The organism is Devosia soli (assembly GCF_000970455.1).
In the GTDB taxonomy this organism is placed as follows: Bacteria; Pseudomonadota; Alphaproteobacteria; order Rhizobiales; family Devosiaceae; genus Devosia; species Devosia soli.
The window spans coordinates 1-57,207 of record NZ_LAJG01000015.1; the positions used below are offsets into that span (position 1 = coordinate 1).

General features: G+C 59.1%; 52 protein-coding genes and 6 pseudogenes (1 of these 58 only partly in view). 29 read left to right on the top strand and 29 right to left on the bottom strand.

All coding sequences use genetic code 11. The features are described 5' to 3' along the window. The 4 genes from VW35_RS08515 to VW35_RS08530 form a co-directional block, all read right to left on the bottom strand. Positions 1–874: zinc-dependent alcohol dehydrogenase (locus VW35_RS08515; protein WP_244465862.1), on the bottom strand; the 874-nt coding region annotated here is incomplete at its 3' end. A 44-nt stretch (positions 875–918) separates the two neighbouring features. Next, positions 919–1,941, bottom strand: coding sequence for a LacI family DNA-binding transcriptional regulator (locus VW35_RS08520; RefSeq protein ID WP_046142642.1), 1,023 nt, complete (start codon positions 1,939–1,941; stop codon positions 919–921). A gap of 119 nt (positions 1,942–2,060) precedes the next feature. Next, the gene (locus VW35_RS08525) at positions 2,061–2,504 is read right to left on the bottom strand and encodes a VOC family protein (protein ID WP_046142643.1); all 444 of its coding nucleotides are present in this window, start codon (positions 2,502–2,504) and stop codon (positions 2,061–2,063) included. A gap of 135 nt (positions 2,505–2,639) precedes the next feature. Continuing rightward, positions 2,640–3,452 carry an aldo/keto reductase gene (locus tag VW35_RS08530; RefSeq protein WP_046142644.1) on the bottom strand — a complete coding sequence of 271 codons (813 nt, stop codon included), beginning with the start codon at positions 3,450–3,452 and terminating at the stop codon, positions 2,640–2,642. A 193-nt stretch (positions 3,453–3,645) separates the two neighbouring features. On the opposite strand from VW35_RS08530, the gene VW35_RS08535 reads away from it, so the two are divergent. From VW35_RS08535 to VW35_RS08575, 9 genes are all read left to right on the top strand, one after another. Beyond that, positions 3,646–4,539 carry a carbohydrate ABC transporter permease gene (locus tag VW35_RS08535; protein WP_046142645.1) on the top strand — a complete coding sequence of 298 codons (894 nt, stop codon included), beginning with the start codon at positions 3,646–3,648 and terminating at the stop codon, positions 4,537–4,539. Continuing rightward, positions 4,536–5,468 carry a carbohydrate ABC transporter permease gene (locus VW35_RS08540; protein ID WP_046142646.1) on the top strand — a complete coding sequence of 311 codons (933 nt, stop codon included), beginning with the start codon at positions 4,536–4,538 and terminating at the stop codon, positions 5,466–5,468. Before VW35_RS08535 ends, VW35_RS08540 begins: the two co-directional genes overlap by 4 nt. 5 nt (positions 5,469–5,473) lie before the next feature. Further along, positions 5,474–6,568 (top strand): ABC transporter ATP-binding protein, encoded by a 1,095-nt coding sequence (locus VW35_RS08545; protein WP_046142647.1) that lies wholly within the window; start codon positions 5,474–5,476, stop codon positions 6,566–6,568. Between the two features lie 25 nt (positions 6,569–6,593). Next, the gene (locus VW35_RS08550) at positions 6,594–7,841 is read left to right on the top strand and encodes an ABC transporter substrate-binding protein (protein ID WP_046142648.1); all 1,248 of its coding nucleotides are present in this window, start codon (positions 6,594–6,596) and stop codon (positions 7,839–7,841) included. Positions 7,842–7,914: 73 nt separating this feature from the next. After that, positions 7,915–8,394 (top strand): VOC family protein, encoded by a 480-nt coding sequence (locus VW35_RS08555; RefSeq protein WP_046142649.1) that lies wholly within the window; start codon positions 7,915–7,917, stop codon positions 8,392–8,394. Positions 8,395–8,564: 170 nt separating this feature from the next. After that, a complete protein-coding gene (locus VW35_RS08560) occupies positions 8,565–9,323 on the top strand; it encodes a sugar phosphate isomerase/epimerase family protein (protein ID WP_046142650.1) in 759 nt (252 codons plus the stop codon). Between the two features lie 2 nt (positions 9,324–9,325). Then, positions 9,326–9,796: a heme-degrading domain-containing protein gene (locus VW35_RS08565; protein ID WP_152662533.1), complete on the top strand. Its 471-nt coding sequence runs from the start codon at positions 9,326–9,328 to the stop codon at positions 9,794–9,796. Positions 9,797–9,798: 2 nt separating this feature from the next. Next, positions 9,799–10,350, top strand: coding sequence for a cupin domain-containing protein (locus VW35_RS08570; RefSeq protein WP_046142714.1), 552 nt, complete (start codon positions 9,799–9,801; stop codon positions 10,348–10,350). A gap of 11 nt (positions 10,351–10,361) precedes the next feature. Beyond that, on the top strand, positions 10,362–11,255 hold the full coding sequence (locus tag VW35_RS08575) for a TolB family protein (RefSeq protein ID WP_046142651.1): 894 nt from the start codon (positions 10,362–10,364) through the stop codon (positions 11,253–11,255). Positions 11,256–11,886: 631 nt separating this feature from the next. Here the strand turns inward: VW35_RS08575 and VW35_RS20555 are convergent. Together VW35_RS20555 and VW35_RS08585 are read right to left on the bottom strand one after the other, a co-directional pair. Beyond that, complete coding sequence (locus VW35_RS20555; RefSeq protein WP_052951605.1) at positions 11,887–12,432, bottom strand: gamma-glutamylcyclotransferase family protein; 546 nt, start codon at positions 12,430–12,432, stop codon at positions 11,887–11,889. Next, positions 12,429–13,064, bottom strand: coding sequence for a DUF1028 domain-containing protein (locus VW35_RS08585; protein ID WP_046142652.1), 636 nt, complete (start codon positions 13,062–13,064; stop codon positions 12,429–12,431). The genes VW35_RS20555 and VW35_RS08585 overlap by 4 nt, the downstream gene beginning before the upstream one ends. A 138-nt stretch (positions 13,065–13,202) precedes the next feature. On the opposite strand from VW35_RS08585, the gene VW35_RS08590 reads away from it, so the two are divergent. From VW35_RS08590 to VW35_RS08620, 7 genes and pseudogenes are all read left to right on the top strand, one after another. Next, the gene (locus tag VW35_RS08590) at positions 13,203–14,771 is read left to right on the top strand and encodes an ABC transporter substrate-binding protein (protein ID WP_046142653.1); all 1,569 of its coding nucleotides are present in this window, start codon (positions 13,203–13,205) and stop codon (positions 14,769–14,771) included. A gap of 143 nt (positions 14,772–14,914) precedes the next feature. After that, a complete protein-coding gene (locus VW35_RS08595; protein ID WP_046142654.1) occupies positions 14,915–15,862 on the top strand; it encodes an ABC transporter permease in 948 nt (315 codons plus the stop codon). After that, positions 15,859–17,646 carry a dipeptide/oligopeptide/nickel ABC transporter permease/ATP-binding protein gene (locus VW35_RS08600; RefSeq protein ID WP_046142655.1) on the top strand — a complete coding sequence of 596 codons (1,788 nt, stop codon included), beginning with the start codon at positions 15,859–15,861 and terminating at the stop codon, positions 17,644–17,646. The genes VW35_RS08595 and VW35_RS08600 overlap by 4 nt, the downstream gene beginning before the upstream one ends. After that, positions 17,643–18,449, top strand: a complete 807-nt coding sequence (locus tag VW35_RS08605; RefSeq protein ID WP_046142656.1) for an ATP-binding cassette domain-containing protein — start codon at positions 17,643–17,645, stop codon at positions 18,447–18,449. Before VW35_RS08600 ends, VW35_RS08605 begins: the two co-directional genes overlap by 4 nt. Beyond that, positions 18,446–19,240, top strand: a complete 795-nt coding sequence (locus VW35_RS08610; RefSeq protein WP_046142657.1) for a FadR/GntR family transcriptional regulator — start codon at positions 18,446–18,448, stop codon at positions 19,238–19,240. Before VW35_RS08605 ends, VW35_RS08610 begins: the two co-directional genes overlap by 4 nt. Then, on the top strand, positions 19,237–20,313 hold the full coding sequence (locus VW35_RS08615; RefSeq protein ID WP_046142658.1) for an osmoprotectant NAGGN system M42 family peptidase: 1,077 nt from the start codon (positions 19,237–19,239) through the stop codon (positions 20,311–20,313). The genes VW35_RS08610 and VW35_RS08615 overlap by 4 nt, the downstream gene beginning before the upstream one ends. A gap of 284 nt (positions 20,314–20,597) precedes the next feature. Further along, a pseudogene (locus tag VW35_RS08620) lies at positions 20,598–20,750 on the top strand (IS3 family transposase); the annotation flags it as partial. Positions 20,751–22,082: 1,332 nt separating this feature from the next. On the opposite strand, the gene VW35_RS08630 reads toward VW35_RS08620, so the two are convergent. Continuing rightward, entirely contained in the window at positions 22,083–22,883 is an 801-nt protein-coding gene (locus VW35_RS08630) for a hypothetical protein (protein ID WP_046142660.1), read from the bottom strand. 182 nt (positions 22,884–23,065) lie between these two features. Between VW35_RS08630 and VW35_RS08635 the strand changes: the two genes are divergently transcribed. Continuing rightward, on the top strand, positions 23,066–25,045 hold the full coding sequence (locus VW35_RS08635) for a MobA/MobL family protein (protein ID WP_280136760.1): 1,980 nt from the start codon (positions 23,066–23,068) through the stop codon (positions 25,043–25,045). A 69-nt stretch (positions 25,046–25,114) separates the two neighbouring features. Here the strand turns inward: VW35_RS08635 and VW35_RS21955 are convergent, their stop codons facing one another. After that, positions 25,115–25,447, bottom strand: a complete 333-nt coding sequence (locus VW35_RS21955; RefSeq protein WP_244465867.1) for a hypothetical protein — start codon at positions 25,445–25,447, stop codon at positions 25,115–25,117. On the opposite strand from VW35_RS21955, the gene VW35_RS21965 reads away from it, so the two are divergent. From VW35_RS21965 to VW35_RS22270, 4 genes and pseudogenes are all read left to right on the top strand, one after another. After that, a complete protein-coding gene (locus VW35_RS21965) occupies positions 25,406–25,702 on the top strand; it encodes a transposase (protein ID WP_342016815.1) in 297 nt (98 codons plus the stop codon). The two genes, VW35_RS21955 and VW35_RS21965, sit on opposite strands and share 42 nt — an antisense overlap. Positions 25,703–25,777: 75 nt before the next feature. Beyond that, positions 25,778–26,074, top strand: a pseudogene (gene tnpB / locus VW35_RS21295) (IS66 family insertion sequence element accessory protein TnpB); the annotation flags it as partial. Between the two features lie 69 nt (positions 26,075–26,143). Continuing rightward, positions 26,144–27,562: pseudogene (gene tnpC / locus VW35_RS08650) on the top strand (IS66 family transposase); the annotation flags it as partial. A 539-nt stretch (positions 27,563–28,101) separates the two neighbouring features. Next, positions 28,102–28,883: pseudogene (locus VW35_RS22270) on the top strand (IS5 family transposase). Positions 28,884–28,951: 68 nt separating this feature from the next. On the opposite strand, the gene VW35_RS08665 reads toward VW35_RS22270, so the two are convergent. From VW35_RS08665 to VW35_RS08685, 5 genes are all read right to left on the bottom strand, one after another. Further along, on the bottom strand, positions 28,952–30,043 hold the full coding sequence (locus tag VW35_RS08665; protein WP_046142665.1) for a sialidase family protein: 1,092 nt from the start codon (positions 30,041–30,043) through the stop codon (positions 28,952–28,954). 59 nt (positions 30,044–30,102) lie between these two features. Then, positions 30,103–31,032 (bottom strand): carbohydrate ABC transporter permease, encoded by a 930-nt coding sequence (locus VW35_RS08670; RefSeq protein ID WP_052951606.1) that lies wholly within the window; start codon positions 31,030–31,032, stop codon positions 30,103–30,105. Further along, entirely contained in the window at positions 31,029–31,916 is an 888-nt protein-coding gene (locus tag VW35_RS08675; RefSeq protein WP_046142719.1) for a carbohydrate ABC transporter permease, read from the bottom strand. Before VW35_RS08675 ends, VW35_RS08670 begins: the two co-directional genes overlap by 4 nt. A gap of 9 nt (positions 31,917–31,925) precedes the next feature. Beyond that, positions 31,926–33,215, bottom strand: coding sequence for an ABC transporter substrate-binding protein (locus VW35_RS08680; RefSeq protein WP_046142666.1), 1,290 nt, complete (start codon positions 33,213–33,215; stop codon positions 31,926–31,928). A gap of 62 nt (positions 33,216–33,277) precedes the next feature. Continuing rightward, positions 33,278–34,372, bottom strand: coding sequence for an ABC transporter ATP-binding protein (locus VW35_RS08685; RefSeq protein WP_046142667.1), 1,095 nt, complete (start codon positions 34,370–34,372; stop codon positions 33,278–33,280). Positions 34,373–34,490: 118 nt separating this feature from the next. Between VW35_RS08685 and VW35_RS08690 the strand changes: the two genes are divergently transcribed. Together VW35_RS08690 and VW35_RS08695 are read left to right on the top strand one after the other, a co-directional pair. Next, complete coding sequence (locus VW35_RS08690; protein WP_152662534.1) at positions 34,491–35,450, top strand: dihydrodipicolinate synthase family protein; 960 nt, start codon at positions 34,491–34,493, stop codon at positions 35,448–35,450. A gap of 34 nt (positions 35,451–35,484) precedes the next feature. Then, positions 35,485–36,189: a GntR family transcriptional regulator gene (locus VW35_RS08695; protein WP_083982586.1), complete on the top strand. Its 705-nt coding sequence runs from the start codon at positions 35,485–35,487 to the stop codon at positions 36,187–36,189. Between the two features lie 473 nt (positions 36,190–36,662). Here VW35_RS08695 and VW35_RS21970 read toward each other — a convergent pair. Next, positions 36,663–37,029, bottom strand: a pseudogene (locus tag VW35_RS21970) (IS3 family transposase); the annotation flags it as partial. 665 nt (positions 37,030–37,694) lie between these two features. On the opposite strand from VW35_RS21970, the gene VW35_RS08700 reads away from it, so the two are divergent. Further along, on the top strand, positions 37,695–39,038 hold the full coding sequence (locus VW35_RS08700; RefSeq protein WP_046142670.1) for a UDP-glucose dehydrogenase family protein: 1,344 nt from the start codon (positions 37,695–37,697) through the stop codon (positions 39,036–39,038). 154 nt (positions 39,039–39,192) lie between these two features. Here VW35_RS08700 and VW35_RS08705 read toward each other — a convergent pair whose 3' ends face one another. From VW35_RS08705 to VW35_RS08720, 4 genes are read right to left on the bottom strand one after another with little or no spacing between them, the layout of a single operon-like run. After that, positions 39,193–40,464, bottom strand: a complete 1,272-nt coding sequence (locus VW35_RS08705; protein ID WP_083982588.1) for a lipopolysaccharide biosynthesis protein — start codon at positions 40,462–40,464, stop codon at positions 39,193–39,195. A gap of 1 nt (position 40,465) precedes the next feature. Next, positions 40,466–41,566 (bottom strand): glycosyltransferase, encoded by a 1,101-nt coding sequence (locus tag VW35_RS08710; RefSeq protein ID WP_152662535.1) that lies wholly within the window; start codon positions 41,564–41,566, stop codon positions 40,466–40,468. Then, complete coding sequence (locus VW35_RS08715) at positions 41,553–42,032, bottom strand: glycosyltransferase (RefSeq protein ID WP_046142673.1); 480 nt, start codon at positions 42,030–42,032, stop codon at positions 41,553–41,555. The genes VW35_RS08710 and VW35_RS08715 overlap by 14 nt, the downstream gene beginning before the upstream one ends. Beyond that, positions 42,029–42,478 carry a hypothetical protein gene (locus VW35_RS08720; protein WP_046142674.1) on the bottom strand — a complete coding sequence of 150 codons (450 nt, stop codon included), beginning with the start codon at positions 42,476–42,478 and terminating at the stop codon, positions 42,029–42,031. The genes VW35_RS08715 and VW35_RS08720 overlap by 4 nt, the downstream gene beginning before the upstream one ends. Before the next feature lie 274 nt (positions 42,479–42,752). Between VW35_RS08720 and VW35_RS08725 the strand changes: the two genes are divergently transcribed. Next, positions 42,753–44,111, top strand: a complete 1,359-nt coding sequence (locus tag VW35_RS08725) for a WzyE family oligosaccharide polymerase (RefSeq protein ID WP_046142675.1) — start codon at positions 42,753–42,755, stop codon at positions 44,109–44,111. 116 nt (positions 44,112–44,227) lie between these two features. Here VW35_RS08725 and VW35_RS08730 read toward each other — a convergent pair whose 3' ends face one another. Genes VW35_RS08730 through VW35_RS08745 form a run of 4 tightly spaced genes read right to left on the bottom strand, consistent with a single transcriptional unit; the run spans position 44,228 to position 45,579 of the window. Beyond that, on the bottom strand, positions 44,228–44,581 hold the full coding sequence (locus VW35_RS08730; RefSeq protein ID WP_046142676.1) for a hypothetical protein: 354 nt from the start codon (positions 44,579–44,581) through the stop codon (positions 44,228–44,230). Further along, the gene (locus VW35_RS08735) at positions 44,578–44,787 is read right to left on the bottom strand and encodes a hypothetical protein (RefSeq protein WP_046142677.1); all 210 of its coding nucleotides are present in this window, start codon (positions 44,785–44,787) and stop codon (positions 44,578–44,580) included. The genes VW35_RS08730 and VW35_RS08735 overlap by 4 nt, the downstream gene beginning before the upstream one ends. A gap of 7 nt (positions 44,788–44,794) precedes the next feature. Then, complete coding sequence (locus VW35_RS08740) at positions 44,795–45,208, bottom strand: hypothetical protein (protein ID WP_046142678.1); 414 nt, start codon at positions 45,206–45,208, stop codon at positions 44,795–44,797. Next, positions 45,208–45,579: a lysozyme gene (locus VW35_RS08745; protein ID WP_083982590.1), complete on the bottom strand. Its 372-nt coding sequence runs from the start codon at positions 45,577–45,579 to the stop codon at positions 45,208–45,210. Before VW35_RS08745 ends, VW35_RS08740 begins: the two co-directional genes overlap by 1 nt. 98 nt (positions 45,580–45,677) lie before the next feature. Between VW35_RS08745 and VW35_RS21305 the strand changes: the two genes are divergently transcribed. Further along, positions 45,678–46,316: a hypothetical protein gene (locus VW35_RS21305; RefSeq protein WP_152662536.1), complete on the top strand. Its 639-nt coding sequence runs from the start codon at positions 45,678–45,680 to the stop codon at positions 46,314–46,316. 166 nt (positions 46,317–46,482) lie between these two features. Here the strand turns inward: VW35_RS21305 and VW35_RS21975 are convergent. After that, positions 46,483–46,724 (bottom strand): annotated as a pseudogene (locus VW35_RS21975) (IS110 family transposase); the annotation flags it as partial. A 759-nt stretch (positions 46,725–47,483) separates the two neighbouring features. Between VW35_RS21975 and VW35_RS08755 the strand changes: the two are divergent. Then, a complete protein-coding gene (locus tag VW35_RS08755) occupies positions 47,484–49,367 on the top strand; it encodes an AAA family ATPase (RefSeq protein WP_083982592.1) in 1,884 nt (627 codons plus the stop codon). Continuing rightward, positions 49,364–49,750 (top strand): DUF6634 family protein, encoded by a 387-nt coding sequence (locus tag VW35_RS22195; protein ID WP_046142681.1) that lies wholly within the window; start codon positions 49,364–49,366, stop codon positions 49,748–49,750. Before VW35_RS08755 ends, VW35_RS22195 begins: the two co-directional genes overlap by 4 nt. Positions 49,751–49,836: 86 nt before the next feature. On the opposite strand, the gene VW35_RS08765 is transcribed toward VW35_RS22195, so the two are convergent. The 6 genes from VW35_RS08765 to VW35_RS08790 form a co-directional block, all read right to left on the bottom strand. Then, positions 49,837–50,736: a carbohydrate kinase family protein gene (locus VW35_RS08765; RefSeq protein WP_046142682.1), complete on the bottom strand. Its 900-nt coding sequence runs from the start codon at positions 50,734–50,736 to the stop codon at positions 49,837–49,839. Next, positions 50,733–51,800: an ABC transporter ATP-binding protein gene (locus tag VW35_RS08770; RefSeq protein ID WP_046142683.1), complete on the bottom strand. Its 1,068-nt coding sequence runs from the start codon at positions 51,798–51,800 to the stop codon at positions 50,733–50,735. Before VW35_RS08770 ends, VW35_RS08765 begins: the two co-directional genes overlap by 4 nt. Next, complete coding sequence (gene argH / locus VW35_RS08775; RefSeq protein WP_046142684.1) at positions 51,800–53,308, bottom strand: argininosuccinate lyase; 1,509 nt, start codon at positions 53,306–53,308, stop codon at positions 51,800–51,802. Before argH ends, VW35_RS08770 begins: the two co-directional genes overlap by 1 nt. Positions 53,309–53,311: 3 nt before the next feature. Continuing rightward, the gene (locus VW35_RS08780) at positions 53,312–54,163 is read right to left on the bottom strand and encodes a carbohydrate ABC transporter permease (protein ID WP_046142685.1); all 852 of its coding nucleotides are present in this window, start codon (positions 54,161–54,163) and stop codon (positions 53,312–53,314) included. Next, complete coding sequence (locus tag VW35_RS08785) at positions 54,160–55,092, bottom strand: carbohydrate ABC transporter permease (protein ID WP_046142686.1); 933 nt, start codon at positions 55,090–55,092, stop codon at positions 54,160–54,162. Before VW35_RS08785 ends, VW35_RS08780 begins: the two co-directional genes overlap by 4 nt. 127 nt (positions 55,093–55,219) lie before the next feature. Next, positions 55,220–56,455, bottom strand: coding sequence for an extracellular solute-binding protein (locus tag VW35_RS08790; protein ID WP_046142687.1), 1,236 nt, complete (start codon positions 56,453–56,455; stop codon positions 55,220–55,222). 193 nt (positions 56,456–56,648) lie between these two features. Here VW35_RS08790 and VW35_RS08795 point away from each other — a divergent pair, with 193 nt between their 5' ends. Beyond that, on the top strand, positions 56,649–57,207 hold the 5' end (the start) of the coding sequence (locus tag VW35_RS08795; RefSeq protein WP_046142688.1) for an ROK family protein. 665 nt of this gene lie beyond the right edge of the window; 559 of the gene's 1,224 nt are visible here — the first part of the coding sequence; it begins with the start codon at positions 56,649–56,651; its stop codon lies beyond the right edge, outside the window.

A 57,207-nucleotide genomic window follows, 5' to 3' on the forward strand; every position in this document is an offset into this window, starting at 1 on the left:
TGCGGTCCATCATGCGATCGCCTGCCTGGTCGTGGTTCCAGTGCCAGCAGCCAAAAATGTCGATGCCTTTTCCGGTGATGCGGTTGACCGGCAAGGCGCCGCTCCAGGTGACGAAGGCCAGCCGCCCTCGGGCCCGCACCAGTTCCAGGACGACGGGTGGCGCGGCTTCATTATTGCTGGTCTCGACCGCCGCATCGGCGCCATAGCCGCCGGTCAGGGCGCGGATTTCTTCGACAATGTCGGGCGCGCGCGGGTCGAGAACATGCTCGGCCCCCAACGATCGCGCCAGTTCCGCCCGGAACGGATGCAGCTCCACCGCAATCACCTGCGCCCCGATCGTCCGCGCATTGACGATGGCCCCAAGCCCCACTGCCCCGCATCCCGACACGACTAGCGTGTCAGCCGGCGACAGCCGCATGCGCTCCATGGCCGTAAAACTCGGCCCCAGCGCACAAAGCGCCATGGCCGCATGATCGGTCTCGATATCGTCCGGCACTGGATAGAGCAGATAATCTGGCTTGATAAGATATTGCGCATAGCCACCAAGCCCGCAGCTCGACCCGGTTTCCGCCAAGAGATCACGCTGATCGGTGCAGTGGATATGTTCGCCCGAGAGACAGGCCGGGCATTTGCCACAGCCCCAATGCGGCATGGCGATCACCCGATCGCCGACCTTGAGCCGCGCCGACGCCGCCGCATCGACCACCACGCCAACCGCCTCATGTCCGAGTTCATGGCCAGGCTTGCCTGCCCGCCACGATTGCCACTCGGTGCACATTGGCCCGACCAGTATCTCGACCTTGACGACATCGCCCGCCGCCTGCGGATCCGGCCGCTCCGAAAGCTGTGCCTCGCGCACACCCGTAATTTCCACGCTTAGAATTTTCGCCTCCTCTCGAAAAATCAGAGCTGTCTTATCTAGTCGCCCCTTCCCGCCGTGCTGTCGCGCACGATCAGTTCGGGATCGATCATGGTCACACGCGGCTCTGGCAGCCCATCAGGCGCGGCGATCAATTGCAGCAGGCGCTCCACCGCCAGCTCCGTCACCATTTCGACTTCATATTTCACCGAGGAAATCGGTGTCGCCGCATGCTCGGCAAATTCGATATTGTCGAATCCCATGATCGCCACATCCTTGGGCACGCGCAGATTGTTCTTCTGCGTCCAACGCAGCGCACCGATGGCAAGGGAATCGTTGGAGGCAAAAATCGCTGTCGGCCGCACCGGCATGCTCATCAGCCGGTCCATGGCCCAAAAGCCTCGGATCACCGAATTGCCCTGCGGATCGGCCAGCAATTCAGGATCGACGTCCAGCCCCGCCTCCTTATGCGCCTGGTTATAGCCGTCGCGCTTTTCGAGATTCCCCTTGGGATTGGACGTATCGATGATGCCGATCCGGCTATGGCCAATATCGATCAGGTGCCGCACCGCCCGATAGGCGCCACGGCGCTCGTCGATGCAAACCGCGTCGATCCCCGCATCGGGATCGGCTACCAGCAGCACGACCGGATAACCGCGCTGGCGGAGCCTGCGAATATGTTCGAGCTCACGATGGCTGCGCGGATAGATCAGCATCCCATCGACCTGCCGCGAGCGGAACATTTCGATGACGCGCTTTTCCTCTTCGAGATCATTGTTCGAAGTCGCAAACAGCGTCGAATATCCGCGTTCGGACAGCACCGTCTCGACCGCCTGCGCCACCTGGGTCAGGGCGGGATTGGTAATATCGGTCAGCACCAGACCAATGGTCTTGGTTTCCCGACTGACCAGCGATTTGGCGACATGATTGGGCAGATAATTGAGCGCGTCTGCCGCTTCGCGAATGAGGATTTTGGTTTCTTCGGGGATGCGCGGGCTCTGGCGCAGGGCTAATGACACCGTATTGACCGAAAATCCCGTCTTGTCGGCGATGTCCTTCAGGCGGACGGTGGGTTTGCCCATGATTTCAACCTACCGAAACGCCAGAGGCGGGACCTTGGTCCCCCAATATGCGGATTCGCCAAGACGACACCAGAAAATCAAAATCATGGGCAAGAATAGACACGAGAGACGGCGCTAAACTAGACGCCTTCTGCGTGTAGACGCCGGATGGCCTGATATTGCAGGCAGTCCGGATGCATTTCCATCAGTTCGATGCGATTGCCATCGGGATCTTCGAGCCAGGCTTGACGATTGCCATCAAGACCCGCCTTGGGCTCGCTGAGAAGCGTAATCCCCGCCGCCTTGATACGATCGCAGGTGGCGTCGAGATCATCGATCGTCCAGCACATATGGGTCATGCCATTGGTGTGCCAGCTCGCCGGCGCGCGATCGTTCTCCGCCCCCGGGAAAACCTCGAGATATTGCTCGTCGGTTATGCGCAGATAAACGAGCCAGGTCTCGTCATTGTCACGCTTGAGGCGCAGCATTTCGGGAAAGCCGAGCTTGTTGACGTAGTAGTCGAGCGATTTTTCAAGGTCGATCACGTTAATCGCGATGTGTCCGAGACTGGTAATGCCCTTCATGTTTCCTCCCGCCGGCATTGCGGCAATGACTGTTTCCTTCCGCAAGCGACAGGCATGCGGAGCACTCTTGCACGACGGCAGAGCGATTTAGTAGTAACGATAATACGATTAGCTAAATCCGACGACGCGACGCTGTCAATCCCATTCAGGACCCCAATCCGGATCGATGACCCGCTGAGCACGATCCACACTCTCGATGGTGCGAATATCCTCGTCGCTCAGCGTGAGCCTCGTCGCCTTAAAATTGCTGCGAATGCGCTCCGCCTTGCCCGAGGTGGGAATGGCGATATAGCCCTTGGTAAACTCGAACGCCAAAGCCACCTGCTCCGGCGTCGCCCCATGACGCGCTGCGATCTCGGCGATTTCCGGCACTTCGCCGAGAATGCCCCGCGCGATTGGCAGGTAGCAGGTCACCGAAATACCAGCGTCTTTACAATAGTTTGCGAGTCTTTTGTTTTGCAGGAGTGGATTGAGCTCGAACTGATTGTTGGCAATCGGCACATCACCCAGGATTGCCTGTGCCTCCTTGAGCATCGCGATCGTGAAGTTCGAAACGCCAACGAGCCGGGTCAGCCCCAGCGCATGCGCCTCACCCAGCTGCTCGATATAGACCGGCAACGGCACTTCGTTGTTCGGCGATGGCCAGTGGATCAGCGTCAGGTCCAACTGCTCCAATCCGAGGGTCTCGCAGCTCTCTCGCAGCGACGGCACCAGCGCGCCCTTGCCAAAGTTGCTGGTCTTGATCTTGGTTGTCACGAACACTTCCGAGCGCGGAAGCCCCGATCGCCGCACCGCCTCGCCCACCTGCGCCTCGGTGCCGTAATCTTGCGCCGTATCGAGATGTCGATAACCGGTCTCTAGCGCAACCAGCATAGCCTCCACGCCGGCCTCGCCATTCCTACCATATGTCCCGAATCCCATAGCCGGGATACCGTATTGATTTTGCATGTTTTTCCCCTCCTGCCGTCTCGTAACGATACGCGCTGCCGCCGCATACCCCAATCACATCCCGCACTTTGAGCGCGAAAAGACTATTGACGAAATGTTTCCACTGATCCTAGTTTAACGATAATACTGCTTGCAAGAGCTGACGCGTCGACAGAGCGGAACAATCCGCCGCGGCGTTCAAGGGAGGACGAGCATGACCTTTCGGTGGAGCCGATGGTCACCCCAACTGGCATTGGTGCCGGCTGGCCTGGTGACACTGGTTGCCTTTATTGGCGCCATTCTGTGGACGGTCTACCTATCGCTGACGCGCAGCCGCCGCCTGCCGGAATATGAGATCGACTGGTCCGAATGGGGCCGCCAGTACGAGCGGCTGTTCAAGGACAGCGCCTGGCAGATTTCGCTGCAGAACCTCATCGTTCTCGGGCTCGGCAGCGCCCTCGCCATCGTCTTCGGCTTTATCCTTGCCGCCATGATCGACCGCGAAAAGCGCGGCGAGAGCATCTTCCGTACCGTATTCCTCTATCCCCTTGCCATTTCGTTGATCGTCACTGGCGCCGCCTGGCGCTGGATGTTCAATCCCGAACTGGGCGTCGAGCATTTCATCCATTCCATCGGCCTCACCTGGGTCAATGCGAGCTGGCTCGCCCGTCCAGAAACCGCGATGTATGGCGTCATCCTCGCCTCAGTCTGGCAAAGTGCTGGCTTCTATATGGCCCTGATGCTGGCCGGTCTCAAATCCATCAATTCCGAGATCTGGAGCGCTGCGCGGCTCGATGGCGTCGGTCTCTTCCGGCTCTATACCGAGATCATCATCCCGATGATGAAGTTCACCTTTGTCACCTGCGCCATCCTGCTCTCGCTCGGCGTTATCAAGGCCTATGACGTGATCGTCGCCATGACCAATGGCGGCCCGGGCCAATCGACCTATGTGCCCGCCTATTTCACGATCCAGGCCCTCTCGGCCAAGGGCAATCTTGGCTTTGCCTCCGCCGCCGCCGTCGTCATGCTGCTGATCACCGCCGTCATTTTCCTGCCGCTCGTCCTCCTCACCGCCTGGCAGCAGCGCCGCTCGGGAGCCCGCACATGACCCATCTTTCCATCGCCCAAAAGGCCCTTGGCGCCGAAGTCGCCGTCCGCAGCGCACCCTATTTTCCGCGCAAGAAGAAGGCCATCACCGGCCGCTCGATCGCCGTCATCGTGTTTCTCTCTATTTGCGCCCTGTTCTTCTGCGTGCCGCTTTATGTCGTGATCACCACGTCCTTCAAGACCATGGAGCAGATCCGCGAAGGCGCCATGTTCGCGCTGCCCAATGTCTGGACGCTCGAAGCCTGGGACCACGCCTGGAACTCGGCCTGCTCCGGCACCCGCTGCGAGGGCCTCAAGGTCGGGTTCTGGAATTCGGTCTATATCCTCATTCCCTCCCTGATCCTCTCTATCGGTCTGTCCATCATCACTGGCTATGCCCTGGCGCTGTGGAACGTCAAATGGGCCGGCCCCTTCCTCTTCGTCCTTTTCATCTGCGCCTTCGTGCCCTTCCAGATCATCATGTTCCCGCTGATCTCGATGACGGCCGCCATGAAGGTCTATGGCAGCATCTGGGGCGTCGCCATCATCCACGCGATCCTCGCCATGCCGGTGCTGACGCTGATCTTCCGCAATTACTACAAGGATATTCCGCAGGAGATCATGAGCGCTGCGGTGATGGATAGCGGCTCGTTCTGGAAGATTTTCTTCGAGATCATCCTGCCGATGAGCGGCAATATCCTGATTGTTGTCCTGATCCTCCAGATCACCTCCATCTGGAACGACTATCTGATCGGGGTGACCTTCGGCGGCCTCGGCGGCCAGCCTATGACGGTGAACCTCGCGAACCTCATCACCATCTCGACCGGCACCGTTCGCTACAACGACAACATGGCCGCCGCTCTTCTCACCGCCATCCCCCCGCTCGTCATCTATTTCTTCGTCGGCAAGCTCTTCGTCCAGGGCATCACCGCCGGCGCCATCAAGGGTTGACCCGAATGCCCCGCGTAAGCTTCGAGCACATCACCAAGACCTATGGCACCCTGACGGTTCTCGACGACCTCAATCTGGCGATCGACGACGGCGATTTCCTGGTCCTCCTCGGCCCCTCGGGCTGCGGCAAGACCACACTGCTCAATCTTCTTGCCGGTCTCCTCGACGTCACCGATGGCCGCATCATGATCGGGGATCGCGATGTCACCGATCTCGATCCCAAAGATCGCGGCCTCGCCATGGTGTTCCAGAGCTACGCGCTCTACCCGACGAAAACCGTGCACGGAAACCTCAAGTTCGGCCTCTCCGCCAGCAAGCTGCCGCGCGAGGAAATCGAAAAACGCATCGCCTGGGCCGCAAAACTCCTGCAGATCGAGCCGCTCCTCAACCGCAAGCCCGGCCAGCTCTCCGGTGGCCAGCGCCAGCGTGTCGCCATCGGCCGGGCTCTGGTGAAAAATGTCGGCGTCTTCCTCTTCGACGAACCGCTATCCAATCTCGACGCCAAGCTGCGCACCGAGATGCGGCTCGAAATCAAGAAGCTGCACGACCAGCTCAAGTCGACCGTCGTCTATGTCACCCACGACCAGATCGAAGCCATGACCATGGCCACCAAGATCGCCGTGATGAATGGCGGCGTCATCCAGCAGTTCGGCACGCCCGACGAGATCTACGAGCGCCCCTCCAATCTCTTCGTCGCCGGCTTCATCGGCTCCCCGGCCATGAACCTGCGCAAGGCAAAACTCAGCGTTGCGGCAGGAAAGATCGAAGCGGTCTTCACCTCCGGCGTCCGCCTCGATGTTTCGGACTATCCTTTTGCCCATCCGCCCCTCGATGGAGCTGAGGTCATCGCCGGCCTTCGGCCCGAGCATTTCACCCTCGCAGCCACCGGCCCGGTCGCTGCGACCTTTGACGTGCCCGTCCAGTATGCCGAGCGCACTGGTCCGGACGCCTCAGCCTATTTCCGTTTCGAAGACGACCTTCTTGCCCTGCGCGTCGAGCCCGATGCCGCCGCGCGGCTCAATCCCGGCCAGTCGATGGCCGTGAGTTATATCAAGGGCAAGGCCAACCTGTTCGACGCCCGAACCGGGCAGCGAATGTAGCTGAAACACTCAGGGAGAGAGAACGATGTCTATCAAGCGATTTGCCGGCATTGCCGCCGGCCTTATGCTCAGCACCGCTTCGTTCGGTGCCATGGCGACTGACCTGGTCATCTACCATAGCTGGTCCGCTCCGCCCGAAATCGCCGCCCTCAACGTCATCAAAGGGGAGCTCGAAGCCAAGGGTCACACCTGGACCGATATCGCTATTCCCCACGATACCGGCTCCAACGTCAATCTGATGAGCCTGATCACCGGCGGGCAGCCCCCCAATGTCTTCATGGAATCCAATCCCGGCGTTTATCGCGACATCGCCGGTATGGGCCTCGGCTTCCCGCTAACCCAGTGGTTCAACGACAACGCCATCGTCGACAAACTGCCGGCCGCCGTTGCCGCCTCCATCTCGGTCGATGGCGAAATCGTCAAGGTGCCGCAGGCGCTCCATATCGACGGCATGCTCTACTATAACATGGAAGTCGCCAAGGCCGCCGGCGTTGACCCCGCCGCCTGGGATTCGACGGACGCCATGTTCGCCGATTTCCAGAAGATCCGCGATGCGGGCTATGCGCCGCTTGCCGTCGGCAGCCAACCCTTTCAGGTCGGCTATCTGACACATGCGCTCGTCGCTGCCGTCGCCGGCCCCGATGTTTACAAGAAGATCTATGGCGAAGAGGTCGATCCGACCGCGCTCGACGATCCCAACTTTGCCAAGGCGCTCGAAACGCTTCGCCTCTTTGCCAATGAAGCGGGTCCTGAAGCGCAGAACCGCCCCTGGAACGAGACCACCAACGAGGTCATCACCGGCAAGGCGCTGATGCAGATCCATGGCGACTGGATGAAGGGCGAGTGGCTTGGCGCAGGTAAGGTCGCCGGGACCGATTTCGGCTGCATCGAAATCCCAGGTGCTCAGGCCGTGGTTGTGACCGTCGACGCCTGGGGTCTTCTTGGTGGCCAGGCTGAAGATGTGCAGAATGCCGAGCTCGACTTTGCCTCGGTTGTCCTCGATCCGGAATCACAGGCCAAGTTCGCCGCCGCCAAGGGTTCCACCCCGGTCCGTCTCGACGCCCCGGCTGAAAGCCTCGACGCCTGCTCGACAGAGGTGCTGCGCATCCTCGAAGACCCGGCTCAGCAGGTCCAAAATCCGCATAACACGGCCGATGCCGACTGGCAGGATTCGATCTGGAACGTCGTCTTCAACTTCTGGAGCGACTCCAGCATGACCGTCGAAGACGCCATCGCCGAGATGAAGGACAATTACGACACCATCCTCGGCTGACACCTCCCTCCCAGCGCCGGCCGGTGGCCTACGGGCCGCCCGCCTCCTCCAAAAACTTAGAACGGACAGCCAAATGGACAAGCGCCTGCTTGATGAAGACGAAGTGATGCAGATCTGCTTCGTCACCGACGATGTCGACAAATCCGCGCAATGGTTCGCTGACCTCACTGGCAAGCCCATGCCCTCGCTGGGCAAGGCGGCGGAACCGGAGGAAGCCAAGGCGATCTACAACGGCATGCCCGCTTCGGTCGGCTGCAAGATCCGCATGTTCAAGTTCGGCAATATCGACGTGGAATTTTTGGAGCCCGGCCCCGAAAAAAGCGCCTGGCGCGACCTCCTCGAAGAAAAGGGCCCCGGCTGCCACCATATCGCCTTTCGAACCCGCAACCTGACCAAGCGCCACGCCTATCTTGAATTGAAGGGCCACAAGCTGCTGCAGCGCGGCGAATTCGACGGCTCCCACGGGCGCTACGCCTATTACGACACGGTCAAAAACCTCGGCGTGATGGTGGAGCTCCTCGAGTTCGACAAGGACAAGGAAGCGCAGCCGTAAGGCCCTAACCTTCCCTATTTCTCGGTGTCATCCCCGCGAAAGCGGGGACCTCCGTTGAACAGGGGTTCCCGCTTTCGCGGGAATGACACCGTCAGAAAAAAACGTCCTCGGGCGCCCGACTGCAGCATGCCCGGATATTGCCGAACCGCCTCAACGAGGAGAGGAAAGCCATGCCCTACCCAATCGCCTACCAGCTCTACTCCTCCCGCAATTTCCCCCCGCTCGTCGATCAACTCCCCATCCTCAAGTCCATGGGCTACGACGCGATCGAACCCTGGCTCCCCGCCTACGAAACCGACCCCAAAGCCTTCCGCCGCGCCCTCGACGATGCCGGCTTGAAATGCTTCGGCTTCCACATGCCGCTTGGCGGACTGGTCGGTGAGCCCCAGCGCTTCATCGAGATCGCCCAAACCCTCGGCGCTACCTACCTGATCCCGCCCTATGTCACGCCAGACGAGCGCCAGCCTACCGCCGCCTATTGGCGCGGGCTTGGCGAAAAGCTCGCAACAGGCGCCGAAGCCGCCCAAAAACACGGCCTCGCCGTCGCCTGGCATAACCACGATTTCGAGTTCATCCCCTTTTCCGATGGCACGCGCCCGATCGATCACATCTTCGAAGCCGGTGGCGACGCAGTAAAATTCGAGATCGACTGCGGCTGGATCGTCCGCGCCGGTGCCGATCCCGCCGCCGAACTCCGCCGCTTCGCGGATCGCATCGTCGCCATTCAAACCAAAGATACGGCGCCCATCGGCACCAAGGAAGACGATGGCTGGACCGCTACCGGTGACGGCATCATCGATTGGGCTGCCATCGTGCCGCTTTTCCGCGAAACCAAAGCCGACCATATCGTCACCGAACACGACAATCCCGGCGATTGGCAGCTTTTCGCCCGCCGCTCCATCGAACACCTGAAAGCCTTGGGGCTCTGACCGTGACCCCGACGCTCGAAAGCCTTGCCGAAGAACAACAGGCGATAGCGCTCCGTCGCTTCGACTATGCCACCGCCTGGCAACTCGGTGCCCTGATGCAGGCCGAGGCCGCAGCGCAGCACCTGCCGGTTGCTATCGAAGTCACCCATGGCGAAACCGTCGTCTTCTTCAGCCTCCTGCCCGGCGCCACGCCGGACAACCCCGATTGGACCCGCCGCAAGCGCAATGTCGCGCTCCGCTTCCACCAAAGTTCGCTTCACATGCGGCTCCTTTGTGAAAAGCACGGCTGGGAGTTCGCGCAGCGCTTCCGGCTCCCGCCGGACGATTACGCGGCAAGCGGCGGTGGTGTACCACTCATTGTGGAGGGAACCGGCGTCGTCGGCGCGGCTTCTGTCAGCGGCCTTCCCGATGTCGAAGACCACGCCCTTGTCGCCAAGGCCTTGCGCCAGATCAGGATCACACAGGGAGCATAATGATGGAAACTGAACTCCACTGGTCAAAGCCGAAAGGTTTTGTACCCAATTCCCGCTTTCCGCTCCTCGTACACCGCGGCGCCGTTCCCAGCGGCGGCGAAGACGCCTTGATCGCGCGCTTCCGCGAAAATGGCTGGCTCAACAACTGGCGCTATCCCGGCGTCTATACCTATGCCCATTTTCATTCGACGACGCACGAGTGCCTCGGCTGCGCCCGCGGCTGGATGGATGTTGTCCTTTTCGGTGATGGCGGGGTGCGCGTCCGTGTCGAAGCCGGTGACGTCATCGTCCTGCCCGCTGGCGTCTCGCACATCATGGTCGGCCATTCGGACGACGTCATGATGGTCGGCGGTTATCCCGATGGCCGCGACTGGGACAATATCGAGGAGGCCCGGCTCGACGACGCCAGCTTCCGCGCCGCTGCCAAGCGCATCATGATGCTGCCGATCCCGAGCCGCGATCCCGCGACCGGCAATGCCATGCGGGAGTGGATCGACGCACCGTCCTCGGTCGATGCCGACCTCAACGACTTCCGCGACAACCTCGATCGCTGATTGACCAATCCATGAGCTTCACCTTCCCGCGCCGTGGTCGCACGCTTTGCGCTGGCCAAAAAGCCGTCCTCGAAGTCATCGACCTTTATGGCGACCGCCGCACGGTCTTTACCGCCGACGAGGTGATCGAGGCACCCAACTGGTCGCCCGACGGCCAATGGCTCGTCTTCAATGCCGGCGGTCATCTCTTCCGCATCAGCCCCGAGGGCGGCACGCCCGCGCATATCCCCACCCCTGGTCTTGACGACCTCAACAACGATCACGTCCTCGCCCCCGACGGGTCGACCATCTATGTCAGTTCAGATGACGGCCACCTCTACGCCGTGCCCTTCGAAGGGGGTGAACCGCGCCGCATCTCTAACGACCATCCGACACCGCACCACTATTATTTGCACGGCATCTCGCCCGAGGGCGAAACTCTAAGCTATGTCGCGGTTGAGGCGCCTCACGGGCAACGGAATGTTAACGTTTTTACCATCCCTGCCGCGGGTGGACCCGACACACGGCTGACCGATTTGACCGTTCCCAATGACGGCCCGGAATATTCCCCGGATGGTCGCTGGATCTATTTCAACTCAGAACTTTCAGCCAAAAAGCCCGGCCATGCACAGATTTTCCGCATGCAGCCGGACGGCACGGGCATTGAACAATTGACCTTCGACACTCGCGTCAACTGGTTCCCCCACATCTCTCCCGATGGCCGTCGGGTCGCCTATCTCAGTTACCCCGAAGACACGATCGGCCACCCGCCAGACAAGCACGTTCTTCTTCGCCTGATGACGCTCAATGGCACTGAACAGACTGATGTTGCTGCCTTTTTCGGCGGACAGGGGACGATCAACGTTAATTCCTGGGCCCCTGACAGCAAAAGATTGGCTTTCGTTTCATACCCGCTCGATCATTAGTCTGGTCTGGGTATAGCAACAAATCCCGAAACCGGATTTTTGACCAATCCATGTAATCAAGCAGTCTTTCTGACAAAAATAGTGCATGGTTTTTTTGGCAGCAGATGTCAGATTTGCGGCATTACCGAGCTAATTCTCAACGTCCGAATTGCGGGCAGAAGTTGCCTTCGGGTTCTCTTTTGCTGAACGGCAGCTTTCGCAGTTCTCAATCCTAAACCGGATTGACCGCCAAGACACCGAACCCGTTGTCGTCGCTCGGCAGCCGCAGTTCGAAATCGACGGCGGGGGTTGGAGCGGGCTATCTGCCTCGTCCTTATCCTCGTCTGGAATGGAAGGATGGCACGAGCGATACGGGGCGTTATCAGACATTTCCGTGCCGCTAGTGTCGACGGACGCCCCACCAGTTTCAACCTCTATTTGCACTATTTGGCATATCCACCCATGCCCCTGTGATCATCGGATGGATCAAACGCGATGGGTCGGAAAGAGTGCGTGAGCTTGTTCGGTGCCGAAGTGCCAGGCAGAGCGACCAGTCCAAAGGTCTTGCACTCTCTGAGTTTTCGATGAACGCCATGATGTTTGCAGAGAGAACCGCTTCGTCCTTGGTGCCATCAAGGATAGTGAGGCATCCTCAAGCCCGAGATGTTGAAGAAGGTCGACCGAACTTCGTTCCATCCTGAGGTTCTCCATCACCCAGGGGAAGCATTGAGCTTTGGCTCCAGCCATGAAGTTGGGCTACATAGTCAGCCGGCAATCTATGCATGGATGCGCCGTCCAGAAGGTGCCTTAAATAGGCAGCGTTGGGGCGGAATGCGCCATCCTGGGCCACAGCAATATAGATCTGCGCCAGGGACGGCCGGCCGTTAACGAACACCTCGATCTCGACCCGGTTGTAGCTATTGAGCTCTGCAGCCCGCCCTGCGACGAAATCCTCGTAGGCGTCGAGCCGGGCGATATTGTCCGCCGAAAGCCTATAAACCACGCCGAGCGTTTTCCAGCCCGGTCGCGGCGTGACGGAGGCAACGCCGCAATCGCGACTGATCGAATGCCGCGGAAAGCAGAGCATATGGTCCGCCAAAACTCCGATCCCAACAACCTCCGCCCCAGGGCAGCGGACCTGCATTTGCGCGACGTCCATGTTGGACCCGTAAGCGAAATAATGAGCGTGCTGCGTCATCGTTTTGGCACCTCGGCGACGAACTCCGCATAAGAGCCGGAGGTCGCCAGCCCCAGCAGATGATCAAGCGCCGCCAATGGTTCGTCAGCCGTATCGATCCTTAGGTCAAGATCGAGGTAGGCCTGGCTCCCTTGCACAAGCAGGGCGGACGAACCTACGCCGCGGCTGTCGCCGCCCGCAGCTGCACCCGCAACAAGCGCGGCGAGCAATGCGCGCCCCAGATTTCCCTCTGCCGCGCGAAATGCTGCCATCATGTTCTCGATCACGGCGCGACCGGCCAGCATATTGCCGGCCACCGCGACATTGGTGTCCAGCAAATGCCCCGCAAACCCGGTGCAGTCCGGCCCAGTCCACCCCGCCGTCCGCCCTGCCGCGTCGACCAACACCATCTGCCGCCGATCGGCTTCTGCGTCCTTTGCAAGCGCCGCCGCCAGCGCCGCTTCGGCCGGTTGTTGATCGATGAGTGTCAGCGCATCGATCGCGAGGTAGGGATTGGTCATCGCCTGCGTCGCGGCCGCGCCGATGCCGCCGCGCACATGGGGCACCAGCGCACCCACCATCGGACCGGCCGTCGCCGTGGCCACCCCAAACGCGCCGCTGACCGGATCACGCGCAACGATGGAAAATGTCATTCGGTCATCCTCGCAGGCAAAGAAGATTTATCATCATAAATTGACATGGTGCGAATTTATGCTGATAAATTGACCATGCTCTGCTGAATAGCGCAACCGCACGGCAAGGGCGAGGGAACGCAAGGAGAGATTTTCACTATGATCCGCACATGGAAAGGCGTCGCGGCGCTGCTTTTGGCCGCCACTTCGCTCAGCTTTGTTTCGCCGGCATTCGCCCAGACGCCACCCAACGTCCTCGTAGTCGGCCAGATCGCCGAGCCATCATCGCTCGATCCGCATGTCTCGACCGCAGCCAACGATTTCCGCATCGCCGTCAACATCTATGATGGCCTTGTGCGCAACACGCCCGGCACGCTCGAAATCGAACCGGCGCTCGCCACCGACTGGACCATTTCCGACGATGGGCTCGAATATACTTTCAACCTCCGCGAAGGCGTGACCTTCCATGACGGCACCCCGTTCAATGCCGAAGCGGTCAAGTTCAATTTCGATCGCATGCTGAAGGAAGACCACCCCTTCGCCTCGACCGGTCCCTTCCCGCTCGCGTTCTTCTTCTCCTCGGTCAAAGACGTTGCGGTAGTGGATGACCTGACGGTCAAATTCACCCTCAACGAACCCTTTGCCCCGTTCATGAGCAACCTGGCCTCGCCCACTGGCCTCATCGTCTCGCCCGCGGCGGTCGAGCAATATGGCGCCGATTACGGTCGCCATCCGGTCGGCACCGGCCCCTTCAAGTTCGAGGAATGGCAGTCCAATACCAGCGTCGTCGCCTCGCGCAATGATGCCTATTGGGATGGTGCGCCTTCGCTCGAAGCCGTCATCTTCCGGCCGATTACCGACGCCAATACCCGCGTAGCCGAAATGCTCTCGGGCGGCATCGATGTGCTGCTCGAAACCCCGCCCGACAATGTCGCCCAGTTCCGCGACGACGCTAATTATCAGGTCGTGGAAGCCGTCGGCCCCCATGTCTGGTACGTCATGCTCAATGCCAAGGACGGCCCCTTTGCCGACAAGCGCGTGCGCCAGGCGGTGAACTACGCCGTCAATAAGGAAAGTCTCGTCAACGACGTCCTCCAGGGCACGGCCGACGTGTCCGCCGGCCCGATCCCGCCTGCCTTCAACTGGGCCTATAACGAAGATGTCGCGCCCTATCCCTATGATCCGGCAAAGGCCAAGGAACTCCTTGCCGAAGCCGGGGCGGAAGGGGCAAAGCTGACCTTCCTCGTCACGGAAGGCGGCTCGGGCATGCTCGATCCCGTCCCCATGGGCACCGCGATCCAGGCCGATCTCGCCGCTGTGGGGCTTGATGTCGAGATCAAGACCTATGAGTGGAACACGTTCCTTTCGGAAGTGAATCCCGGTCTCGAGGGCAAGGGCGACATGGCCGAAATGGCTTGGATGACCTCGGACCCCGACACCCTGCCGTTTCTCACCCTGCGCAGTGCTGCCTTCCCGGCAGAAGGGGGATTCAATTCGTCCTATTATTCCAACCCGGAAGTCGACGCCCTCCTCGACAAGGCGCGTCTCTCGACCGATCCGGCCGAGCGCGGCGAACTTTATAAGCAAGTCCAGGCCATCACCCACGACGATGCCCCCTGGCTCTTCGTCGCCAACTGGAAGCAAAACGCCGTCGTCACCAGCGCCGTCGGCGATTTCGAACTGCAACCGGACTTTTCTTTGGTTTTGCGTGATGTGACCAAGCAGTAGGTCCCCCCACCCAACCTCCCCCTCAATAGGGGGAGGAGCCTCCCGGTGGCTCACCAGCCCCGACGCAAACTCGATCCGTCCCTCCCCCTACCAGGGGGAGGCTAGGTGGGGGTACCCTCCACCCCCGCTCCGGAGGACCACCCATGACCGCCTATATCGGCAAACGCCTCCTCGCCGCGATCCCCGTCATCATCGGCCTCTCCGTCATCGTCTTCCTCGTGATGAAGCTGATCCCCGGCGATCCCGCGCAGGCCCTCCTCGGCTCCTACGCGACGCCCGACAATGTCGCCCGCATCAATCGCGCCCTCGGGCTCGATCGCTCCTGGCCCGAGCAATATGTCATCTGGATCGGCAATCTCCTTCAGGGCGATTTCGGCCGCTCTTACATTCTCAATCGCCCGGTCCTCGATGAAGTGCTCGAGCGTTTTGGCGCGACGCTCATTCTGGCCGGCGCGTCCCTCGTCATCTGCTCGGTGCTCGGAATTCTCGCCGGCATCGTCTCGGCCGTGCGCCAGTTCGGCTGGACCGACCGGATCGTCACCTTCTTCGTCCTCATCGGCATTTCTATGCCGGCCTTCTTCCTCGGCCTCGTCTTCATTCTGTTCTTCGCCGTTCAATGGCGCCTGCTCCCTGCTTCCGGCATGTATGCTGTCTATGGCGGCGGTGACCTCCCCGACCTTCTGCGCCACCTGATCCTGCCTGCCTCGACCCTTGCCATTGTCGCCACTGGCGTCGTCGCCCGCCTCACCCGGGCCGCCATGCTCGAAGTGCTGCGTCAGGATTTCATTCGCACCGCCCGCGCCAAGGGCCTCAGCGAAAACAAAGTCATCTACCGCCACGCCTTCCGCGCCGCGCTCGTCTCCATCATTCCGGTGCTCGGCATTCAGGCCGGCTTCGTGCTCGGCGGCGCGCTCTATATCGAAACCGTGTTCCAGTGGCCGGGCCTCGGACAAATGCTCGTCAAAGCCGTCTCCACCCGCGACCTGCTCCTCGTCCAGGGCGGCGTCCTCGTTGCCGCCACGGTCTATGTTCTCGTCAACCTTCTGGCCGACGTTGCTCAGGCCCTGCTCGATCCAAGGCTCAAGGCATGACCGACCTCACCGCTCCAGTTTCCGCGCCCGCCCGCAAGCGCCGCAGCAATCTCCAATTGCTGATGGCCAATCGCCTCGCGGCGGCAGGTCTCTTCATCTTCGGCTTCATCGTCATCCTGGCGCTGCTCGCGCCGATCCTGCCGATCCCGAACCCAGACATTACCGATCAGCCCAATCGGCTCCTGCCGCCGCTGAGCGAAGGCCATCTCCTCGGCACAGATCACCTCGGCCGCGACATTCTTTCGCGTCTCATCTGGGGCACCCAGGTGTCCCTCCTGGTCGGCGTCAGCGCCACCGCCCTCGCGGCTTTCTTCGGCTCCCTCATCGGCCTCGTCGCCGGCTATGTCCGCGGCGCCACCGACAGCATTCTCATGCGCTTCGTGGATATGCTGATGGCCTTTCCCTATATTCTTCTCGCCATCGCCATTGTCGCCGCGCTCGGCCCCGGCCTTCTCAATGCGCTCTACGCTATCGCGCTCGTCAATATCCCCTTCTTTGCCCGAAATATCCGCGGCGTCACCGTCTCGATCCGCAATCGCGAATTCGTCGATGCCGCGCGCCTCTCGGGCAAGAGCCACGCGGCCGTCCTCTTTACCGAGGTCCTGCCCAATGTCCTCCCGGTCATCGTCATCACCATGTCGACCACCGTCGGCTGGATGATCCTTGAAACCGCAGGCCTCTCCTTCCTTGGCCTCGGCGCCCAACCGCCCACCTCCGATCTCGGCTCAATGCTCGGGCAGGCGCGCGCGCAGCTGTTCACCGCCCCCCACGCCTCGATCATTCCGGGCGTGATGATCTTTCTTCTCGTGATGAGCATCAACCTCCTCGGCGACGGTGTCCGCGACGTACTCGACCCGCGCCTCCGCTCCGGCACTCTGGGCCGCCCCATGCCAGTCACCAAGATCAAGCGCGAGACCAAGCCTGCCTCGACCATCGAGGACGCCCCTGCCCTCTTCGTCGAAAACCTCTCGACCGGCTTCGATACCGGTGGCTCGATCACGCCCGCCGTAAACGAAATCAGCTTCCGCCTCGACAAAGGCGAATGCCTTGGGCTGATCGGAGAAAGCGGATCTGGAAAGTCCGTCACCGCACTCTCGTTGATGGGCCTCGTCGCGTCCCCGCCCGGCATCATTACCAATGGCGGCGTCTATATCCAGGGCCAGGACGTGCTTTCCCTGCGCGAGCAAGACCTCATCGCCCTCCGCGGCGCCCGCGTCGCCTATGTCTTTCAGGACCCGCTGACGACCCTCCATCCGCTCTTCTCGGTGGCTGACCAGATTGCCGAAGCGGTCCTTGCGCATAATCCCATCGGCAAGCGCGCAGCTCGTCAACGCGCCGTCGAGTTGATGGAAACTGTCGGCATCCGGGATGCGTCTGGTCGCGCCAGCGCCTATCCGCACGAACTCTCCGGCGGACAGCGCCAGCGCATCGGCATCGCCATGGCACTCGCCAATGATCCCGACATCATCATCGCCGACGAGCCGACCACAGCGCTCGATGTCACCGTACAGGCCCGTATTCTCGAACTGCTGCAAAAGTTGCGCCGCGAGCGCGGTCTCGCCCTCCTTCTCATCACCCACGATTTCGGCGTCGTGGCTCAGGTCTGCGATCGTGTCGCAGTGATGAAAAATGGCGAAATCGTCGAACAGGGCGAAACGCAAACTATCCTACGCGCCCCCCAGCACGACTACACCAAGCGCCTCATCGCTTGTGTTCCCGAACTCGGCGAAGGCCACAGTTTCCTCGATCGGGTTCGTCCGCTCTTTTCGGAGGCCAAGGCATGACCAACGCCATCCAGATCCGCGATCTCGTCAAAACCTTTGGCGGCGGCCGCTCTTTGTTCGGCCGCAAGGCCAATGAAGTCCAAGCCGTCCGCGGCATTTCGCTCGATCTCAAGCGCGGCGAAACCCTTGGAATCGTGGGGGAAAGCGGCTCGGGCAAGTCGACGCTCGCCCGCATGCTGGTTGGCCTCGAGCATCCCACCTCCGGCACCATGCTGATCGACAACAAGCCCTGGGCGGACCTCGCCGCCTCCGGCTCCCGCGCCTTTGGCCGCACCATTCAATATGTCTTCCAGGATCCCGTCGCCTCGCTCAACCCGAGAAAGACCATCGGCGACATCCTCGATGTGCCCCTGCGCCTCCTCTGCTCTTACGACAGCACCAAACGCGCCCTGCGTAAGCGCGAACTGATCGACGCCGTGCAGATGCCGCTCGACACCCTCGAACGCTATCCCCACGAATTCTCGGGCGGCCAAGCCCAGCGCATCGCCATCGCTCGGGCTCTGGCGGCCGAAGCCAGCATTCTTGTCCTCGATGAGCCGGTGAGTGCGCTCGACGTCTCCGTGCAGGCCCAAATGCTTCTGCTCCTCCAGCAATTGCGCGACGATCTTGCCCTCTCCTACATCTTCATCAGCCACGATCTCGCCGTCGTGGAATCGATTTCCGATCGTGTTGCCGTCATGTATCTCGGAGAAGTGGTGGAGACTGGCCCAGCGGCCAAGCTCTTCGCCAACCCGCAGCACGACTACACGCGCTCGCTCATCGCCAGCGCCCCACGCCTCTCCGCAACGGACAGCGCCGCATGAGCGAAATCGCCCCCCTTGATCCGCCGCGCCGCAAGCGCACCGACGAGATCGTCGACGCTATAAAGCGTATGATCGTCGAACATGGCCTTGGTCCCGGCGATCGCCTGCCGCAGGAGCGCGACCTCATCGCCCAATTTTCTGCCAGCAAAGGCACTGTCCGCGAGGCTCTGAAATCCCTCGAAGTTCAAGGACTGATCTCGGTACGCACTGGCCCCGGCGGCGGCGCCTTCATCGAGCGCATGTCTGAAGGCCGGGCCATGAGCCTTCTCTCCAATTTTCTCTTCGCCAAGAACCTGACGATCGCCAATATCTATGAGATGCGAAAGGTTCTCGAACCCCAACTGGCAGCCAGCGCCACCCCTCATATCGACGAGGCCGGCCTCAAACGCCTCGAAGCCATTATCGGGATTTACGACCACGAGCCGGTGGACCAGAACGAGCGATGGAACCAGCGCATGGCGGAATTGGATTTCCACGGCGTCGTTGCAGAATATTCCGACAATCCCATTCTGGCCTTCACCTGCCGCTTTCTCCAGCGCCTCTTGAAGGATCTCACCATCGCGCAGGACATTTATGTCCAGCCCGAGCCGGTCTCGCGCGCCAGCGGCATCCAGCATCAGCGCGATCTCATCGCCGCCATGCGCCGCCGCGACGCCGCCGCAGCCGCCGTGATCCTTGCCGAGCATATGAGCGAAGCCGAAAAACACATGCTGACCCTCGAGGCCAAGCTCGAAGACCGCTTCCTCGAAGAAGTCTCCCCGGCCCGCACCCGAAAGCGCCGCTCCGCATGATCGATACCGATTATCTCCTCGACCGGTTGCTGCACCTCGTCAAAACGCCAAGCCCCGTCGGCATGACTGATCGCGCCGTGGCCTTGGTCGATACCTGGCTGCGCGATCTCGGCTATTCGCCCAAATATACCCGCCGTGGCGTCCTCTATGTCGAAGTCGGAGACGGCCCGCCCCGCCGCGCCCTCGCGGCCCATCTCGATACCCTCGGCGCCATGGTCACCGAACTCAAGCCCAATGGACGCCTTGCCCTGCGCAATACCGGAACCTGGGCCGCCCGTTTCGCCGAAGGCGCCCGCGTCACCATCTTTTCCGACAATGCCGAACATCGCGGCACCATTCTGCCGCTCAAAGCCTCGGGCCACCGCTTCAACACCGAAGTCGATACCCAGCCGGCCGATTGGGACAATCTTGAAATCCGCGTCGACGCCACCCTCCCCGACCGCGCCGCGCTCGTCGCCGCTGGCTTCAATGTCGGTGACATGGTCGCAGTCGACGCGCAGTCCGAGGTCGTCGACGGTTTCATCGTCTCGCGCCACCTCGACGATAAGGCCGGCTGCGCCACTCTCCTCGCTGTCCTCAAATCCATCGCCGAGGGTCACACCAAGGTCGCCGTCCCCTTCCAGGCCATGTTCACCATCGCCGAAGAGATCGGCATCGGTGGCACCCACGGATTTGGTCCCGAGGTCGAAGAACTGCTCGCCATCGACAACGCGGTGACCGCTCCCAACCAGACATCGCGTGACGACGCCGTCACCATCGCCATGCGTGATCGCCAGGGTCCCTTTGATGCCCGACTGACGCGCCAGATGTTAACGGTCTGTGAACAGAATGGCATCCGATACGAGCGCGATACATTCCGCCACTACCGCTCCGATAGCGCCGCCGCAGTCGAAGCCGGCTGGGACATCCGCGTCGGCCTCGTCTGCTTTTCCCTCGACAGCTCTCACGGTTGGGAACGCACCCACATGGCGTCGCTTCTTGCACTGGCAGCATTGCTGAAAGGCTATGTCGGAACAGACATAGTCCATCAAGACGCTATGGCGGGCGCTTCACGTAAGGGCGAGGCTGAATAGGCAACTCTGCCCCAAGCCCTAAAATCTGGCGTTGCGACTGCGTTTTGAAGCACGGGATACGCCTGCCTGAGAACGAGCGTCAACGGATCGAGCGTGGGCCCGAGAAATGGTCAGTGGCGGCTGGCGGCCGCTCAAACTCTAGACGCACCAAATGCTCGTTCTGGGGACTATCGTGCGACTCAAACCACCGGTGAGCCAAGGTTAGCGGACCCCTCTCCTGACCCAAGGTGCGAATCTCTCTTGGGGCAATGCGGTCGCCGATGAACTCTCGCCATTCTCGAAAGTGGCGAAGCGTCGAAGCCGTCGAGTTCGCCACTCTAGAATGGGTCGATTGGTTCAATCACCGGCGCCTCCTCGAACCCATCGGAAACATCCCGCCAGCAGAGGCCGAGGCAAACTTCTACGCGGCACTGGAACAACCGGCCATGGCCGCATAACTTAAACCAAACAGCCTCCGGAATTCCCGGCGCGGTTCAGATCGGCAGGATGTGATGACTGTTTCAGGGGTCTTGGGTGAAACCTTCTCGGATCCGTGCCCCACGAACAGTACGATCATCTGCGGGTTTCCAGGCAAGAGATCAAAGTCGAGATCGAAGTTACTGCTCGCAAGCGCACCATCTGAAATTGCCACGAGGCAGCCAGGACCAAAGGTCGAATTTTTAAAACCAATTGGGGCGCAGACCCCTTGATTAGCAAGGCACCTGCACCCCGATTCTGAGTTTGGAAATGGTGCAGGTAGATGCTCTAACCTCCATCATTTGGTCCGACGATCGCGTGTTACACATTTCAGTTGATGATGGGGCTCAGGGCTCTCCCGCATTCTTTGCGAGACTTAAAGGAGCCCTAATAATCGCCGGCTCGCCTCTCAACCTAAGATGCAACACTATTCGGGTGGATCTTGCGGGTCGCTGAAAAATTGGGATGCACCCTAACTATCTCTGAGATCTCCCGGGCTCTATACATAGAACTTATGTAGTTCACGCCCTCAGCGAGCAAAAGCCTTGTGGTCATTTCGTCGCAGTCGATGAGAAGCGAAACTTGCTTGATATCCATCATGAGATCATTGTCGAAACAATAGCGAGCATGTGCTTTCTCCCCGAGATAACTCAGGCAGCTATCAGAATATGACAAGGGGCTATCCACGTCATTGCAATCACGTTGACAAAGGCCCCCGAGCAGATCTCGTAGATTTATCTCGTAGCGGAAATAATCGGTCGGATCGAGATGGACTACATATTGGCGCGGCCTTCACGACATTCCAGATGTGAAAGTTCGTAAGATCAAAGTCGACTTCCTGGCCCCACCAATGATCCCAATCCACTTCTTGCCCAATAAATGTTGAGGCTGCATCGGAATTTGCGATAAATCCGAGTTGACTTGCCTGCACGAGCAGAGCGAGGCGAAGTTCAGTTTCGAGAGCTTTCAGCGTCAGCGGCGCATTCAGAGATTTATTCAAGAATCGTTCTCACAATTTGTTTGTGAGGTATGCTCGCTCGGCCTCTCGAAAGGGACAAATCCTAATAAACATAAAAATTGAAAGAAGCCGGGTTTAGGCAGCTATCACCAACGACATAGTGCGTTCGAGATGCCCCCAATCGCAAGCGCTCGAACATTTCGCCGGGAATGCTTAGAGCAATGAAAAGGCAGGACGCAAGGTCCTGCCTTTTAACGGTTGCGACGTGAGATCCGGCAGACATGCCACTCCTCCGCTTATAGTATTCCCGGAGGATCGAGGCATCTGGCTATCGCAGTCTTCGCCGATCAACCTCCTAAGGCGTCCGGCGCAATGGGCCACCGATCCCATGACGGCGGATGGTATTTTCTGACGAGCGACCTTCCTCGTCACGCTCGGTATCTGCCACGACATTTTTCATAAGCGGAAAGTCATCCACGGCGGCGCTAGGCTCGCCGGCATCACTGACAAGCAACTGGTTGTCGTCCGTCGCTCCAGCCGCGTCACCTTCGTTTGCGTCATCGTTCTTGCTGAGCATTTCGAAGACGGCGGCATCGGCCTCACCGGCATTCACCAACAGATACGCAGACCGATTGATCTCGACACGTATTGTCAAGGAAAAGCTCTCGCCAAGAGTAATGAGGTCGGTAAGCGCCCCTCTGCCCCGGAATCCTCCGACGAGCAAATCGCGCTTGAAGCCCATCTGCTGTGCCTTTTCGATAAGCTCATTGCTTGGGGCCGCTACGGCAATGAAGGCGGGAATACCCACCTTCTGTTTTTTTCGCGACTTCTGAAACTCGGCATCGCGGGCCCGGAAGCGCTGGATCGCTACGGGATCGCGCTCGCTGTCCATCGCCATAAGCATGGCCCCACGCAGACAGACTGTGTCGAGAAGGCAGCGATCAAGCCCAATTTCGTCGCAGATGCGGGCGAGTGCCCCCTTTATCGCGAGATTGCCCCTGATCTCAGCGACCTCAACTCGGGCACGCTGCTGCGACAATGCCTGCGAGCGCGCTGCCGGAGTTTGTCCGCGAAGCTGAAACTTGTTCAGATTGCGGCTTGTTTCCTTCAGAATTTTAGCCGTTTCGACAATATCAATTTTCGGTTCCGTCGGCATCAGAGGCCTTTCTACATTGACGCGGCGGCATGCACCTTGCAAACCGTCTGCCAACCTATAGTGAGGCCGTTCCAAGCAAGGCACACGCGCTTGAGCCGCAAATTTAAGCTTGCTATGCGAATTTCAGTTTTGTCTCTTGCCAAACCCTGTGGTTGGCGGTTCGTTTTCTGGAAAGACAGGCAGTGGCGATACCTTTTGCAAGGGCCGAGCTTATTCAACGCTCACGCGGACACTCGACGCTCGAGCGAGTGGCATACGTGATGCGCACGCGGGCAATTTCGGATCGCACTGGGCAAATTTTCGACTTCACACATCACGGAGATTTTCTCGGCAGTACAATGCTTCTGCCATCCGGGGCCGCGCCGTTTGATTCCGCCATCGACCTCTGTAACGGGATCGACATGGCCAGCACCCGTAAGGATGCCGCACTCGGCATTGAGCTAGTTCTTGCGCTTCCGATGCCGCAAGAACAGTCGATCGAAATCAGCCGATCGATGGCGGAGAGCTTCATCCGCGACACTATTGTAGAAAAGCATGGGCTCACAGCAGTAGTCGCAGTGCATGCACCACATGGGTCAGAACGAGGGCTCGGGGTCGAATCGAGTCTGATATCGGCGGGAGACGAAGACGCGTTTGGGACGGTAATCGCCATGTCGAACGCTAACCTTCACGCGCATGTCCTTCTTTCCCCCAGACAACGTACCCCCCACGGCTGGGCGAAACGGCGTTACACCGTTCTTGACCCGGTGAACCGCAACGGAAAGACCTTCGGCCGGAATTGGGGACGACTTTGGGGAACATTCCAGAATGCGTTTTTCGCGGCAATCGGAAGCGAACTTCGGGTCAATCCGAACCCGCCGGTATCGCTGACAACCGCGCCATTGCGGGTGGTGCGCGGATGGCGGGCCAAACAGCGTAAAATCAATTCCGGGGGCGACGGGCGGGCCCTGCTCGTTAATCAAAACCGGGAGGACGACAATATCAATGCGGCACTGAAGATAGACGGAGCGCTACAGAGCCTCAAAGCGCCATTCACGCGCTCAGAGCTTCAGCAGTTTTTCCTTCGCTACCTTCCCAGACCGCTGGCCCTGGAGTCATCCGCAGCGGCCTTTGGTCTTGGCGGCTGCATCGAGATTTCAACGCCCGGTGTGGCTGGCGAATGGTACGCAAGCGTCAGCCTAGTTCATCACGAGTTAGCCGCGCTTGGTCGCGCCATTATGCTCGCCGAGCGTTTTCTTGGACAACGCGATGTCGAAGATTTGGTCATCGAGGGTTATACCCAAACAACGAGCACCATCCTTGCCGATATCTTTTCAGGGCCGGATCTGGTCGTAGTAGAAACCGAAAACGCAGCTGAGACTTTGGCCGCCGACATCGCCGGCCTAGCCAAAATTGTTGGTCTCCGGCCCGTCTCGATCGCAAACGCGGCCGGCCATCCGACACCGCCGTCCATTGTAATCGAGCTCGCGGGGCTTGCTCGCAAGATGGTTTCTGATGCGCTTATTGTCCTCGATGATCCCGATGCGCTTGTCGCCGCAGAATTGTCACTGGTCCTGGCTGCAACGGTTGCGGGCAACAATAAGATAGTCATGCTAAGACGCGCAGACAGTGACTGGCCACCGCTGGAATTGGTCGACCTAATCGCAGAACATGCGCCGGTCCTCCATTGGAAGCCGCTGGACTATTCCCGGCCTGCCATCCAGATCGTCAAAAAGCGAACTATAGCCTGTCCGCTGACGGCAATCGCCTTCGCCCCGCGCACCAAGCCAGAAGCTGTCAATTTGGGCGGATGGCCGCGCTTCGGTGTCGATTTTGATGGCCGAGTCGTAACCTCCAAATCGTCCATTGCCGTCATCATGAGGATGATGGCAACCTTTCCTGAAGAGCTCGAGTGGGTCTTCGCGAACAACAATAAGGCGGCCGATGAGACCCTCTTGCAGGGTCGGCTTGAAGGGTGGTTCGCTGAGGAGATGAGGTATCCGACCTTCAGCGAGGGCCTAGATGCGGAACATGCCGCGTTCGACAGCGTCGATGTGCCTTTTGACCAAGATGATGAAAGCGTCGATTTCGAATCTTCATGGGAAATGGACGATCTTGATGAGGAGTGGTCCGAAGAGCACAGTGTTTACGATGAGCCTGATCTCGACGAACCGGAGGTCTGAAATAACATACACGGTGTTCTAGTCCCTGCTTCCTAAAGTGCCGAGCGCCCGAAGATCGCGTGGGATGGATCAATGCACGAAGTTCTCCATCCAAACTTCTTCGTCAGCGCCGACGGCGGAGCGATCGACAATTGCTTGTTGGAAACTAGGGTCGAATATTTGCCAAGAAGCTATGGCCAGGAGCGACAACGAGCTTAACTGCGCAGCGGTAAGGTCCTGCAATTGAGATTGCGCACTGATTGATGTCAGTGCGGGAGTTTCTCCATGGACGCTCCATTGGAGCTTCTCACAAATAGCGGTAGACGGCGCCGCAATCGGCAGTGGCCCGATGCGGTTAAGGCGCGGATTGTCGCCGAGACGTTGCGGCCCGGAGCAACCATTAGTGAAGTTGCGGAGCGGCATGGGCTGAAGCCCAACCATATTTCCTCTTGGCGAACCCTTGCGCGGAGGGGGAGGCTGGTGCTGCCGGCACCAGAGGATGCGGTGGAGTTTGCGACGCTGATGGTCGCTCCGGTTGATGAGGCACTGGCGGCCGCGGAGCGGACGGCATCGGCTGGGCCCGAGGTCGTGGTGGGATCGGTGATCATCCGGCTCGAGCCTGGCGCTTCGGCGGCCCGGATAGCCTCGGTGGTCCATGCGCTGACGGCGATCACATGATCTTCCCCTCGAACCGGGTTCGGATCATGGTGGCGACCAAGCCGATCGAATTCGCTACGCGGAACCTTCGGTTTCCGCAAAGGCCACGACAGCTTGGCTGCGATGGTGAAGAACGCGTTGCACGAGGACCCGTTCACCGGCACGGTCTTCGTGTTCCGGGCCAGGAAGACTGATCGGCTGAAGTTGCTCTACTGGGACGGCACGGGTCTCGTCATGGCTTACAAGCGATTGGAAGAGCACAGCTTCAGTTGGCCTGCGGTGACAGACGGCCTGATGACGTTGAGCCACGCGCAGTTCGCGGCGCTGTTCTCTGGGCTCGATTGGCGGCGGGTTCGGGCGGTGGAAGCGAAGGCGCCAGAAGCGGTGGAATGACTGCGGCAGGATGACTCAGGGCTTGTCTTTTTGCGGGATCGAAGGGGCCTGATCTGGTAGATTCCGGTCATGCTCGAGGCCGCCGAACTTCCTGACGATATTGCCTCCCTCAAGGCGATGCTTGTCGCTGCGGCGTTGCGCGATCAGCGCAAGGACGAGCGGATCGCGTACCTCGAAAAGCTGGTCGCCGCGTTCAAGCAGGCAGCCTTCGGACGCCGGTCGGAAAAGAGCGATCCTGACCAGTGCGAACTGGCGCTGGAAGATCTGGAAACGGCAATCGCGGTTATCCATGCCGAAGAGGACGCCGAGGATCGCGTCGCTCGACGGCCGGCCAAACCGCGCAACGCCAACCGTGGTTCGCTGCCCAAGCACTTGCCGCGGATCGAGGAGATCATCGAGCCCCAAAGTCTGGTCTGTGGCTGCGGCGGTTGCTTGCACTGTATTGGTGAAGACATCTCCGAGCGGCTCGACGTAATCCCGGCCCAGTTCCGCGTGATTGTGACCCGTCGTCCCAAATATGCCTGCAGGTCCTGCACGGACGGCGTGGTGCAGGCGCCAGCGCCCACCCGGCTGATCCAGGGTGGGCTGCCGACCGAGGCCACCGTCGCCCATGTTCTGGTCAGCAAATATGCCGATCACCTGCCGCTCTATCGCCAGGCGCAGATCTTTAGCCGACAGGGTGTTGATCTGGACCGCTCAACCCTTGCCGACTGGGTCGGTCGGGCCGCCTTCGAGCTGCGTCCGGTTTACGATGCGCTCATGGCAGATTTGAAACGGTCTTCGAAGCTGTTCATGGACGAAACCCGTGCGCCGGTGCTCGATCCTGGGGCCAGAAAAACCAAGACCGGATACTTTTGGGCTTTGGCCCGCGATGATCGTCCCTGGAATGGCACCGCACCACCCGGCGTTGCCTTCACCTATGCCCCGGGCCGGGGTGGCCTTCATGCCGAACGGATCTTGCAGGGCTTTGGCGGCATCCTGCAGGTGGATGGCTATGCCGGCTATAATCGGCTGATTGCGCCCGGCCGCCTCGGCGTGGGTATACAGCTCGCCTATTGTTGGGCCCATGCCCGTCGCAAGCTGGTCGAGATCACACGCGCCGGTACCGCCACGATTGCACAAGAGGGTGTGCGGCTCATCGGCGAGCTCTATGCCATTGAAGCCGATATCCGGGGCCTCGGCCCTGAACAGCGTCTCGCTGCTCGCCAGCAACGATCCGGACCAGCTGTCGCGCGGATAAAGGCATGGCTCGATCATCATCGCGCCCGCGTCTCGGCCAAAGCGCCCATTGGGGAAGCCTTGAGCTACATCGCGAAATACGGGACAGGGCTCACGCTGTTCCTGGCCGATGGCCGCATCGAGCTCGACAACAATGGAGTTGAGCGGACCATCCGCCCGATTGCGTTGAACCGAAAGAACGCGCTCGTTGCCGGCCATGATGCTGGAGCAGAAAACTGGGCCGTCATCGCCTCGCTGATCGAAGGTTGCTTAATAGAATAAGTGGTTCGGTTTGTCGCCAGATGATGGCTGAGACAACCTTCGCGCGCGGACGGTCTCATGAAACACATATTGTATTAGGAAGAGAGTCAGAGAGAAGGAAAACCTCTCGTAGCATTGGGGAATTGGCAGTCAAACGACCATCCATATCGTGCACCGCAGCTACTCACCGAAAATGCGGATGTGAAGGAACTCCTTCGGCAAGATCAGTCCGCCGTGGTCCGCTCAACAATGGATCTGCCCGCATCGCCTTCTTGGATTGCCACAGGATCCAGAGGAAGGGATGGGCCGTTGCCTGACCCTTATTGCAGCGGGACATCCCCACAGCTCGGTTAATGCACGATAGAAGGCGTTATCCAATTTGCCCGAACGCGCTGCCTTTCGAAAAGCCGCGTCGAGAAAGAACGAGGGCCTCAACGGACCATTTGCTTTTCGACATCGCTTTCCGGGCATTTGTCTAGCACCTGTTGACAAAGTGGATTCTCAAATCGGCTTTGCCGTGATTCAAGACTGCTTTTTAGGAGGCGGTTTTGGCACGTGGGGATTTGTCGGACGCAGAGTGGCGGCTCATTGGCGAGCTTTCGCCGGCTGAGCGAGGTCGCAAGTCCCGGCCGGCGCAAGACAATCGCCGATATCTAAATGGGATGCTCCACGTTCTGCGGGTTGGTTGCCCCTGGCGCGACATGCATGAGCGCTATGGCAAGTGGAACTCGGTCTATGTCCGGTTTCGCCGCTGGGCCGAGCAAGGGGTCTGGGACGCCCTGCTCGAAACCCTGGTCGAACTCGGGCTCACCGATGACTGGCAACACATGATCGACAGCAAAACGGTGCGCGGCCATTCGCAGGCAGCGGGCGCTAAAGGGGGACTCATAAGGAGGCTTTTGGTCGATCACGCGGCGGCTTTACGTGCAAAATCCACGCCCGCACAGACGGTCAAGGACGCCCTCTTGGCTTTGTCCTGACGGGCGGGGAAGCGTCCGACTATGCAGCCGTTCCTGCCTTGATGGCCATGCCGGTGGGCAAGCCACGATTGCTCCTGGCCGACAAAGGCTACGATGGCGACGCCGTGCGCGAGGATTTGCTATTGAGCGGCATCGTTCCGGTGATCCCGCCCAAGGCCAACCGCAAGAACCCGCCCCCATGTGACTTCCGGGCCTACAAGGATCGCAACCGCATCGAGCGCATGTTCAACAGGCTCAAGCAGTTCCGCCGCATCGCCACGCGCTTCGACAAGACCGCAAAATCCTTCGCCGCCTTCCTGGCCTTAGCCGCAGCCAGGATATGGATGCCATACTTTGTCAACATGACCTAGATCGTGCGGTGAAAACCCGTCCTATTCCGATCGTTAAGTCATCGTTGAGCGAATCCAAAAGCTGCCACTCAAAGCTTGAACAACGTCGCGGCGATATATCGGTCGCTATCGGAACCTCCATTGAAATAGTAAACCGTGAGCGCCTTGCCGTCATCAAGCGCAACAGTACGCGGATAGCCAAGATCCGACATGCCCCCATCGTCTCGCAGCACGATGTCGTCGCTCCAGCTAGCGCCTTCGTCGCTGCTGGTGCGGGCGCGCATGCCGAACGGCGCGTCACGGAAACCGTAAATCAGCAACAGTCTCTTGTCGCCCAGCCGCGTCAAGGTCGGCGGATTTCCGCCAAAACCGGTATTGTCGACAGCCCTTCCTTCCAGCGTCCAACTCTTGCCCTCATCGAGTGAACGATACTGCTCGATCCAGGCTTTGCGGTCCGGACCCTTACCCGGTGTCGAACAGCGCACAAGCGAAAGAATGCTGCCGTCATTCATCTTGAGCGACGCTGGCATGATCGCATAACCATCCGGCTCTTCGCCGACAAAGCTTTCAAAGTTGAAGCTCTGGCCACCATCGCGCGTCCTCACGCAGAATACACGCCCTTCCTTGCCGTTGCTCTTGACGGCCGTCAGCAGAAATAGCGCTTCGTGATGCCCGAGTGGGACGATATCGGTGCGTGCAGAAATCCCCGGCAGACCAAAATTGCCAAAGCGATATGGCCCCTCCCACGAACGTGCGCGGTCGCGGCTCACATAAAACCAGCTGATCGAGCCCAGGTTGAGCCCGGTGCGTGCCGCTATGACGATGGTTTCCGGATCAAGAAAATCGATGGGATGCTCGAGCGGTTGAAGGTCGCGATCCGGCACGATATTGGGCTGGGACTGCAAAGCCTCCACCACATGCTCGTCGCCCGACAACGACGTCCCACCAGGGATATGGCCATTGAATGGTTCGGGCGTCCAGGTATGCCCGCCGTCAAGACTGCGCGCTTGCTTGCCGACGAACGGACGGGTCATGTCGCGGGCATGAAGGTTTTCCTGCACGCCCTTGAACCCTTGCGAGAACACCGCGACGATCTCGTCGCCCCAGGCCCAAAGCCCGTAATTTGCAGGCCAGGCCGCGTATTCTCCGGGGACGCGATAGACGTCAACATGCTCGATCATGGGAAAGTCTCCTCGTGGCGCCGTCCGGCGCTCGGGTGTTGGTATTGTAATAGCTGCGCCTAGCCTTTGACGCCGCTCGTGACTGCGCCGTCGATGACGAAGCGCTGGGCGAAAAGGAAGACGATGATGATCGGCACGGTGATCAATGTTGCCATTGCCATCACCACGTTCCAGCGCGCGTCCGGCCCGCTCTGCAGCAATTGCAACCCAATCTGCAGCGTCGCCATATCCCGCGAATTGGTCAGGATCAGCGGCCAGATAAACTCGTTCCAGGCGCTCTGAAAGCTGAGCACACCCAGCACCGCCATAGCCGGCCGCGCCAGTGGCAGGAGGATACGCCAGAAGATCGTGAAGGACTTGGCGCCATCAAGACGAGCGGATTCCTCATATTCGATCGGAATGCGAGTAAAGAATTGCCGCATCAGGAAGATGCCGAATGGCGTCGCCGCCGTCGGCAGGATCATGCCCCAATACGTATTGAGTAGACCCGTGCCACCATTGCCCAGCCAGTCATTGCCACCCGCAAACGGGATCTTCTGTACGATGAGGAACACCGGCACGATCTGGCTCTGCGCCGGCACCATAAGGAGGCCGACCACAAGGGCGAAGACTATCGTCTTGCCACGAAACTGCATGCGCGCCAGCGCATAACCGGCCAGCGAACAGAAAATGAGGTTGGAGATGGTCGAGCCGAGCGCAAAAACGAGGCTATTGACCAATTGCCGTCCACTATCGGGCAGGTAGATCACATCGAGATAATTCTGCCATCCGAGGCCCTGCGGTATGAAGCTGGGTGGAAATTGAAAAACTTCCGCGTCTGCCTTGAAGGATGTCGACACCATCCAGAGAAACGGAGCCATTGTCGCAAAGGCCGCGAACAGCAGAAGGCCATAGCCGACGATCCGTTCGCCCCAGGGGATGAACCGCGACAGCGGGAACGAGCGCTCATCCGTCCGCGTCAGATTGGATTGGGTTGCCACGACGCTCATCCCTCGCCCCTCCGCATGATTTTGGTCCCCACCAGCGAAAACAGCAGGATGACGAAGAACAACACCGTCGACATCGCCGCCGAGTAGCCGAACTCGGTGTAGCCGAAGGCCGTCTGGTACATCTGGAAGACGATGGTCTCGGTCGATCCCAGCGGTCCGCCGCCGGTCATCACGTAGATCGCGCCGAACACCTGGAAAGATTGCACGATGAGGATGATCATCAGGTAGAAGGTCACCGATCCCAGCATCGGCACTGTGATGCGCCAGAGGATCGAAAACTTGCTGGCGCCATCAAGCCGCGCCGCTTCGTATATTTCCTCGGGAATATCCTGAAGGCCCGCGAGATAGATGATCATCGCCGTGCCGAAATCACGCCATACCGCCATGATGATCAGCGCCATCATCGCAAGATTTGGCGAGGACAACCATGGCTGCGGACCAAGTCCGAGCGATACAAAAAGCCCGTTCACAGGCCCCGAATAAGGCTCGTAGAGATAGACCCAGACTACCGCCGCCGCGATCAGCGAAGTCAGCACCGGCAGGTAGAAGATGGTCCGGAATACGATACGGAAGGGAAACTTGCGATTGAGCGCCACCGCCGCCAAAAGCCCCAGCGCCATGGTCGGAAACGTCACGCCAAGCGTATAGTACATCGTATTGCCGATGGCCTGCTGGAAGCGGCCATCCGCCATCAGCCGGAAGTAATTGTCTAGACCCACCCAATTGGCCGGCCTCAGGAATGATATGTCGGTGAAGCTCATCCCGATCGTCGCGATCGCGGGCAGGAGCAGCGATAGGAACAGGATCAAGAGGGCCGGGGCGAGAAAGGCATAGGCGCCCCAGGACCTGTTGAACGGTCCGGCAGTGGCCGATCGGGATGGCATGATCACTCCTCAGCCGCGGTCGAGAATGGTCTGCACTTCGGCCGCTGCGGCACTCAGTGCATCTTCGACGCTCGCCCGCCCGAACATGGCTTCCTGCACCGCACGGGCGATGATCGTCACCATGCGCGAGAAGGCCGGGATCGCCGGCGCTTCCTGCGGTGCATAGCTTGCGGTTTCGACGAACTTGGAAAGATAGGGATCCGCCTGCACCGCAGGATCCTGTTGGGCGGATTTGAGCACCGGCACGTTCTTGCTCTCCACAGCGAACGCAACCTGCTGCTCTGGCGATAGCGCGAACTCGACGAATGCGACGGCACCCTCGATGTTCTTCGCATCGCGCGGAATGGCGTAGCAGAACGGATCGACCAGCGAGGTGAAGCCGCCATTTTCCATCGGAATAGGCGCCACGGCGAATTCGATGCCAGCACGCAAGGCGTTATTGGTCGAATAATTGCCGGCAATTATCATCGCCGCCCGCGCCGTGTTGAAAGGGCTCGCAAGACCGCCTGGCCCGAGGCCGAACCCAAGATCCGACACTCGGTCGTCGATCAGGAGGCCCTTGAGAAAGGTGAGCGCCTTGACCCCTTCAGGCCCAGCAAAGCTTGGAGCAGAAAGGTCGTCGTTAAGTAGCTTGCCGCCCGCACCCTGGAGGAATAGCGTGAACACTTCCCAGGCTTCGAGGTCGTTGTGGAACAGCGAGAAGCCGGCGCGCTCGAGGAAACCCGATTCTTGCCGTTTGGTCAGGGCGATGGCCCAGTCGCGGAACTCGGCCCAGGTCTTGGGCGGGTTTTCCGGATCAAGGCCTGCTTCGACCACATGGGCGCGGTTGAAACCGATGCCGCGCGACGTGCCATACATAGGCACCGAATATTGCGCGCCGTTGATATGACCATAGGCCAGAAGCGAGGGGTCGAGATCGTCTATCGAGACGCTGAGCGCTTCGCCCAAATCGAGCATGCGGTCGGCGGCAGCATAGGTGAGGTTGTAATCCCAGTGCTGGACAAAAAGGTCCGGCGCCGTGTTGCCGTTGATCGATGTCAGGATCTTTTCGTTGAGCTGCGGCGGCTCCGCATAAAGCGTGCTGACGAGGTTGCGCTCCGGATGCGCTTCCTTGAAGGCGGCTTCCAGCGCTTCGCCGGCCACTCGCTTGCTACCCGCAAACTGCGACCAGAACACCAGTTGCTGGTCCTGCCCGAAGGCCCGGCCGATCGAGCCGCCCAGCCCCAGCGTCAAACTGCCGGCCGCCACGCCGAGCAACAATTGGCGCCGATTGAGTCCCGTCTTATTCTGTTTTTCCATGTTCCCTACTCCCTTAAGTTAAGCGATGAAGCCTCTCCTCGCGCTTCACCCGATTTCCTGCATCACACCTCGGCCCGCCGGGATCGCAAAATCCCATCGGCGTCGAACACCTTCACGCTCGCCCCATCGACGCTCACGTTGATCGCCTCGCCTGCGCGCAATTTGGGATCGCCGTTGAACAAGGCCGTAAACGGCCGCCCCTCTTCCCCGGCATGGACGATCGTATGCAGGCCAAGCCGCTCGACCGCCTCCGGCACCACCGAAAACTGCACTTGCCTTCCGGCGCCGAGCTCGAGCGCTTCGGGCCGTATGCCTAGCGTCACGCTGTCGCCCGCAGAAAGGTGCTCGCCGCTGAAGGGCAGCGTAACGACACCGATCCGCGCCGCCTCGACAGACACCGTCGCGCCCTCGGCGCTACGCACCGTTCCGGCCAGAAAATTCATCGGCGGACTGCCGATAAATCCGGCAACGAACAGGTTGGCCGGATTATGGTAGAGTTCCATCGGCGGACCCACCTGCTCCACCTTGCCACCGTTCAGCACCACGATGCGGTCGGCCATGGTCATGGCTTCGAGCTGGTCATGCGTCACATAGACCATGGTCGAGCCGAGCCGGCGGTGAAGTTGGGTCAGCTCGGAACGCATTTCCATGCGCAAGGCCGCATCGAGGTTCGACAGCGGCTCGTCCATCAGGAAAATGCCCGGCTTGCGGACGATGGCCCGGGCAATCGCCACGCGCTGGCGCTGACCCCCGGATAATTTGGATGGCTTGTCCTGCAAGCGGGTCGAAAGCTGCACGATCTGAGCGGCCTTGGCGACTTCGGCGCGGATTTCATCCTTGGGCCGACGTTCCATCTGCAGCGGAAAGGCGATGTTGTCGTATACGCTCATATGCGGATAGAGCGCGTAATTCTGGAACACCATGGCGATTGGCCGCTGGCCTGCTTGCCGCGAGGTCACATCCTTGCCGCCAATGGCGATCTGGCCCTCGCTGACCGGATCGAGTCCCGCGATGAGACGCAGAAGCGTGCTCTTGCCGCAACCGGACGGCCCGACGAACACTGCAAACTCGCCATCGGCGATCTCGAGCGACACGTCCTTGAGCGCATTGAACGCGCCGTAGGTCTTTGACACGCCCGACAGTTCCAGTTCCGCCACGAGCTTTCTCCTTCACGCGATCAGGCTCATTTCAACCCGTCAGCAAAATGAAGTTGCATGAAATTGGACCGCATGTAAATACTTGATTGTCTCTTTGCTTAAATCGGTGATTGTATCAGTGACCCAACAGATGATTTCCACCAAGGCCGCGACGCATGAGCGCCCGGAAACCCTGCCCATCACCGGCATCGTCGCCGCTTCCCTGACACCGGTGACCGAAGATTTTCGCGTCGATGTCGAAAGGCTCGAGCAGCATTTGGGTTGGCTGCTTGAACAAGGCTGCACCTACGTTTCCCCGTTCGGCTCGACGGGCGAAGGCCCGTCGTTCTCGGCTCCGGAAAAGCGCCAGGCGCTAGAGGCTTTGGCCGCAAACGGTTTCGACATGGGCCGCGTCATTCCGGCAACGATGAGCGTTGCGCTGGACGATACCATCGCCACCATTCGAGCCGCCGCCGATCTCGACTGTCGCGCCGTCCTGATCGTGCCGCCCTATTATTACGGCGCCAGCACCGAGGGCATCGCCGCCTATTTTGCCGCCTGCGCGGATCGCCTTGGCGGTTTCCCTATCGATGTCGTGCTCTATCACATCCCCCAGCTAAGCAGGGCGCCCTTCACAGCCGAACTGATCGAGATGCTGCTGGCCCGGCATGGCGATCGCATCGTCGGCATCAAGGATTCTACCGGCATCGAGCCGCAGACGCTCGACCTGCGCCGCCGCTTCCCTCAATTGCAGATCTTTACCGGCGATGATCGTGTCTTCCCCGCACTTGTCGGCAATGGCGGCGCAGGAATGATTGGCGGCATGCCCAACATCGTCGCCGCCGAACTAGCCCAGCGTTACGCAGCGCCAGAGCAGCGCAATGATGCCGCTGCCATCCAGCGGGCGGCGCAGCGCATCGAGGCTGTCGATGCCAATGGCGGCGTCGTTGCACTCAAGGCTCTCAAGGCGCAAATGACCAAAGACCCTGCCTGGAGCAGGCCCATGCCGCCACTTCTACCCCTCGACGAAGCAAGGGCTAGAACTCTTGTTGAAAGTTTTGCCGCAACCGGTTTTGATTTCGGCACCCGTCTCGGTTAACTAGGCGCTGCCCCAGACGGATTGGAGATCGCCGATGCTTTCGGCTAAAAGCGAGCTAGCAAACGCCCTATCCGCTGATCGCAGTTTGGGCACCGATATCGGCCTCAACCGCCAGGCTGCCTATCGGCGTTTCCAACAATTGCTCCTGGCCGGCGATGTGCGACCTGGCCAGAACTTGTCGCAACGCGAGCTCATGGCCAAGCTCGGCATCTCGTTGGGCGCCCTGCGCGAACTTCTTGCCCGGTGGGAAGCCGAGGGGCTTCTCTCGGTCATGCCGCAGCGGGGAATCCAGATTACTGCGGTTGATCTTCGGATGATCCGCGAATCTTACCAATTGCGCGTCGCCTTCGAACGGGAAGCCACAATCTACGCTCTCGACCATATCAGCGACGATGCGCTCATGACTCAAAAGGCGCTGCACGTCTCTGTACTCGATCGCGCCTCAAGCGGGATCACCGCCCAGCTTCTAGAAGAAGCTCAAAACATTGATAGCGGCTTCCATGAATTCCTTATCGCAGGCACCGGTAACGAGACCCTGATCCAGGCTTATTCCATCAATTCGCTTCGCGTGCGCATGATCGCTCTCGACCGCTTCCGCCTCAATCCGGTCGTTCTCACCCCTGCCCTCGAAGACCATCTCGAGATCATCGATGGCATCATCGCACGCGACCGAGATCGCGCTGTCTCCGCGATGGAACGGCACATTCATAACGCCAGGCAGAGGGCAGTTGCATTCTGATAGCGCTCATTGGTGGCCAGCGCGCAAGATCGCGTCCTGAGCTAAACAAGGCTCGAGAAGACGCTGCGGGCCGTTAGGGGTGTCCGACCCTATTGAGCCGCCGATACTGGGCTCTCCGGAAGTCCGCAATCGACAATGGTGCACTCGACGCTGGCTGTCTGCTGCAGGTCCTTATTGTTCTTGCCCCTTGATCGGCGGAGCACATAGGCCACGGCAGAGGGTGCTATCTGACATTCCACAGCAACCTCTGCAATTGAACCAGCACAACTCACGGTGACGCATCGAGTGCGAACTAGGAACCTATGCCTTGTGAAAACGATTCTGATGGTAACTTTTGGGTATAGCAATCTCTGAACCGGGTCTGTTCTGGCCTTCCGGTTCAAATACACCAGTGAGTACTGTCCTTCGAAAATTGAACCGCACAGGTTTCGCCGGGGACCATTTGGTCCAAGTTATGCGATAATGCCCGGCTGTTACAGTGCGGCGTAGAAGTTTGCATTGGCTTCTGCGGGCGGGATGGTACCAAGCGGGTCGAGCAGGCTACAGTGAATGAACCAGGGACCCATTCGATGGAGGCGAGCTCCATCTTACAGCTGCGCGAAAAGCAGCGTCGAGGGATGACCTCTGCCTTGTAGGGACAGTTAATGGTATTGCCCAATCATTGTCATAAGAGTCCCCAACGCTGCCCACTGACGGCTGAACACCGGCCTCGGCCAGCTGGTCAACGTACTTGATATCCACGTACTGGCTGCCTCTATCACTGTGATGGATCAGGCCACAGCCATGCGATTGTTGCTGGTCATGCAGGGCCTGCTCTAGGGCGTCAAGGATGAAATCAGATGGTCAGTCCGCGGCGCACCCTCTTTGACGAGGCGGTGGCATAGGAATCGATGACGTCCACTAGGCATTCTGTCTCGCGGACCTTTTGGTTGCGGAGCGCGCAACAGTCGAGACCCCAAATTCGTGTTGGCTTGGTAGGCCCACCTCATTTTTTTGCTTTATTTCCATACACATCAATAGTTTGAGAATTGTAAGCCCGTGCATCCCGCTTTAAACTCGCTTTGCTGGGTTGGAACCGTAGGCATATAATCTGGTTGGAAAAGCGGTCGATCTATCGGGTATAGAGTTTGTTGCGGGTAGGTAGGGCGAAACATTGAAAAAGTTGAAGACGGGACTCATGCTGCTTCTGGCAGCTGGGGCTCTTGTGATCTGGAGCGTATTCCTCCCGGTAGTTGGTCTGCTCTACGTAGTGGGCGTCCTTAGGTAACGACAATTACCGAAGACTTGGGCAAAGCGCGTCTGAGCGGCCGATAGGATAAAGGTTCCTCTCTCCGGCCTAATTGCATAGCCTCTATGCAAAACACTGCCACCCACGAAACCCGTTGGAATTCATAGGATTTACCTTCCTTCGCGCGCTAACCATTTCTGAAAATACGAAGTGCCTTGGCTTCTCGCGCTAATTCTTTGAGTGTAATGAAGCCTCAAGCATACTTGGGGACACTTTTATGCACATTACGATGATTGGTAGCGGTTACGTCGGCCTGGTCAGTGGCGCCTGCTTCGCCGATTTTGGCCATGACGTCACATGTGTCGATCTCAATGAGAAGAAGATCGAGGCCCTCAAGAACGGACAGATCCCAATCTTCGAGCCTGGCCTTGATGCCCTTGTGGCGGACAATGCCAAAGCGGGCCGCCTGACGTTCACCACCGACCTTGCGCCTGCAGTCGCCAAGGCTGATGTCGTCTTCATCGGTGTAGGCACACCATCGCGCCGCGGCGATGGCCACGCAGACCTTTCCTACGTTTATGCAGCCGCCGCCGATATCGCGCGCGCCGTGCAGGGCTTCACTGTCGTTGTCACCAAGTCCACTGTCCCCGTTGGAACTGGCGACGAAGTTGAACGCATCATCCGCGAAACTAATCCGGCCGCCGACGTAGTCGTCGTCTCCAACCCTGAATTCCTGCGCGAAGGCGCTGCCATCGACGATTTCAAGCGCCCCGACCGCATCGTGGTCGGCCTTGAAGATGAGCGTGCCCGCGAAGTAATGACCGAGGTCTATCGCCCGCTCTACCTCAACCAAGCGCCGCTGATGTTCACCGGCCGTCGCACCGCCGAGCTGATCAAGTATGCCGGCAACGCCTTCCTCGCGATGAAGATCACCTTCATCAACGAAATGGCCGATTTGTGTGAGCGTACCGGCGCAGACGTGCAGGACGTTGCCCGCGGTATTGGCCTCGATGGTCGTATCGGCAGCAAGTTCCTCAATGCTGGTCCAGGCTATGGCGGCTCCTGCTTCCCCAAGGACACGCTGGCGCTCGTCAAGACCGGCCAGGATTACGATTCCCCCCTTCGCCTCGTAGAAGCAACCGTCGAGGTCAACGACCGTCGCAAGCGCGCAATGGGACGCAAGGTCATTGCAGCTGCAGGCGGCAATGTTCGTGGCAAGACCGTTGGCATTCTCGGCCTCACCTTTAAGCCGAACACCGACGACATGCGCGATGCACCATCGATCGCCATCATCCAGGCTCTCCAGGATGCCGGCGCCACCATCCGCGCCTACGATCCGGAAGGCATCGAGATGTCGAAGGCTGTGATCCAGAACGTCGAATACGCCACCGACGCGTACGACGTAGCACAAGGGGCCGATGTCCTCGTACTGGTCACTGAATGGAATGCTTTCCGATCGCTCGACCTCGAACGCGTGAAGGCGGCAATGAACACACCAGTGCTTGTCGATCTACGCAATGTTTATCGGCAGAAGGAAGTTGAGGCCGCAGGCTTTACATATCACAGCGTCGGCCGGCCGGTCGCGCATGAGCACGTAGACGCTGTTGCCGCTGCCGAATAAGGGCTCGATAGCCTCCCCAAATCTAGCCGATTACCGCTTCCAATATCGAATTGGTTCACGGCGAACCATTCCACCACAAGCATCCCAAGTCACTAGAAGCCGACTTGGGATGTCCTCTGAGCTCCGGTGATCCGGAAGCACCGCCCCCCCGGCCTCATTGAATCTTCGATTTACCGAGATGCAGGATTGCGTAGACCATTAGGTTATACGTCATCATCGACAGACCAACACCGACGGCTGCACCCAGCACGCCCCATTGCAGGGTAAAGGTGTAGGATAGCACGGCTACCAGAATAGCTGAAACTGGTGCCAATACGGCCATCGCCTTCTCTCGTTTCAGAGCGATAACTGCAGCATTATAGACTCCCAACGGTGCGTTTATGACCTGAAATAATATCAGCGTACGCAAAACATTATCGCCTTGTGCGAAATCAGCGCCGTACATAGTCATGAGTGGGGAGGCAAAAATCGCAGCCGGGACAGCCAGCAAGAGAACGGCTCCCAAGGCTTTGAGAGCCTCAGGTTTCGCAAGCTTCAGGACGCTTTTGATGCCGCCAAGCGAATTCGCCGCGACAAACGCCGGCCCCGCCACCGAGACGATCGAGATCACCACAAATTCTAGCACAGCAGAAGTTCTGTATGCGGTGAAGAAAATTGCTGCGTCCGAAGGCGTAAGAACCTGGCCGACAATCAAGGGGCCAAGCCATTGAGAGAGGACGGTCGAAAGAGAAACAACCGCAAATAGAGCTGTCGTGCTCAGCAATGTTGGCAGATTGTCCACGTGGGCACGGGTGGCGGCTGGAAAGCCGCGGAGAACACTCACGGTGAGAAGTGTCACTACAACAAGACCAACAGCGTTCGCCACCAGCATTGCCCAACCAGCACCGACCAAACCCAAGCTTACGCCAAGCCAGAGCACAATGGGAACGGCGCAGGCTTTGATGATGATATTTTCGAAAAGAGCATAGCCAACTGGCCGGCGCAGCCCTTTGAGGATTTCGGAAAAAATACTCCCGATGCAATAGAGTGGAATAGTGACCGCTAGCAAGATCAGTACCGCAACGCCCTCGCTGGACCCAAAAAGCCAATGCGAGAGCAGGTCTGCAGAGGCAATCACAGCGATCGCGATGACTATCGAAATTGCGGAGACGAGCAAGACCACTGAATTCGCGGTCTGCCTGACGCGCGGCACGCCTTCTTCGGTGGCAGCCTCGGCGATGGACCTGTAAGTGGTGTAGCCAAGGCCGAACCTTGCGACGGCATAGAGAATTGTCGTCAGAGAAAAAGCGATGAAAAAGACCCCTGCGTCGTGGATGCCTATCGCGCGTGTGATTGCGATATTGAGGATAAAGGCAAGGCCAGCCCCACCGACCTTCATTCCAAAAACGACAAGTGATCTCAGCGACTGAGGAATTCTAATCCGCATATCAGGCGACCGGTGCTATTTCTTTGAGGCGCTCTGACAATCCCTGCGCCGCCTGTCTGCTGTTATAAGCGCTGACAGTCGCCGCCAGAATTGAGCGCCCTCCCTCACTCCGCGCGAGGGCGCGTGCTTCGTCTATAGCTTGCGAGAAACTGTGCCCAGTCCACGCTTCAACAAGCACGCCGTTTCGACCTGGAGCCAAATATTCCCGGGTGAGTTCGCGATCTAAAGCGATCGTCGGCGTGCCACAGGCAATCGCCTCAACAGCAACTAGACCAAGCGTATCGGTATTTTCGATTTTACTCACAAAGAGAAATACGCTCATGGCGCGAAAATATAGCGCCATCTCGCTGCGCGGCACCGCACCAATGTATTTGACTTTTTCCGAGAGTCCGCGCGTGCGGATTTCAGCCTCGAGAGTTTTTGCGTCTCGACCAATCCCAATCATGATTGCTACGGCGCCATCATTGGTCCTTGCGTAGTCTTCAAATGCATCTAGAAAAATCCGCCATCCCTTACTCTCCACAATTCGAGACGCATAACCAACTACGACTGCGCTGTCAGAGATGTTGAGTTTTTGACGGGCGCTGGGACCCTCGGGATCGAACAGATCCTCATCAAAACCTCCAGATGGAGAAACGATTTCGGCATCCCGTTCTGTAGCGAGAAGAACAGCTTTTGCAAAAGTGGCAGATGGGACAACAATGCGCTCAGCACGTTTGAAAAGCGGTCTAGTTAGGGGCCAAAAGAACTGAGCAAGCCGATTACGCCCATGGATTTCACTCCCATGCGCGTGAATTGCCATTGGTAGGCTGCGCCTCAACCGCGATGGCCATAGGAAGATAGAAAACCAGGTGGGAAGGTGAACGTACACAATGCCAGGTTTGCAAAAAACCAACGCCAAAGAGCCCAGGCACAGCCGGATATATCGCTCTAGTTTTCCGAATTTCCCGCCTCGGTCCGAGAGGCCAACCGCCCGAAGATCAACCTCCCAGCCCTCGCCTTTTAATCCTTCCGCGAGTGCCTGGATAAAGGTTCCTGAAGCAGGTTCTGCGACTGTCGGGTATATGGGGCTAACAAAGTAAATCCGCTTAGAGCTGCTCAAGATAATCTCGTAGATTACTGACGAAGCTACCACGCCCAGCTGCTACGTCGTCTGTGCTGGCTGCCTTTAGACTGGCACGATCAGCCACCAGCCTCTCCAGGTCGCTTTCGGTCCAAGCCACATAAATGCCGGGTCTATTCTCTAGCTGATTACAGGTAGCGGTCTGGTGTTCATTCCGATGCTCCCCTAACGAAGCTTTTCGGGGAAAAAGGATGATCGGCTTTCTATATTTTTGCGCCGACAGCACAGTGCCAATGCCAGCATGTGCAACGATCACGTCCGCCGACCGAAATTTTTGATCAAAATCCTGAGCCGCAATATTTTGGACTGAAGGGAAGTTTTTGGGCTTTACGGTGCTGATTCCAACCTGGCCATAGACGTCCAGTCCAAAACGGCCGGTCAGATCGTCGAGCGCGGACACCAGTCGATCGAAGGGCAATTGCGTGCCAACGGTGAGCAAGATCAAAGGACGCCACCCATGTATTGGGATTTGCTTTGGCCAGCCAGGTGCTGCCATTGCGTAAGAACTCTATCGGCAAACCTGCTGGCCAATTTACCACTCAACGAGAGCTGCTCGGAGTTTGCGACGCTATCGACCCAGATAACCTTTGCGCCAAGCATCTTCCCAAACAGCAGCGCTATGAAGCCCGGAGCGGCCCCGGTCGAAATGATGATGTTCGGCCGAAACTTCAGGATTACTCCAGCGATGTCTTTGGCGCACAGAAGCATCTGCAAGGGCCGGTCGCGATTAGCATCTGTCACAAGAACAGATGGTGCGAGCCCTGATTTCTCAGGCAACCCTGGCAACGTTGTTGCATAAAGTACATCGAACTTGTCAAAGCTCTGGCTGATGATTGCGAGTTGCTCCCAATGCCCTCCACCGGATGCAACGGCCAACAATCTTTTACGCATCAAATCCCCCGGTCATACGCAAACCCGCAATCTTTGTAGGTTATGTGATTACGTAAAGAAACGGGATCTTGAGCATGGCTTCCATGAATGACCGAGAATGGTAAAGCTCAGGACAGCCAGATTAGTTTTCACCGACCACTGCCTGTAAACACGATTTACACCGGCGGCGATACGGGGCCAGCCGTGATAACCATCTGTAGCCAATTCCGATGTACCGGAAACGTCGGTTGTTGTAGAGCAGTAGCCGAAGCGTGCGGACAGAGATTGGGCAACTGTGGAATACGTTACAGTTTTAAATATTGCCATCCTCACGTTGGACGTCCGCGCTTGGTACCGGCGCCCAGATTCAATCTACCTTTTTTTCAAGTTCTGCTTTAGCCTTATCATTGGTTTCGGGATACTTTTCCTGCAGCTGATGAACGCAACGGTCGGTTACAAGTTTGTGCTGCCCGACCTTGGCGGCATGGAACTATGCTATCTGATTGGCTATGTGGGTATTATCACCGGTAGTCGGCTAGGCATTTGGACTTACCTACTTCTCACCGGGTCTCAGAGACCTGGAATTGCCCTTCCTTTCGGCGAGCCAGAAGCAGTCCGTGGACGCTACGGCCTCTACTCACTCGGCATAATCTCAATGCTGGCAGTGGTGCTCTACGTTGGCGTGACCGGTTTTTCGTTCGGCCAAGGAAGCTACGAAGCTAGGTACGAAGACGCCCAGGGAATGGGTATAATTTTGCGGCTTTTTCCTGCGTTCCTTCCATTTGCGGCTTACAAACTTACCGTTGCGAAATCGCCTCGCGAGTTCTGGCGGTCAGCACTTGTGCTTGTCGGTTTCACTTTCGTGATGCTGATTGCCTTGGAGGGCTATCGCCAGCTGATGATTTCAGCGGCGTTACTGACCGTTATCATCGCTCTCAAGCGTAAATATGTACCGTTATGGGTTCAATTGGCAATCGCGGTAAGCGCGCTCCCGGCATTGGTTAGTTTGTCTTTCCTAAGATATGGAGGTGAAGTGCAGGCAGCCGGTTTCACCGACCCACTCACTCGCATTTTCTATTACATTCAAGGTGATCTGTTCCCACTGGACGCCCCTATCCGCATTATTCAATGGTGCGATATTCGAGATTGTCCTGGACTAGAAGTATTTTGGAATCACCTAACACTATTGGTGCCCCGCTTCCTTTGGCCCGATAAGCCAGCGATCCTTCTGGACGCCGCCGGCTACTACACTCAGATTGTTATCGCTTACAACCGGGCTTTGACGCTTTCTGCGACGATAATCGGCGAGGGTTTTCTTATCGGTAGTTTTGGAGCAATTTTCGCAATCTGCGTCATATCCGGCTGGCTTGCGCGGATACTTAGTGTTTGGATGGACAGATCTACCGGGATGATCAAATTCATCCTTCTAGCCAATGTACCCATGGGCTTTTTTTGGATCAGAGAAGGACTTGAGAATGGCATACTTCGAACCATTTTCATTCTGGCATTTCTTGGCATCGGAACATTAACGGCTCCGATAACCAAAGCCATCCTTTCGGCGGTTCCTATTAGACCGAGGGCCACGCGCGGAGGAAACAGAAATGTTATACCGTCGGTGCCGGCCCCAAATCGGCCCAGCCCATCCCCGACCTAGGCTATGGTCGGTCTATCCTAAGATACGATATGTAAGGCACAAAGCGGGCAGGTTTGGCGCAAGATTGTTGTTGAACATAACGCTTTAAGGCCCTCTAGACTTTCCTCGGTGCCATTTCATCCCGTTTTCTCACCCTTTTCAAAGTAGCGATCCATTCGGTCGGTTAGCCGCTTGACCGCGTCATCTACCCTGTTAACGGCCTGCGTTAGGCCATCCTCAGTTGCAAAATTCTCTGCTGCGTAGAGCTTATGTGCTTCCAGCGAGCGCCGTAGATCATCTTCTGCCAATTTGGCACGGCTATCGACCGCGCCAATCATAAGACCCGCATCTTTTTCAAGCTTGTCGATCGCGGCATCGCGCTTCCCAAGCTCGGACAGAACCCAGCTGACTATGCGCCAGCCCGTCACCAGTGCAACCGATCCTGTGCCCGTCATCCAGATCAAGACCTCCCATGTCACGGTGCCGGTCATCGGTTGGCGAGGCCTTCGGCTTGGTTCGAATTGAAGTCATAGCACCGCCGCTTGGAGGCATTTGCCACGTCGAGCTGCTCACGCTCCCGGCGGAGCGCGACGGTCGCCTCTTGCCCAGCCAGCAACGCGGCGTGGGGCGTATCGATGGCGCATTCGGCCGGCTGCGATCCGAGCGTCACCTGCGCAGCGGCAATGCCAAGGCGCACGCCGGCATCAATTTGCTGATGCTGAGACCCGGCCGTGCAGCCAATCAATGTCAGTATCAGTAAGCACGCAAGAGCGGCCTTCAGTGGCGAGTTCGGCTTCATAGGCGGCAATCTCCTGATCGAGTTGGGTCCGCGCCTGCATGGCCGTCCTCTCGCTATTGGCTAAGGCTTCGCGATAGATGCGGAGGGCTTCGGCGCCCGCTTTCTGCTGCCTTTCGCGTTCAGCACCTTCGGCGCGCTTGGCAGCATCCATGATGCGGATCGTCGCCGCATCATTCGCTTTGTCGGTCGCAGCCAGGACGATCGCCGGCCGCTCGATATGATCGAAAATCAGGCCTCGGCTGAACCAGCCAATTGGCCCAGCAATGATGGCGGCCGAAAGCCCTGCCGCCATCAGGGCCAAATGAGTTGGATTGAACATCACCGTGTGCCTTCGAGGCAAAGGCGCTGTTCATCGGCCCGGCGATTGATAAGGCCAGGCACGACCTGGCCGCCCGCCCGGTTCCACATGGGAATCGCGTTGCAGGCGCCACGAAAATCGCCGGCATTGGCTCTGCGAGCAACGGTGGAGCCGCAGAACGCACCAGTGCCGATATTGTAGGATAGAGACAGGAAAGCGACATAGGGCTTGTCAGGCACCGCATCCGGTGCCGCGAGGCACTTCCGCATACCCGCTTCGAACTCGATAAGGGCATCACCCAGCATCACCTGACACTGATCAACGGTGTAGCTGTCGCCGAGCTTCACGCCACGCGTCTCACCGAAGCAAACAGTGGGAATGCCGTTAGCCAGGCGGTCAGGGTAACGACCGCATCGGCTGCGCCGGCTATCGCGAGCGCGGTGATTGCGACAACGGCCGCTCGATCACACGGGCACATGTGGAAGAGCGCGTGCTCAACGCCCTCGATGCCTACTTGGCCGATCCCGAAATGATCGCCGCCTACATCTCGCACTACCATCTCAAACGCCGCGAGCTTGCGGCCACTAAGACCAGCCAGCTCAAGTCCATCGCCGATCGACTGCCCGAACTCGACAAGCAGATCGAGAAACTCATCGACCTGCTTGTCGAAGGCAGTGCGACTGACGGGGTGCTTGATCGCTTGCGTAAAATGGAGGCCGAACGCGCTGAGCTGCGCGCAGAAGCCGAATCCCTCAAAGCCGATGATGAGCCTATCGTTCTCCACCCGTCCGCAGCAGATCGCTACCGCCAGCTCATCAAAGAGCTGCGCATGCATCTGGAAGGTTTGCGGGAAGGCCAGCCGCGCGATCTCATCTTCGAGCGCCTGCGCGGCATGATTGAAAAAGTTGTCATCACCCCAAAGGGCACTCGCCAGCCCGTGGACATCCAAGTCCATGATTTACTTGCAGAATTGCTGGTCTGTAAAAAGGAAACACCCCTAAATGCCAAGGCATTTAGGGGTGCAATGGTTGCGGGAGCTCGATACCATCATTGCACGAAGAGAAAGCCATACCCCCCGGTGAGTGACAACGTCCTAAGTCAGCAAGACAAGCGGTGTTTTGGCAAGTAGGTCTCGATGCAGGAATTTGCACCTGCCGGGCGGTCATCGTCAATCCAAACGGGTTCCACCGAGTTGGAAGAGCTCTCGGCCATACCAAACATAGGGTTCAGCGGTCGCGCCGTGGCCTTGACCGTCCTTAAACCGAGATGCAGATCCAGGTGGACCTAGGCATTCTCTACAGGGTCGCGTCGTGCGCCTTCACGGCTCTACAGAGAGAGGTTCTCTCACATGGCACCGTGCCTTTAACAGGGAACGGCAGTCGGAAACGCTTTTGTTGATGGCATGCACAACACGTGCCATCTTGGCGGTTATTGCGGGGAACGCCTTGCGTCGCAGATCCGGATTGTTCCAATCGCGAGCAATGAAGCGCTCAAAATTGTCACGGAAGCTGTTCTCCTTTTGGCGGATGGCGACTTGTGCCTCCTACCGTGTGAAAACACTTATCCAGTCATCGCAGAATTTGAGGCCCAAGTGCGATGTCCGATAGCTGGCTTTAGCAGACACTTCTCGTGCTAGTCACAGACGCATTAGGGTGACGCACTCCACGACCAAGGAGTATTTTGACCCTCCCATCGGGCAAGCTGACAGTGGTGCCAGGTCGGTGTTAACCGTAAAGCACCAGACACTTGCAGGTTTTCATCTGCCAGGTGCACTATCACCACGTCGATTCAGCCGAATCGATGACGGCCGCCGCCAGTGCTTCGAACCACCAGCGACGGCCTGACCACCGCAATCCTGAAGCAGCAGGAGTTACAATGGCTAAGAGCCTTGTAGTAGACGCGTGCGCACGTCGGCAAGCATCCCCCTACGACCCAGCCGGGTTTTTAAGCCTCGATGGGCCGCACTTGGGCGGCATGCGTCGGCGCAATTAGAGCGGTCGGTCCCAAACCGGGGCCGGGACGTCTGCGTCTGCACGCTGGCCGGTCGCCCCGCGCCTGCCGCGCCCTTTTGACCATGCCTGTTGCCTGATGGTTTGCCTGCCCCGTCCCGCATGAACTGCAGTGCGGTGCTCAGGTCATCGGCTATAGCTGGCTAATGGCACGGTACGCCCCTTTCCCCCTCCACCTCTGCCCTTCCGGCTCGCGCTGCCACCTGTTTTCCCCTGGTAGATACTAGGGTGCTGCCACGGCGAGCAGCGGGCGGAATCTTTCATCCCATCCAATTCGAGTACCTACCATGAGTTCTTTGTCCGACATGATCCGAAACAGCACCGTCAATGCTGGCATGACCGCCCATGTCATGCCAGCCGTCGGAAGTAGCATCGTCATACTCGTCACCGCCGCGCTAGAAGAACACGCCCTTTCCCAAGGTGTGCTTCTGCCCGATCCGTGGACCAAGGATGCTCCTCCCACCATCGTCTATGTGCCCGATAGCTCCTGGCTAGCTCCAATGACCGTTGTTATCGATGCCCGGGGGGGCGCCGTCCATGGCACTCCGAGCCGGGAAAAGTCCGAAGTGGCGCGCGATCTCGACGTGCTCGTGCGCATCGAGGACGGCGCAAGCGTCTGGGTCGCGGTGAGTTCAGCCCATGTACCGGACCTCGCAAGAAGGGCCGCCGAGTGCTTCGTGACCGTAAAGGGGCTCACTTCTGCCGCCATCGCCCGCGCCGTGGGCACAGTAACGGGACAAGAAATCATCATCGAAGACGCCGATTGGCGCGGTCTATCTCTCCCCCTTATTGCCAGCTCAATACGATCCGGCGATACCGCGGAAGCCTGCCGCGACCGACTTCGCCGCTGGTCAGCGCACACCGACGAGACGGAAGATGCCGGTGAGGAGACAGAGGAGGGTGACCAATGGCCAGTTTTTGGTTCGGCAGCGGTCTGGCTGACCGAGACTCTGGCCCTCTTCGATGGGCTCAAGACCGGTCGCGTTCCCAAAGGCCTCTTGCGTCACACGATGCTCGCCGGACAACCGGGATGCGGGAAATCCACCTTGGTCGACCAGCTTGCTGAACGCGCCGCCATTCCACTTCATCGCCTGAGCGTGGGCGCCCTATTTGCCGCTGGCACCGGCTATCTCGACAGTGTCGTGCGTCAGATCGTTGGCTTCTTTGACGCCCTTCGCTCCCATAATGGACCGGCAATTGGCATCATCGAGGAGATCGATGCCATGAGTACCCGCACCGGCGGGACCGACTCCAATGGGGCTTATTGGAGCACAGTTATCACCTCGATGCTGCTTGCCATTGACGACCTCAACGCTTCCGGCGCGCCGGTGCTTCTGGTCGGTTGCACCAACCGGCCGGAAGACGTCGACGCCGCGATCTGTCGTCCCGGCCGCATTGGCCGCTTCATCGAGGTCACGCCCCCGCAGACTATCGACGACGTAGTTGCGGTGCTGCGCGTCCATCTGGGCCGTGACCTGCCAGACGCGCCACTTCGTGATCTGGCTCGCCTCTGGCTTGGAGAAAGCCAGGCCCAATTGGCCGACCGCATTGCCGCTGCGCAAAACAAGGCCATTCTCGCCGGCCGTCCACTCGGACTTGCCGATCTCGATCCGGATGGGATGACCAAAAAAGCCGACAGCAACGGCATCCTCAAAAAAGCGGCTCTTCATGAAGCAGCCCATGCGGCGATCGCCGACGCCTTTGGACGCGAGGTCGGCGCCATGGCCCTCCGCCTTGATCGTGCCGGTTCGGTCAGCGGTTTTACGACGCTCATCCCCCGCCTTATGGGCGCCACTTACGACGAGCGCCTCGATGACTGCTGTATCGCCCTGGCCGGCCGTGCCGCCGATGCCTATTTTGGCAAACGGGTCGACGATGGCTCGGCCACTGACCTAATCCAGGCGAGCCACGCCATTGCCCTTCTTTATCTCAGCACCGGCCTGTCTGAGACCCTCATCGCCCTGCCGCCCGACGTGGTGACAAAGGAGCTGACCACTAACCTTGTGCTCCAAGACACGGTGGAAACAATCCTTCAGGACCAGATGAGCCGGGCCGACGACCTCGTCGCGCAGCACCACCAGACAATCGAACGGCTTGCAGAAGTTCTGCTCGAGCGCCGGACCCTCGCAAAGGCCGAGATCGCTGCCTTTTTGACGGAAAGCAAAGCATGATCCTTCCAGCCCTCGACTTCATTCTCGATGACGGCGTGGTTCTGCTTGATCTCGCGGCACGCGCTGAAGCGGAGGATCTCGATATCTCGAGCCTACCTCGCTGGCGACAACTCCTTGGCGACCTCGCTCGCCTCCGGAGCGGCTGGCGCCCTGAACCCCGTATTCTGGAGCGAGCGCCTCGACTTGACCACTGGTCCGTTAGTGAGCCGCAGGATTTTGGCCTAGTCCGGCTTCTCGGAACCGTCACCGGTCACCCTCTTCTGCCAGACCATCGGGTCGTTACGACTTCCCCCCTTGTTGCCCTTGAGACGCGAAGGGGAACCTGGGCAAGGACTGTGTCGCGTTTCTACGTTTTGCACTCGAGCCAACGCGAGGAACGTTAAGCTGGAGGTAAATTGCCGGTGCTTTGGCTCAACGAGGGGTTTAACCACGCGGCAAGACTCAGGCTTTCAGGCGCCTCCCCAAAACCTCAAACGGAAAGACGGAGACTGCCCGTCCCGCCGGAGGCCTGCACCGAGCGCGTTCCGGCTCCGACTGCGGCGGCGAGCGCCGTTGAAAGCTCAGAGCCATTGAGCCAATCGTGGATGAAGCCGGCATTGAATGCGTCCCCTGCCCCTGTCGTATCGACGACGGAAACCTTCGGACTCGGAAGCGCGATCGTTTTGGAACCTGAGGCGAGCATGGCGCCTTCGGCACCGCGCTTGAGCACGACAATGGGAAAGTGACGCCGGAGGACTGCGAGTGCGGCTTCAGGCTCAGCTTCCCCAGTCAGAGCTTCAGCCTCTTCCACATTGGGGAGGAAGAGGTCGACCCCCGCAGCCCGTTGAAAGAACAAGGGATCGTGGATCAGGTCCGCATCCCAGCTCGGATCGAGCGACACGGTCAACCCTTCTTTCTTCGCGCTTGCAATCGCATCGGGCATTTCGTGAAGCGTTGCATATTCGGCAATGTGGAGATGGCTCACCCCGGAATGAGCCAAGGCCGCCTCAAAGCCGGCGGGTCGGGCGTGACCAGCCCGGCGCGAGAGAAAGGCGCGATCACCATTATGAACCATGACCACGGTCAGCTGCGGGCCGGCACTCTCGTGCCGGTCCAGAAAAGTGAGGTCGATCCCAAGTTGATCGATCTGCTCTGAAAGCGCCAGAGACAATGCATCGGTGCCGAAGCGTGCGAGCAGCATGGAATGGCGCCCGAGCGCTGAAAGGTGCGCCGCGGTGATCAGAGCACCACCCCCTGGGGTCAGGGCGAAGTCGCGGGCAAAGAGTTCCCGCCCCAAGGCCGGCATGCCGTCGAGACCGCGAAACACCATGTCGCAATAAATGCGGCCAAGATTGAGGACAGCCCCGGCGCGGGGCGAAGACGATGTCATGCGCGGCCCAAAGCCTTTTCGCTGACGGCATCGAAGAGGTAGAGCGATCCAGTGCCGGCGTGAACCGAGACCGTGCTGCCGATCTGGGGCACGACCCGGCCTGGCGCTGTGGCGATGACCTGTGCCTTGCCAAGAGCGAGATGTACCAGGGTTTCCGAGCCAAGCGGCTCCACCGCTTCGACCGTGCCGGACGCCGAAAGCCCCGCCCCGCCGAACTCGCCGACCACAAGATCATGGGGACGCACGCCAACCAGCACCTTGCCGTCATGGGTGGGAAGGCCAAGTCCTGAGGCCCCTGCCCCCTCGATACTTAAGTCGCCGCCGGCAATCGTGCCCTCGACCATATTCATCGACGGACTGCCGATAAAGCGCGCGGTGAAGACATCGACCGGGTTTTCATAAAGGTCGGTCGGGGTTCCAACCTGGAGAATATTGCCATCACGCATGACGACGATCTTGTCAGCCATGGTCATGGCTTCGACCTGATCGTGCGTCACATAGACAATTGTTGTGCCAAGCCGGCGATGAAGGTTCTTGATCTCGAGGCGCATCTGCGCGCGCAATTGCGCATCGAGATTGGATAGTGGTTCGTCGAAGAGAAACGCGGCTGGATCACGCACCATGGCGCGGCCGATGGCAACGCGCTGACGCTGCCCACCCGAAAGCGCCGCGGGACGGCGATCGAGCAGCTTTTCGAGCCCCAGAATCTTGCCGGTCTCTTCGATCCGCTTCTGCTTTTCGGCCTTTGAGAGTTTTGAGGTATAAAGGCCAAAGCCGATATTCTGGCCCACAGTCATGTGCGGATAGATGGCGTAGTTCTGAAAGACCATGGCGATATTGCGCTGCTTGGGCTCGCGCTGGTTCACAACTTCTCCGCCAATCAAGAGATTACCGCCCGAAATATCCTCGAGCCCGGCAATCATGCGCAGCGTTGTCGACTTCCCGCAGCCCGATGGGCCAACGAAAACGACGAATTCCCCATCTTCGATGGTTAGGTCAATGCCGTGGACAGCGCGGGTCTTGCCGTATTCCTTGACCAGTTTCTGCAGTTCGATCTTGGCCATCAGGCGGTTCCCTTCAATGCGCCGAAGCGTTCTTTGAGCATGCGCGCGGCATCAGCCTGGCGGCGCAGGATTTTGTCGAAAATGTCTGAGAGACGCTGGGCGTCCTGCCGATAGCCGGCAATGGCCGCGTTCAGCGGCTCCGGCGCTGGCCCACCAAAGCGGGTGCGCACGGCAACGAAATATTCGGGCGAGACAATCTCGGCAAAACTGGTCTCATCAAGCGAAGAAGAACGCCCGGTCGCCTTCTCGAAAGCCAAAGTGAATGGTCCAAAACCATCGTTGACGAGATCGCCGCCCATCGCGACAACGGCTTTGGCAACGGACGCCGCGATCTCGTGGCCCTCGCGGAAGGACAGCCCTTCGCGGCGTACGAGGGAGTCGGCCAGTTCGGTAATGGTGATGCAGGAGCGCGCAATATTGTCCCGCACACGTTTGGGATCGATGCGGATTTGTTCGACCAGTGCCGCGAGGAGATCAAGCACGCGATAGGCCGAAGAAAACGCCTGATAGCCCATGGCCTGCGTTTCGCCCTCACTGTCGTTCATGTCGGTGAAGGGCGTATTGTGCATCACCGTAAGCATGGCCTGTGCCCGGCCGGCCGTCTGGCTCGCCAGATGCCGCAAATGCTCGATCGGCACTGGATTGCGCTTTTGTGGCATGATCGAAGAAATCTGTACGAGGCTATTGGGCACATAGATCTGCCCCACCTCAAAGCTGGTCCAGACCTGAAAGTCCTGGATCGGCCGCCCCAGATGCAGAAACAGCAACTGAATGGCCGAATAGGTCGAGGTGATGTAATCCACCCCGGCAATGCACGAATAAGAATTCTGCAGCGGCGCCTCAAAGCCGAGGAGTTCGGCGACAAGCCCGCGATCGGTGGGAAAACCAGTCGTTGTGATCGCAGCCGCGCCCATGGGCGAGAGCTCGACGATCCGATAAGCTTCAAAGAGCCTTTCGATATCGCGCCCGACGAACTCGACAATGGCTGATAGATAATGCCCAAAGGTCGTCGGCTGCGCTGGCTGCCCGTGGGTATAGGCGACGATCAGCGTCTCCTTTTCGCGCTCCGCCGCTTCGATCAGCGTCGCGTGCAGTCTGAGCGCTTTGCCGATCAAGACATTGAGCCGCTCGCGCAGCCCAAGCTTGAAGAGCGTGTGGTCGATATCGTTGCGGGAGCGTGCAGTATGAAGGCGTCCGCCAAGATCAGGCCCGACGCGCTTTTTCAGCTCCTTCTCGATGAGGAAGAAGAAGTCTTCCACCTCACCGGTATAGACGAGCGTTGTGGGATCGATCTCGGCATCGATGCTCTCGAGCGCCACGGCAATGTCGCGGGCCTGATCGGCACTCAGAATTCCGGTCTCGGCCAGCATGACGAGATGCGCGCGGTCGATGGAGCGGAACCCCTCGACATGGTGGTCCTTGGCACCATCAAAGAGCGGCGCCAGAACGGTTTCCTTATAGACCGGATCGGGGAAGACCGAATTGTCGGCTGCACGTGGATCGATCATGGTCTAACCCTTGAGGCCGGCCAGCATGACGCCACGAACGATGTAGCGCTGGAGAAGAAGGAAGACGAGGAGCGTCGGGATGGTGCCGATGGCGGCCCCGGTCATGATCAGCTCCCACTGGATGGACGCCTCGGCCGAGAAACTCGAGATGCCGACAGGCAGCGTATAGAGTTCCTTGGAGGTCGTGACGATCAGCGGCCAGAAAAAGGCCGTCCAGTTGCCGAGGAAGGTGAAGATGGCCAAAGCCGAAATCGCCGGCACCACCATGGGCATGGCAATCTTCCACCAGATGGTGAATTCGTTGAGCCCATCGACACGAGCGGCTTCGAGGAAATCGTTGGGCACGCCTTCGAAGAACTGCTTCATGAGGAATGTGCCGAAGGCCGTCATCATGCCGGGAAACATGATGCCCCAATAGGAATTCAGCCAACCGAGCTGGCTCGACATCAGGTACCACGGGATCACCAGCATTTCGGTGGGGATCATAAGCGTCGACAGGATGGCGAGGAAAATAAAATAGCGACCGCGGAATTCGAATTTGGCCAGCGTGTAGCCGACGAGGCTGTCGAAGAATACGTTCGAGATCGTCACCGTAACGGCAATGATGGTCGAGTTGAGGAACCACTGCATGAAGCGGCCATCGCCCAAGACCTTGATATAATTGTCAAAGGTCGGCGCCGCCGGGATCAGCCTCAGGTCATAGACCTGTCCTGATGTCTTCAGCGAAGTCGAAAACATGAAGAGAAGCGGCGTGATCATGATCAACCCGCCGATCAGCAGCAGGGTCCAGGCAATGATGCGGCCGGGGCGGATGTCGCGGCTATTCGCCTTGAGCTCGGTTGAGGTCACGGTCATTTCTTTTCCCTCAGCACATAGAGCTGGAGCAGGGATACGATGAGCAGGATGGTGAACAGCACCACGGTCTGCGCTGCCGCATAGCCCATCTGGTAGGATGAGAAGGCGGTCTGATAGATCATTAGCACCAGCGGCTTGGTCGAATTGAGCGGCCCACCCGGATCATTCGAGGTCATATTATAGACCTGGTCGAAGATGCGCAGGAAACCGATCGAGGAGAACACGACGAGAAACACGGTGGTGGGCTTTAAAAGCGGGATAGTGATCTTTCGAAGGATTGCCCAATCCCCCAACCCGTCGATCTTGGCGGCCTCATAAAAGGTGCTGGGAATGGCGCGTAGCCCGGCCATGAAGATGATGATCTGGAACCCGAGCCCGGCCCAGATCGCCGGGATCAGGATCGAGAACAGCGCCTGGTCGACCGAGCGCAAAAATGGCTGCTGCGGAATGCCAACCGAGGACAAAAAGCCGTTGATCACCCCGATCGGCACCGGCTGGTAGAACCAGCGCCAGACCCAACCCATGGCTGCAGCCGTCGTCAGGAAAGGCAGGAAATAGAGGGCACGGATAAAACCGTGCATCAGCTTCACGCGATCGAGGTAGTAGGCGATCACGAAGGAGATGACGAGGCTCACCGGCGTGCCGATGATGAGGTAGAGAAACGTGTTCTGGAAGACTTTCCAGAAAACCGGATCGGCGAACATTTTTTGGTAGTTCGCAAAGCCGATGAACTGGGCTGGCCGCAGCAGATCCCAATTGGTCAGCGACAGCCAAAAGGCCTGGAATGTCGGATAAAAGCGGATGCCCGCATAGAAGATGATCGGCACGGCGAGAAACGCCCAGGCCCAGATGACCCGCTTGGTGCTGATATTGAGACGGTCCCAGAAGCGAACCGGGCCTCTTTGTGAAATCGCGTTCGCCGACGCCATGTTCGCTCCTGCGAGAAGATGCGAGGGGTTGCCTTAGCGCCAAAATATCATCGGTCATCACCCCGGCGAAGGCCGGGGTGACAGTCGATGTCGTGGCGAAGTTCGCGCTCTTGAAAGAGCTTACCCCTTACTGACGACCCTGATCGATAATCGCCTGTTCGGCCGTAGCGGCCTGGGCAAGCGAGTCTTCGATCGACTGGCCTTCGAGCAGCACGCGATTGACCATGTCGATCGCGGTCTGGCGCTGTGCGGCTTCGTCGTAGAACTGGGTGGTCTGAGCGTATTCAAGACCCTTGAGGAACGGCCCGCGGATCGGATCGGCAAGGTTTGCTTCGGTCAGCGCCACGCCACGACGTGCCGGAAGTTCACCAACCGTTTCGAGCCAGATTTCCATCGCTTCGGGCGAGGAGATATACTGCAGGAACTTCTGCGCGGCTGCGAGCTCCTCTCCGGTCGAGGTCGCCCCGATACCGTTGGCGAAATAGCTCGAATAGTTCGAGCGCATGCCATTGGCGTCAGCGGGCAGTTCCACCACGCCCCATTCGAACGGGTTATCGGCAAAGGCGCCGAGACGGAACGTGCCATCGATGGTCATGGCGGCAAGACCTGCGCGGAACGCCGCCTGGCCTTCATCCATGAAGCCGACGAGGCCGACCTTCTTTTCGGTTTGAAGGTCGGTATAGAACTTCAGGGCCGCAGCGCCGGCCGCGTCGTTATAGGCAACATTGCCTTCGTCATCGTAGGGGACGCCACCGTTCTGGCGCACGAGAACTTCGCGCCACCAGTGGTGATCCTGGCCGGCCATGTCCATGGTGATGCCGGCCGTCGTGATATTGCCGCTGCCATCGCGCTTGGTCGTGGCTTCGGCAACCGCCAGAAGCTCGTCGAGCGTCTGCGGCGGCTCGACACCGGCTTCGTCGAGCAAGGCCTTGTTGTAAAAGAGTGCCAGCGAGCGCACGGCGGTCGGCAGGCCATAATAATCGTCGCCACGCTTCATTGCCGAAACGATGGGGAAGAAGTCCGCTTCGATTTCCTCGTGCGGGAACACGGCCGGGTCGAGCGGCTGGATCAGGCCGCCATTCACGAACTGGTCAGTCCAGCCGTAAAAGAGCTGCACCACGTCCGGCCCCTGGCCGGCAACCTTGGCGGCAACGACGCGCGTCTGGTAGTCGGCATAGGGGAAAGTGGTCTGCTTGACGGTGATGTCTGGATTGGCAGCTTCGAATTTTTCGATCAGCTGGTCCATCGCCTGGACGCGGCTATCGAAGACATACTGCCAATATTCGATTTCCACGGCCTGGGCTGCGCCCATTGCGATGAAGCTGATGCCGGCAGCGAGCCCGGCTACATATGCCTTACGCATAAAGTCCCTCCATTGGAGCGTCGACCCTCCGACGCCTCTCATCCCTTAGGACGGCAGACGCCGCCCGACAGGCCAGCAACGTCCAATATGTGACCGTCCCTTGTCAATAAAATAATCTACTTGAGTTATTGTGTTGCCTGGCTAGTCTTGCACCGCCCCGCCATGCTAGCGAGGCAGTGGGGGAGGCGGAAATTTGAACGGCCGCAGCAAGAAAGAGCTTCGTCAACGCGTCGCTATCGGGTCCAATCCCGAGCGCAACCGCGCGCACAATCGCCGCGTGGTGCTGGAGGTTATTCGATTCCACGAACATCTCGGCCGCACCGAGATCGCTCGACGCGCCCAGCTCACGCCCCAGGCCGTGGCCAATATTGTCGACGAGTTGCTCGAAGAAGGGCTTCTCGTTGAACTTGGTCGGCTCCGATCCGGTCGTGGACAGCCCCCCATCCAGTTCGCCGTCAATCCCAACGGCCCGATGACCGCTGGGGTCGAAATCGCCGCCGACCATATGGTGACCGCGCTTCTCGATCTTTCAGGCGGCGTGCGCGCCAAATCCATCCTGCCGCTTGAGGCCACGGGCCCCGATACCGTCCCTGACCAAGTGACAGCGGAAGTCCAGCGCCTCGAAGCCTCACTTGGCGCTGACCGCAGCAAGCTTCTCGGCATCGGCGTCGTCATGCCAGGTCCATTCGAGGTCGAGGGTATGAGCTCGGTCGGCCCCGCCACCCTTCCCGGCTGGACGGGCGTTGATGCGA

Bases quoted from the DNA above. Each gene is read 5' to 3' on its own strand.
- VW35_RS08520 (WP_046142642.1), bottom strand. From the start codon at position 1,941: ATGGGCAAACCCACCGTCCGCCTGAAGGACATCGCCGACAAGACGGGA.
- VW35_RS08525 (WP_046142643.1), bottom strand. From the start codon at position 2,504: ATGAAGGGCATTACCAGTCTCGGACACATCGCGATTAACGTGATCGAC.
- VW35_RS08530 (WP_046142644.1), bottom strand. From the start codon at position 3,452: ATGCAAAATCAATACGGTATCCCGGCTATGGGATTCGGGACATATGGT.
- VW35_RS08535 (WP_046142645.1), top strand. From the start codon at position 3,646: ATGACCTTTCGGTGGAGCCGATGGTCACCCCAACTGGCATTGGTGCCG.
- VW35_RS08540 (WP_046142646.1), top strand. From the start codon at position 4,536: ATGACCCATCTTTCCATCGCCCAAAAGGCCCTTGGCGCCGAAGTCGCC.
- VW35_RS08545 (WP_046142647.1), top strand. From the start codon at position 5,474: ATGCCCCGCGTAAGCTTCGAGCACATCACCAAGACCTATGGCACCCTG.
- VW35_RS08550 (WP_046142648.1), top strand. From the start codon at position 6,594: ATGTCTATCAAGCGATTTGCCGGCATTGCCGCCGGCCTTATGCTCAGC.
- VW35_RS08555 (WP_046142649.1), top strand. From the start codon at position 7,915: ATGGACAAGCGCCTGCTTGATGAAGACGAAGTGATGCAGATCTGCTTC.
- VW35_RS08560 (WP_046142650.1), top strand. From the start codon at position 8,565: ATGCCCTACCCAATCGCCTACCAGCTCTACTCCTCCCGCAATTTCCCC.
- VW35_RS08570 (WP_046142714.1), top strand. From the start codon at position 9,799: ATGGAAACTGAACTCCACTGGTCAAAGCCGAAAGGTTTTGTACCCAAT.
- VW35_RS08575 (WP_046142651.1), top strand. From the start codon at position 10,362: ATGAGCTTCACCTTCCCGCGCCGTGGTCGCACGCTTTGCGCTGGCCAA.
- VW35_RS20555 (WP_052951605.1), bottom strand. From the start codon at position 12,432: ATGACGCAGCACGCTCATTATTTCGCTTACGGGTCCAACATGGACGTC.
- VW35_RS08585 (WP_046142652.1), bottom strand. From the start codon at position 13,064: ATGACATTTTCCATCGTTGCGCGTGATCCGGTCAGCGGCGCGTTTGGG.
- VW35_RS08590 (WP_046142653.1), top strand. From the start codon at position 13,203: ATGATCCGCACATGGAAAGGCGTCGCGGCGCTGCTTTTGGCCGCCACT.
- VW35_RS08595 (WP_046142654.1), top strand. From the start codon at position 14,915: ATGACCGCCTATATCGGCAAACGCCTCCTCGCCGCGATCCCCGTCATC.
- VW35_RS08600 (WP_046142655.1), top strand. From the start codon at position 15,859: ATGACCGACCTCACCGCTCCAGTTTCCGCGCCCGCCCGCAAGCGCCGC.
- VW35_RS08605 (WP_046142656.1), top strand. From the start codon at position 17,643: ATGACCAACGCCATCCAGATCCGCGATCTCGTCAAAACCTTTGGCGGC.
- VW35_RS08610 (WP_046142657.1), top strand. From the start codon at position 18,446: ATGAGCGAAATCGCCCCCCTTGATCCGCCGCGCCGCAAGCGCACCGAC.
- VW35_RS08615 (WP_046142658.1), top strand. From the start codon at position 19,237: ATGATCGATACCGATTATCTCCTCGACCGGTTGCTGCACCTCGTCAAA.
- VW35_RS08630 (WP_046142660.1), bottom strand. From the start codon at position 22,883: ATGCCGACGGAACCGAAAATTGATATTGTCGAAACGGCTAAAATTCTG.
- VW35_RS21955 (WP_244465867.1), bottom strand. From the start codon at position 25,447: ATGCCGCTCCGCAACTTCACTAATGGTTGCTCCGGGCCGCAACGTCTC.
- VW35_RS08665 (WP_046142665.1), bottom strand. From the start codon at position 30,043: ATGATCGAGCATGTTGACGTCTATCGCGTCCCCGGAGAATACGCGGCC.
- VW35_RS08670 (WP_052951606.1), bottom strand. From the start codon at position 31,032: ATGAGCGTCGTGGCAACCCAATCCAATCTGACGCGGACGGATGAGCGC.
- VW35_RS08675 (WP_046142719.1), bottom strand. From the start codon at position 31,916: ATGCCATCCCGATCGGCCACTGCCGGACCGTTCAACAGGTCCTGGGGC.
- VW35_RS08680 (WP_046142666.1), bottom strand. From the start codon at position 33,215: ATGGAAAAACAGAATAAGACGGGACTCAATCGGCGCCAATTGTTGCTC.
- VW35_RS08695 (WP_083982586.1), top strand. From the start codon at position 35,485: ATGCTTTCGGCTAAAAGCGAGCTAGCAAACGCCCTATCCGCTGATCGC.
- VW35_RS08700 (WP_046142670.1), top strand. From the start codon at position 37,695: ATGCACATTACGATGATTGGTAGCGGTTACGTCGGCCTGGTCAGTGGC.
- VW35_RS08705 (WP_083982588.1), bottom strand. From the start codon at position 40,464: ATGCGGATTAGAATTCCTCAGTCGCTGAGATCACTTGTCGTTTTTGGA.
- VW35_RS08720 (WP_046142674.1), bottom strand. From the start codon at position 42,478: ATGCGTAAAAGATTGTTGGCCGTTGCATCCGGTGGAGGGCATTGGGAG.
- VW35_RS08730 (WP_046142676.1), bottom strand. From the start codon at position 44,581: ATGACCGGCACCGTGACATGGGAGGTCTTGATCTGGATGACGGGCACA.
- VW35_RS08740 (WP_046142678.1), bottom strand. From the start codon at position 45,208: ATGTTCAATCCAACTCATTTGGCCCTGATGGCGGCAGGGCTTTCGGCC.
- VW35_RS08755 (WP_083982592.1), top strand. From the start codon at position 47,484: ATGAGTTCTTTGTCCGACATGATCCGAAACAGCACCGTCAATGCTGGC.
- VW35_RS22195 (WP_046142681.1), top strand. From the start codon at position 49,364: ATGATCCTTCCAGCCCTCGACTTCATTCTCGATGACGGCGTGGTTCTG.
- VW35_RS08765 (WP_046142682.1), bottom strand. From the start codon at position 50,736: ATGACATCGTCTTCGCCCCGCGCCGGGGCTGTCCTCAATCTTGGCCGC.
- VW35_RS08770 (WP_046142683.1), bottom strand. From the start codon at position 51,800: ATGGCCAAGATCGAACTGCAGAAACTGGTCAAGGAATACGGCAAGACC.
- argH (WP_046142684.1), bottom strand. From the start codon at position 53,308: ATGATCGATCCACGTGCAGCCGACAATTCGGTCTTCCCCGATCCGGTC.
- VW35_RS08780 (WP_046142685.1), bottom strand. From the start codon at position 54,163: ATGACCGTGACCTCAACCGAGCTCAAGGCGAATAGCCGCGACATCCGC.
- VW35_RS08785 (WP_046142686.1), bottom strand. From the start codon at position 55,092: ATGGCGTCGGCGAACGCGATTTCACAAAGAGGCCCGGTTCGCTTCTGG.
- VW35_RS08790 (WP_046142687.1), bottom strand. From the start codon at position 56,455: ATGCGTAAGGCATATGTAGCCGGGCTCGCTGCCGGCATCAGCTTCATC.